Origin of the sequence: Sporosarcina sp., assembly GCF_029257255.1 — a bacterium.
In the GTDB taxonomy this organism is placed as follows: Bacteria; Bacillota; Bacilli; order Bacillales_A; family Planococcaceae; genus Sporosarcina.
The window spans coordinates 57,672-115,342 of record NZ_JARICI010000087.1 but is presented as its reverse complement, the minus strand read 5'-3'; the positions used below and the strand labels follow the sequence as shown (position 1 = coordinate 115,342).

Here is a 57,671-nt window from a genome sequence, read left to right as displayed (position 1 = left end):
ACGCGATAAACCTTGTCACTATCGTATTTCCAAGAGGGAGTCGCCGGCTTCCGCTCCGATCAACTAAGTGACTGTAATTAAACCATCTTCCACAATCTGAACCCGTTAGTTGTATAAGTACCTTATCTTTTATTACACATTATATTCGTACTGCTACATTATTCTGTCGCTAGTACTAATTTATCATGAACTACTTTCAATACAGGACTTTCAAATGCTTTACGCATATACCCGTAATCATCTTTTAATTCATCTAATGATTCGGCAGGCATTATTTCACCCCACATATGAGGCTTATCGTTTTCATCATAATGAACTTCGCAAATCTCAAAGTAAGGTTTGTTCTGTTTATTGGTAAATTCCACAACTCTATAATTCCAGTACATAATAATCTCCTTCCGTGCTACGCCTTATGTGCCAAATGCGACATAAAAACTCCCATTTTCATCTTCAACTAAAATGGCCCGATTACTGAATATACATATTTCTCAAGCCATTGTAACATTCCTTCATTAATTGGTAAATTATTTGTAAAGGTAAAGCTGTATTATATCCATTCAACTATTTCTTCCAATGAACGGCGCGTTTTTGGACGCCGGGGTTCTTCTTTTCTGTAACCGAATGCGGCCAGCACGGCAGGTCTGAATTCTCCGTCTCCGAGCAAACCTTCTTCGGCAAGCAGCTTTTCAAGTTCTGCAGCATTAAAGCCTTCCATAGGAGTCGAATCAATTCCGATCAGTGCCGCGGCAGTCAGCATATTACCAAGCGCGATATAGGTCTGCTTCGATGACCAGTCCGACAGTGTGCGTTCATTATCCAATAAGTGATTCATCTCCTGGAAGCTCTGATAGTGACCGGTAACGGTTTCGATTACTGCTTCAGGCATCTGCTGGACATCTTTCATCTGGCTGATCATGTATTCGGAATCATAGCGCACATTTTTTCTGGCCAGCAGGATGACGAAATGGCTGGCAGTTCTAAGCTTTTCAACTGCACCTGAGCATACGGGCATCAGTTTATCGCGCATCGCCGGATCTTGTATGACGAGAAACTTCCATGGTTCGGAACCTAGTGAGCTCGGGGACAGTCTGCCGGCTTCCAAAATATATTCAAAGTCTTCCTCTGAAATCAGTTTCGTTGCATCGTAAAGTTTTGTCGCATGTCTAAAACGGAATGCATCCAATACCTGCTGCTTAATTTGTTCTTTTTGATTTTCCACTGCAATCGCTCCTTTTAGATACTCTAGTCATTTTAAGAATAGGGGAGTGCAAACTCAAATGAATCGTTTGCAATAAAAAAGCCAGCCGGAGAAATAATTTCCCCGACCGGCCTGGTCTGATTAAAATACTTTATCGCCGTTGAAAATAGAGTTCTTCACGATGACATAGTCTACGTTGCGGATAGAGCTCAACGTTTTACCGCCTGAATACGAAATAGCGGACTGCAGATCCTGCTCCATTTCGATCAATGTATCTTTCAGCGGTCCTTTATATTCAACGAACATCTTCTTGCCCTCAACGTTTTTCTTCTCACCTTTTTGGAATTCAGATGCAGAACCGAAGTACTCTTTATATTTCTGACCATCTTTTTCCACCGTTTGACCCGGCGATTCTTCATGTCCGGCAAACAATGAGCCGACCATTACCATGCTTGCGCCAAAGCGCACAGATTTTGCGATATCACCGTGCGTACGGATTCCGCCGTCTGCAATGATTGGCTTGGAAGCTGCTTTCGCACATAAACGAACTGCAGCCAATTGCCAGCCCCCAGTACCAAAACCGGTCTTCAGTTTCGTGATACATACTTTTCCGGGTCCGATCCCTACTTTAGTAGCGTCAGCTCCGGCATTTTCCAGCTCACGCACTGCTTCAGGCGTACCCACATTTCCTGCAATGACAAAGCTCATCGGCAAATGATTTTTGATGTGCTGGATCATGCGGATGACTTGATTGGAATGACCATGTGCAATATCGATTGTGATAAATTCAGGAACAAGCGCATCGACAGCAAGCTGTTCAACAAAGCCGTATTCCTCATCTTTCACGCCTACACTAATTGAAGCAATCAACCCGCGTGCGTGCATATCTTGAATGAAATCTACACGTTTTTCAGGATTGAAGCGATGCATTATATAGAAATAGCCTTCCTCTGCTAGTTGAATCGCGATCTTTTCATCAATAATCGTTTGCATATTAGCAGGTACAACAGGTAAACGGAAAGTATGTCCGCCAAGCGTAACCGATGTATCACATTCCGAACGGCTTTCCACTATACATTTTGCAGGGACTAGCTGTATATCTTCGTAATCAAATACTGTGTCCATTACTTTCACCTCTATAAACGAATGTTTTCTATATATTAATTTTGATTGTTCGACATTTAGTAATTTACACGAATTTATAATGATTGTCAACGTTTACATTTTGAAATTTAACGAACGTTTATAAAAGCTTTTTCTTGAAGTGCAACACAGTCAGCCAGACAAAACATCCTGCCAAACCGAGGGAAAGCACGTACGGAATCCATATGTCTGATGGAGCAGCTTCGCCAGTCAGCAATTTGGCGGGCACAGTAAATAATTCAAGCGGATTCCATGCAACGTCTGTTGGGAAAATAGAGGCCGCGAATAAAACAATGATCGCAATGAATGTAACTAAAATTCCTCCATAAGAAGAAGCAAAATACGTGTTGCCCCACAGCGTAACAGCCAGCAGCAGAATACCGAATATATATAGGCAGCTAGCTGCAAAAAGAAGATGCTGCAAACCACTTTGATCCCAATAAAATGCCGTATACATATACGTAATGAGGAAAGCGGCGGTCAGTGCGAGCGTCCAATAGCTAAGTGCCAGGCAAAACTTCGCAGTGATGACGGTGCTGCGGCGCAAGCCTTTTGTGAGCAGAATGATCAGCGTCCCTTTCTCCAGCTCTTTTGACATCATCGTACTGAACAGCAAGATGAATACAACGAGACCTAGCTGCGGCACGTTTTTATAAAACTGCATCCAGGAATCAAGCGCGGAAGGATCAGGCAGATTGAGGATAGTGCCTTCGGGCATTAAATTTTCCATTAAAGCAGGAGTAATTTTGGCAGTGAAAGGATTCAGCACGCCAAGAAACCCAAAGATGCAAAGCACCAATAGCAGTTTATAGGTTTTCACACTTTCAAACCATTCTTTCTTGAAAAATCCGATCCACTGATTCATCTGAGCACCTCCAGTACTAGCTGTTCGAGCTGACTGGCCTGCGGATGCATCGATTCCATAATGAGAGCGTTCTTTGTCAGTTCAGTCATGAATGCAAGCCGTTGTGTGTCATTAGGAAGATAGACAATCAGTTCATCATCGCTGCATTCCATTTGAAAAGCAGTATGCTGTAGCCGGTTTTTCGCCTGCTGTACAGGAATTGTAAAGCGATAAATAAATTGATCCTGAAATTGCTGTTGCAGTGTTCGCAGGTCATCTTGAAAAATAATCTTTCCTTCATGCAGCATCGCGACATGATCACAGATCTGCTCGGCGTCAGACAGAATATGAGTTGAGAAGAAAACCGTTGTTTCTTCTTTCGCTTTTTGCAGAATCGACAGTATTTGTGCACGTCCTGCCGGGTCTAAAGCAGATGTCGGTTCATCGCAAATCAGCAGTTTAGGCCGGTTGAGAAGTGCCTGGGCAATGCCAAGACGCTGTTTCATGCCTCTGGAATACGTGCTGATAGAAGAAGAGGTATCCGCTAATCCGACCAAAGTTAGTAATTCATCGATTCGCGGCTTCTGCTCTTTCCTCGGCATGCCGGTAATAACCGCGCACAGTTCAAGGTACTGCTGCGCTGTGTAAAACGGATAGAACTCAGGGACGTCAGGTAAGTATCCGATGTATTGATTGGATGGGGTTTCACCGAATGTCACTCGTTCTCCGGCGACGGTGATAGTTCCCTGATTCAACGGCAGCAAACCGAGCATACATTTCATCAGTGTAGTCTTACCGGCCCCGTTTGCCCCTACAAATCCGTATATGGAATGGGAGGGAATATGCAGATCAATATCCCGTAACACCGTGCGGTTCCCAAATCGTTTCGTTACATTTTCAATTCGTACGACCATTGCCGTCACCCCTTCCAAATACGAAATAAATCAAGGGTCCAATAAATTGGAGAAACAGCACAATCAACAGCCACATCACCTGATTTCCAAACCGGTAGTGGGGGTGCCGGATTACATGGATCGCTGAAAAAATGGCGAGTCCGATTTGCAGTAAAATAAGTGGAATTAAAAAAGGGAGATATTCCATCAACATATCCAGATTTGTATTCATCTTTTTTCCTCCAATCCCCAGCGCAGCTGGTCGCGCAGTTCCTGCATTTCTTTATCTTCATTAAACGGTTGGAAAAACGGTGCATTCATTGAATCAATGGCCGACTGCTTGATGATTTCAATATTTCGGGGTGCGTTCGTTCCTAAATCCAGCTGCTCAAGCCATTCTTCCAACAGATCAAAGTATTCATCGCCTCGTAGCGAAAAAGGAAACAGATTGTTCGTGCAGACGTCTACATACTTTGTCAGATAGGCATACATCAATTCACTGTCGTGGTTGATGGCTGCGGACTGGGCTACACCGAAATAAAACTGCAGACATATATTTGGATGAAGCCTTTTTAAAGAATATAAATCGATTAACCCATTCATACGCTCAATTGTTTCATTGAAGACCTGTGAATTATGAGCAGTCAGACGCAAGTAAAGTGGGCTGCTGCCGACAAGATAAATGACATTTTGGTACATCATAACCTGGATTACACGTCTGGCCTGTTCTTTGTCATCCAGCTGTTCATACGCAGTAGCCAGTATAATTTCATCTCCGAGGGAGGGTTTGATGACGCCCCCAAGTAGCTCCAGGGTCGTCTCGGGATCTGCCTGCATAAGCGCTGTCGTCGCCCGTAAAGAATTCGCCTGACGCAGCACCCAGATATCTTCACTCAATTGGGTGATCCGCACTAGCCATTGTTTTGTCTTTTCTAGAACAGCGGGTGCGTCAGTGCTGAGCATATGATGGTTAAGCAATAAAACACTCATTTGCAACAAGAATGCAGGATCATGATAATACTCTTTCACCTGTTCCTCAATTTCCTCAAACAACTCTTCAAACGGCTCTTTGCCGAACCGTTGAGCAAATCTCAAATAACGTTTCTGTATCTCTTCTTTCGAGAGCTGCCGCTCATAACCGAGCAGTTCATCCACCGTCAAATCAAAATACGAAGCAATTTTCGGCAGTAGCGTAATATCAGGGTAACTCTGACCCTTTTCCCATTTGGAAACAGATGCCTTTGATACCTGGCAATAGGCAGCCAGCGTATCTTGTGTAACTTGCATCCGTTTACGCTCTCGCTGGATAATTGAACCAATCCTCAGCATTCCCTCACGACCTTTCTGTTAGATTAAGTGTAAGGTGTAATGCAGGTTGATTCAATCAACTAAAAAGAAACTATCTGGCGATTAAATCAACTTGCAGTCAACAAGGTTAATAGGTAATAGGATAAAACGGCATACAAAAAAGCCGGTCTATACAAGACCGGCTTCCCGTCATACGCTTACTGTTTCAAATGGCTCTAAAATATTTTCTTTTTGCTGTTTGTCATAGCTGAGAACCTGTTCAGTCGGTTCGTATGATTTTCCATAGAAATCTTGGTCTTTGTAGGTGTGGATTTCTTCGTAGGTGGTCTTCATTGCGTCAAACACTTCTTTTTCGTCTGCCTTAGCAGTTGAAGAAGCAGGGGGTGCCCAATAAAGAATTTCGAGGCTGTTTTTCTCGCCGGTCGCAAGTGAACGTCGGTTATAAGCGATTTTCTGTGCGTGAGAAAATTCTTCTCTTGCATAGAATTTCAGACGTTTAGCCGTATCAGGTTCATCTTCGATAGCAGGCTCCACTTCCAATAAAATTGGTTTGTTTTTGGTTTTCAACGAATCCAGCAGTTTTTTTCCGAGACCTTCACCGCGTGCGGCTGAAGATACGAAAAGATAGTCGACAAACACGAAGTCCTCCGTTTCTACGTACATTAAAACGTGTTTAAGTCCTTCTTCTTTATGATAGACATTCCCTTTGTCGACTAGTAATGTCTCCATATGTTCTTTTGACTTCATTTCTTCAATCGGAAAATACTCGTTTAATTTGTTGTACCAATGCATGTGTTAAATTCTCCTCCATAGGTAATGTGGTGTACCTGGAGCTTTTTGTTTGGGGATCAAACATTGAGAGGAAAAAAGAGGTCAGAAAAAAATCCTCACTACTAGTATACTCCTTTTCATAAGAAAATAAACCAATTTAATTAAAAAACTTTATTTTTTTATTCAAAAACGAATGAAAAAACTGACAGCATTCAAGCTGTCAGCATGCCGTGAACCTCTTTATCTAGCCGCTCTTCCGCGTGAGTATACTTCTTTTTTCTTCTTTTCATTCATAATCTTTCTAACAACAGGGTATAGCAAAGGACCCCATTTTATAACGGTTTTTATTAATCTTTTCATATGCAGTTCTTCCTCTCATCGTGGAGTTGTTACTGTTAATTTCCCCCGTTCGCCTTCTGTCTAAACTTTTTATTCTAGATATTGAGGCACTTCCTTTGGTCGTTCAATTTCCGTGAAGAGATTAGATTGTTCAGGAATAGGAAGAGGTTTTGGTTCTGAATTTAGGGGAATCTGCAGTTGCCGGCTCATTTCTTCCAGAGAGAGTTGAATCCGGTCAATGTCTTCTTTCGTTGCATATTTTTTGCGGTCTATCAAAGAATAGCCGAGCTGACCGCTCGTTTCAATTGTAGCCCATTTGATATCATCTATCTTTTCAATGCCGGATTGCCGTAAATGCATTTCCAATTCATCCACTGTCAGCCGCAACTTCCGCATATTTCGGATGTTCAGCACGCCATCTTGCACCACGACTTTTGAACTTCCGCGGACAAGTCCTTCAAAAAAGTTCCACTTCAAAGCAATCAATTCAAATGAAAGAAGAGTTAACACGAGAACGAGCGAGAGCAACAGAGTCTGCCATAGACTTTTACTGGCAACCGGCTGAATGAGCAGCGTACCGACGGCTATCATTAAAACCGTCTGCCCCACCGTCATTTGAGATATCGATTTTCTTCCTGAAATATGCAAAAGTACAATGCCCGCTATAATAATTAGCACGGCTTCCCAAATTGAATTAAAATCCATAAATCGGCCACCGCCTTATAAAGATTATATAAGGAGTATGAGCCGATTCAGGTAATATATGTGTTTTGCCGCTTAGATACGTGTAAGTGTCTTTCCTAAATAGCCAAAAAGTACCGTCAGAATAGGACTCAGCAGACAGAAGAACGCAAAAGGCAGATACGCGAGCGTCGGCACATCCAGCGCCTGCGTAATGAATATTCCTGCGACACTCCAAGGTACGAGCGGATTGATGACTGTACCGGCATCTTCCATTACGCGGCTTAAGTTTTTATTGGCAAGACCTACTCTCTCGTAGGATGACTGGAATGCCTGGCCGGTTAATAAAATCGATAGATACTGTTCGCCAATCAGCACGTTAATGCCGATTGCGGTCAAGGCTGATGTCAAAATGACGGAAGAAACTTTGCGCAACAAGCTCTCGATTTTTGCGAGCAGGCATTGGACGATGCCGAGCGTGAAAAGCATACCGCCCATACTGAGTGCGAGCAGTACGAGTGAAATCGTGAACATCATGCCTTCCATACCTTTTCCCTTAGAAAGCAATTCATCCACAGCCTGAACACCTGTAGCTCCTTCATAGCCGCTGAATAAAATCGTCATTACTTCAGAAATGGAGTAGAACGTATGGAAGTAAGCTACTAGAATTGCCGCCAGCGAACTGATAGCGAGCGTCAAAATAGCTGGGACTTTCACGAACGTCAAGATAATCAACACTGCTACCGGAATCAGTGTGTACCAGTGAATCAGATTGGTGCCGGACAATGCGTTGCTGAACGTCTCGACTGTTTTGAAATCTCCCGCCGTTACGTCTGGAGAAAGCACACCAAACAGGATCAGCGAAATAAAGAAGGCAGGAATTGTTGTCCAGCCCATATTGCGAATATGTTCGAATAAATCAACGCCGACAATGGATGATGCCAGGTTCGTCGTGTCGGACAACGGAGACATTTTATCGCCGAAAAATGCACCCGATACAATAGCGCCTGCTGCAAGAGGCAGCGACAGTTCGAGAACATGCGCCATGCTAATGAATGCCACACCGATTGTGGCGACAGTTGTCAGTGAGCTGCCGACTGCGAGGCCGATAATGGCTGTGACGACAAAAACAATTGCATAGAAAAAGGCAGGCGTAATTAATTGAAGCCCTGCATAAATGATGGTCGGGATCGTTCCGCTCATCATCCAGCTGCTGACAAGAATACCGATGAAGAAAAACAGGAATACTGCACTCATTCCGGCACTCGCGCCATCGACTAATCCTTTTTCGAGCTGTTTGTATGTGAGCTTCTTCCATAATCCATACCCAAACAGCAGTAAAATGGCGAATAAAATCGGTACATGCGGTACAGAACCGAACTCGACGATACTGACACTGATCATAGCTACAATAAGAACCGTCAAAAACACTGAAGCTTTAACGGTAGGTGTATGAATTGCTTTAATGGGAAACATGCTGACTACCTCCAGTTGAGTTAAATAAAAAAACTCCCCCATCCCTGTTGTAACAGGGACGAAGAAGTTCTCCGCGATACCACCCTAATTGACAGCCATACTGACTGTCCTCTTCATTGCATGTGAAGGAAAATTGCTGGTGTAATTCATTTCATCCGTTGCCTGAACTTGCACTTACCGTTCAGTCTCTTTTTGCTGCCGCGAATGAAATTACTGAGTACAGCACTTCACTATATATAAGTTCTAATTAAGTTTACAGAAAGATATATCTTTTTGAATGTTACCATGTTCAGCAGATAAGTCAATAGCTGAATGAGCCGATTACTTCCAAGTTGAAAAGGGTAGAGCAGGAGAAAGCAAAAGAAAAGGAGTGGCAGCAAGTGAGAGAAATGAAACCAATGCCCAAGCTTGAAGGAAAAGATTATACCGCCAGCTTGATGAGAGAAGGGTATCAATTTTTGCCTAACCGTAGAAAAGGGCTGCAATCAGACGTGTTTGAGACGCACTTACTTGGAGAGAGGGTTATTACGCTGTCTGGTGAAAAGGCCGCTGAGTTGTTTTACGATATGGACAAATTTGTATGGTCTTTTCGGGACATGCGTTGATTCAGTACCCTGAAGAAGCGAAAAAGCTTTCATCCGGAAAAGAAAAAGAGCTGCAGGATTTCGTACAGGAAGTGCGCCGTGTGTATCCGTTCTTTCCGTTTAACGCTGCGCGTGTAAAAGAGGATTTCGAGTGGAATGGTTATGCATTTAAAAAAGACACACTTACGATTCTGGACTTTTATGGAACGAACCATGACCCAAAACTATGGAATAATCCAGATGTTTTTAATTCGTCAAGATTCAAGGATGAGCCGATTACGCCGTATAATCTAATCCCGCAGGGCGGCGGGGAGTATATTGAAAATCATCGCTGTGCAGGAGAATGGGTAATGCTCGAAGTCATGAAAGTCAGTCTGGATTACTTGAAGAATCGAATGACATTTGATGTACCGGAACAGGATTTAAGTTTCAGTCTGGTAGATATACCGAGCATCCCGAAAAGTGAAGTGATCTTGCAGAATATAAAACGTAAAAATTAATGAATGCTGAGTATCCTGGATTCCTGGCTTTTTTGTCAATCAAGTAAAAAAATGTTACTATTTGGTTAGATAGAGTAGTAGTTTGAGTGAAACAGTAAAGAAAGGAATGAATGCGTGTGACAACAACTGAAGAAACTGCTCCGCAGCCAAAAGAGAAGCGGAATCTGAAAGGGTTATGGATTGTATTGGCTTTTGCCGTACTTATTGTAATTGTTCTGCTTCCAAATCCTGCAGATCTTCCTGTGACAGGGCAGCGGGCATTGGCAATCTTAGCATTCGCAGTCATCCTGTGGGTGACAGAAGCTGTACCTTATCCAGTCAGTGCGGCGATGATTCTAGGGCTGGCTGCCGTCTTACTGGGACTGGCACCTATTATGGAAAACCCCGATGAAATGCTTGGAACAAAAGGGGCGCTGAAGATGGCGCTGACCGGGTTTTCAAGTCCTGCTGTAGCGCTTGTAGCCGCTGCTCTGTTCCTGGCGACCGCGATGCAGACAACCAATTTACATAAGCGACTGGCACTTTATATTTTATCAAAAGTCGGTGTGAAAACAGGTGCCATCATATTTGGATCAATTTTAGTATCCCTCGTACTGGCATTTTTTGTACCGAGTGCAACAGCAAGAGCCGGAGCGGTCGTGCCAATCCTACTGGGGATGGTGGCGGCATTCGGCTTGCCGACAAATAGCCGTCTGGGTGCGCTACTAGTCATTACAGCTGTGCAGTCTGTTTCTATCTGGAACGTCGGAATTAAGACGGGTGCCGCGCAGAACATGGTGGCTCTCGGCTTCATTGAAAAGGAGTTCGGTGTATCAGTCGCCTGGAGTTCATGGTTCTTATACGCTGCGCCTTGGTCAATCCTGATGTCCATCGCTTTGTACTTTATTATGAAAATGATCATCAAACCTGAAACAAAAGTGGTTGAAGGCGGCAAGGAATTAATTCAGAGCCAGTTAGGTAAACTGGGCAAAATGAAGCCTACCGAGCTTAGACTGATCATCGTGGCTCTTGCATTACTGTTCTTATGGGCGACAGAGGAAAAATTGCACCCGTTTGATACGACGACGGTGACCATTGTCGCCATCGCGATTCTTCTGACACCTAAAATTGGAGTATATGATTGGAAAACGGTGCAAAACATGATTCCGTGGGGAACAATCCTCGTGTTCGCAGTCGGTATTTCACTTGGAACGATCCTGCTTGATACAACAGGTGCACAGTGGCTGTCCGATAAAGTATTCGGCGCAATGGGCTTAGATAATATGCCGTTGCTGGCGACGATTGCCTTATTGTCGCTGTTTAATATTCTGATCCACTTAGGATTCGCGAGTGCGACGAGTTTGTCGTCCGCACTGATCCCGATTTTTATTGCGCTGACGACGACTATTTCTTTGGATGTCAATGAAGTCGGTTTCGTCTTGATTCAGCAATTCGTCATCAGTTTCGGATTCTTGCTTCCGGTAAGTGCGCCGCAAAACATGCTCGCTTACGGAACAGGCGCTTTTACGGTGAAGGATTTCCTGAAATCAGGTGTACCGCTGACAATTGTCGGCTACTTGCTGATCCTGCTTTTCAGTGCGACGTATTGGAAATGGATTGGATTGTTGTAAAGTGGACTGATGGAAAGTATTGGCGCGATGTGAAACCCGAATGCTGCGTGCAGTGAATGGTTTGGTGCTTTACCGCGACAGTACTGTTCGGCCGAAGCTGTTTTTTGTTCGTTTCGCCGCATCTTTGGAGCGCTCTGGTCAATCACATGAAAAAGCTGTGTTGGAAAAGTCTTTTGACTTTCTCCAGCACAGCCTTTTTTGTTATGACAGCGGGGATAGGGCGGTGGAACGGGCGGAGCAATCATCTCTTCAGGCGTTTCACCCCAGCTACTGCCGGCAATTACGGTTCCTTCAAAGGTGCCGAATCCGACTGCAGGTTTTTCTTTCCCGTATTGTTCCCCTATCATAACGATTTGGGCGTCGCCTGCTTCCTGCAGCAGCCGATCGAAAGCGGATGGATCATCCAGCGGAATGGATTGTTCACGAATTGCTGCTACTACCTTTCTGAACATGAAAAAACTCCTTTCCCGTTTTGCCCTTAGTATACCTAAGGTGAGTGCCGAGATAACGGCGGGGAAAGGAGTACAGTTTATGGTCTTGCCGTGCCGTCAATCGGAATCTCATCGTCTTCATCAGAGTCGTCAGCTATTTCCATGACTTCAGATTCAATCGACTTGCCGAGAACATAATACTCGGTTTCTTCTTGAGATAAGCTGTTGTATCGTTTTTGAATGATCATATAGAACGCAATACCAACCACTCCCCAAAGTAACAACAAAATGTAAGACGGTGTAGAAAGTGAAGCAGGAGATGTCGGTACGAGCAATAAGGCAAGAAACGCACCGCTCGCAATCATTCCCAGCAACGCAAGAAACTTTTTCATTGGAGCAATTTCGCGTCCCATCTTCTCCCGGCCCCAGGCCAGCACTTTATAGGCAGCTAGACAAGTGAAGAAGTAGGCAACGGAAACGCCTGTTGAAGACATATCGACAATCCAAGTCAATGCCTGTCGCCCGAACCAAGGTGTCGGCAGCGTAATGAATGCGACAAACCAAATACCCCATACCGGCGTCTGTTTTTCTTTCGTGATCTTCCGGAAGAAGTTTGGTAATGCACGTGCGCGAGCCATGGAAAACAGCAGACGGCTTGATGACATGAAAAATCCGTTCAGTCCTGTGAATATACCCATGACGATGGCGACGGCCATAACGGCAAGTCCACCCATTCCAAGTGCAGACCGGACAACTTCACCGGTAATCCACAAGTCCCCGCTGCCTACCGACATAGAAGGGAACGTCCAGCCTGTCAGTCCAATCATAATCGCGTAGATTAAGAAAGAAGTGAATAGAGAAGCGACAATAAGCATCGTAGCTTTTCGCGGCGAGAAGTTGAATTCTTCAGCAGCCTGAGGGACATTGTCAAATCCGACGTAAGCCCAAGGCGCAATGGCCAGAATGACGAGAATCGATGTCAGAATTGATTGATTGCCTTTAAAGAATGGCTGCAGATTGGTAAACGGCTGATCAGCGACGCCGTATGTAAAGACGCCGAGCAGTACAACACCTGCTACCAGCAATACACTAAAATAAAATTGAATTTGTCCAGAGACACTAGTCCCTGTCGTGTTAATGAGTGCGAACAGTAAAATGATTACACTGGCAATAATGACTTCCGGCAGATAGACATCCCAGCCGGCCACTGTATATAAAAAGCCTTGTTTCATGAAGCCTGGTGCCAGAAACTTCAACAATAATGTCAGTGCAGATGCGTTTAAGGCAACAATTGAGATATACCCAAGTGATAAGAACCAGCCGCAAATGAAGGCCCATATTTTACCTGCCGCGACAAAAGCATATGTAAATCCGCCTCCGGATACCGGAAACTTCTTAATCATAACTCCGTAGCTGGAGGCAATGATCATCATAATGAGAGCGCCTATGCCCAGTCCGATTACTGCTCCAAGCGGTCCGGAATCACGAATCCAGTCTCCAGGCAGTATGAAAGCGCCCCAGCCCACTGACGAACCGAGTGCGATCGCAAACACCCAAGACGGTTTTAATGTTTTATTCAGTTTCCTTCGTACATTCTCAGATTCTTGTTCCATATGTATGCAGCCCCTAGTTAGTAGTATAGCGATTGTCTGCCCGTTTCTATTCAAGTTCAAACTTCCAAATATGATTCTGTTATTCCAAACATGTATATTCATAAACGGCGTGGTCCCGGTTTCTCGACTTTGCAGGAGATCTGAAATAGGTGTGAGTTTGAAGTTTGAACCCGTTTCGGCGCTGGTGGATTGCCTTTCGCTGTAAGCCAGCTGGCAAGGTGCGTGCATCACTGCCTTAATTCTGCAATGGCCGACCCCGCAGTTGCGCCTCGCTGGTGTGGGGGATGGGCATCGTGTTACTTTAGGTAGAGTATGATCCTTTCCCTTACCAGCGTAAAAGATAAAAAATCCTAGTATGGAACGGGGATGAAAAGCTCAACATGTTGACAGAGTCTCTTCAATCTTCTATGATTCTAATCAACAAATACTTATTCGAATAGTGGGGTTTGAAATATGAAAAAATTACTATTTCCATTTCTATTGATTTTACTAGCAGCTGCATTGGTTGCTTGCGGTACGAAAGATGGAGATAAGTCCAATAGTTCCAATGGTAAACCGACAGAAGAGTCGTCAGGCGATACGGCTGCAAAAAATGGTTTGCTGGATGAAGTGTTGGAAAAAGGTGTGCTGAATGTAGGAACTGAAGGAACGTATGCCCCATTCTCTTTCCATGATGAATCGGGAAAATTAACAGGTTATGATGTGGAAGTGACTGAAGAGGTTGCTACGCGTTTAGGGGTAGAAGCCAAATTTTTTGAAACACAGTGGGATGCGATCTTCGCCGGCTTGGATGCGAAACGCTTTGATGTGATTGCCAACCAGGTCGGAATCAATGACAAGCACAAGTCGAAATACGAGTTCTCACAGCCCTACACACGCTCTCATTCCGTATTGGTCGTTCGTTCAGAAGATGATATTGCTTTTGATGGAATGAAAGGGAAGAAAGCTGCCCAGACATTGACAAGTAATTATGGTGAGTTAGCAAAATCAAAAGGTGCGGAAATCATCAAAGTAGACAGTTTTAATCAGGCGGTCGATTTGGTTATCTCGAAACGGGCGGATGGCACGTACAATGATAAAATTTCAGCTCTTGACTTCTTGAAACAAAAACCGGATGCGCCGATTCAAATTGTGGAAGAGGAAAATATATCAGCTGAAAATGAATCAGAAAACGCATTTTTATTCAGACAAGGAAATGAAGATCTAATAAATGAAGTGAATCAAGCATTAGATGCGATGCGTGAAGATGGTACGTTAAAAGAGATCTCCGAAAAATGGTTCGGCGAAGATGTATCTTAATAGTGTTTTCTTGAGCCCCGACCGGATACAAAGACTTCAGGAAATCGCATCGACATCCATCGGGCCTTTAATTGAAGGGGCTATTAAGTTCACCATACCTTTGGCGCTCATCACATTCATCATCGGTCTCGTTATTGCGATATTTACGGCTCTGGCACGAATTTCTTCCAGTAAGGTGTTACGGGGAATTGCGAGGATATATGTCTCCATCATTCGTGGAACTCCACTGTTGGTACAATTATTTATTATCTTCTATGGACTGCCTACAATGGGGATTGTTATAGATCCTTTCCCTTCGGCCGTCATAGGATTTTCATTGAACGTAGGGGCTTATGCTTCTGAAATCATTCGGGCAGCTATTTTGTCCATCCCGAAAGGTCAATGGGAAGCGGCCTATTCAATCGGCATGAATTATTCCCAGGCTCTGCGTAGGATTGTGCTGCCTCAAGCTGCACGAGTCTCTGTTCCGCCACTGTCGAATTCCTTTATCGGTTTGGTGAAGGATACTTCATTGGCAGCAACGATCTTAGTGGCGGAGACGTTTAGACGAGCACAGGAAATTGCGTCAATGAATTATGAATTTTTATTCGTCTACAGTATGGCAGCACTCGTCTATTGGGTGATCAGTTTCATTCTTTCGATCATACAAGGCAGAATTGAAGTGCGGCTCGATCGGTTCGTTGGCAAGTCAGGAGGGCTCTCATGATTTCGATACAAGGATTGAAAAAGTCATTTGGACCATTGGAAGTTATTAAAAATGCAGATTTGAATATCGAGCAAGGAAAAGTGGTTGTGATCATCGGGCCTTCCGGATCAGGAAAATCTACTTTATTGCGGTGTCTCAATGTATTGGAAACTCCGGACAGCGGAATGATCTCCATTGACGGTCAGCAATTGGATTTCAACCAGCGGGTTTCTAAAAAAGCAGTTGGTGCATTTCGCCAGCTAACAGGCATGGTATTTCAAAGTTATAATCTGTTCCCGCACTTAACAGCAAAAGGAAACGTTACGGAAGGGTTGACGACAGTCAAAGGCGTATCCAAAAAAGATGCGGATGAAATTGCGGAACGGCTGTTGGCAAAAGTAGGATTGGCGGATCATATGGATAAATATCCACATCAGCTGTCGGGTGGTCAGGAGCAGCGTGTAGCGATTGCACGGGCTCTTGCGATGGACCCGAAAGTCATGCTTTTTGATGAACCGACATCGGCATTAGATCCTGAGTTAGTCATTGAAGTGTTACGTGTCATGAAGGACTTGGCGCAGGAAGGGATGACGATGGCAGTCGTGACACATGAAATGCGTTTTGCGCAAGAAGTGGCGGATGAAGTCATTTTCATTGATGGCGGAGTCATTGTGGAAAGAGGTGCGCCTGCACAAATTTTCACAAATCCGCAGCATGAGAGAACGAAGAAGTTTTTGAGTTTATTACAGTGACAGTAAAAAATGCTTGGCGGAGATTCATCCGACCGAGCATTTTTTTATTTCTAAAAGCTCAAGGTAGCATAGGTGGATGCCAGCGATAAGTCTCGAGTGCAATGCGCCCATGTGCGTCAAATTGAACACCTTCAGATTCTAAACGCTGCCGTTGTGTTTCCCCTTTGAGTTGTGCATTCTCAGGAGTGGAAATACCGCCCTTAGCATTGATAATCCGGTGCCACGGCAGCTCATATTTTGCACTCATCGAATGGAGCACGCGGGTCACTTGCCGGGCGCCGCGGGGGTTGCCTGCTTCAGCTGCCACCTGCCCATACGTCATGACGTAACCGGGAGGAATCTGTCGGATGACCTGTACTGCGCGTTCTGTAAATGTCTCCATTTTGTATCCTCTCCTTTTTTACAAAGCGTAGCACGGAACAGCAGGGAAGTCACATTGACTGTAAGCGCTTTTATAACTCTCTAATTATGCTATTATTTAACTACAGACAGAAAGGAGAATGTATATGAACTCCCATACACTTGCGTACGCAAAAACACTTGATGAAAAGGATCGGCTGGCTTCATACCGAGATGAATTTTATTTGCTGGAAAACAAAATTTACATGGATGGAAATTCACTTGGACTGTTGTCAAAGCGGGCAGAAAAGACCTTATTGCAACTGCTTGATTCATGGAAAACCCTTGGAATTGACGGCTGGACGGAAGGTGAACATCCGTGGTTTTATATGGCGGAGCAGCTGGGTGAACGCATGGCGCCACTGGTTGGCGGGAAGAAGGGGGAAATAATCGCGACAGGTTCGACGACATCGAATTTGCATCAGCTGGCAGCGACATTTTACCGGCCTTCAGGCAAGAGAACTAAAATACTCGCGGATGAATTGAACTTTCCTTCGGATATTTATGCGCTGAAAAGCCAGATACGGCTACACGGTCTTGATCCCGAAGAACAGCTGATTCGCGTAAAGAGTGATGATGGACTGACACTTCGTGAAGAACGAATTATTGACGCGATGACAGAAGAAGTGGCGCTGATCGTACTGCCTGCCGTTCTCTATCGCAGCGGACAGATACTGGATATGCAGATGCTCGCGAAAGTAGCGAATGAAAAAGGCATCGCGATCGGCTTTGATCTGTGTCACTCCATCGGATCGATTCCGCATGAACTACATGACTGGGGTGCTGATTTTGCGTTTTGGTGTACATATAAACATCTGAACGGCGGACCGGGTTCTGTTGGCGGACTGTTCATCAATGAACGCCATTTCGGCAAAGAAGCCGGCCTTGCCGGATGGTTTGGATCGGATAAGTCAAAGCAGTTTGATATGGATCATACGATGACAGCTGCAACTGACGCCGGTGCATACCAAATCGGTACGCCGCATGTGCTGAGTGCGGCACCTTTGATTGGTTCATTGGAAATGTTTGAAGAAATCGGTATAGAGAAGGTCCGTGAAAAATCACTAGGGCTTACACAGTTCATGCTGGACTGTATAGATGAAGAATTAAAAGACTTTTCATTTAGCATCGGCAATCCGACAGATACTTCGCGCGGCGGGCATTTGCTACTGCAGCATGAAGAGGCGGCGAGGATTTGCCAGGCACTGAAAGCGGCGGGTGTGATTCCGGACTTCAGAACACCGGACGGTATCCGGTTGGCGCCGGTTGCGCTGTACAATTCATTTGAAGATGTATGGCAGACGGTGCAGATTCTGAAACGCATCATGACCGATGAAACGTATAAACACTTTAAGAATGAACGGGGTGTGGTCGCATGACGAATGAATGGATTGATATTACACAGCCGCTGTCCAGTAAAATTGCAGAGTGGCCCGGAGATACGCCGTTTTCTTATGAAGTGGCAGTTTCAAAGGAGCAGTCGGGTTCTGTCAATATCGGAAAACTGACGATGAGCACGCATATCGGAACGCATACCGACGCGCCGTTTCATTATGACAATGAAGGAAAGCGTATTTTGGAATTGCCGATTGATCTCTATATCGGCCGTGCCTGCCTCGTCGATGTGACAGGTTTGAAATGTGTAACGAGAGCGGATCTGGAGGCAATAGATTTTGAGGGGGCGGAGCGTGTTTTATTAAAGACAGGCAGTCATCCGTCATCTGAAATGTTTCCTGAAAACTACACAGTGATCGGTGAAGATGTAGGACCGTTATTGAAAGAACGTGGCGTACGTCTGATTGGTACCGATGCACCTTCAGTTGACGCAGAAGACAGCAAAGAGCTGCTTGGACATCATTCGCTGTACCGCAATGATGTGATCATTATCGAAAATTTAGTACTGCAGACACTGGAGCCCGGTCAGTATGAGCTGATTGCGCTGCCGCTCGCGCTGAAAGAAGCAGACGGCAGTCCCGTGCGAGCAGTAATCAGGAGGTGGCAGGCATGACCGAAAAAGGAATTCATACGGACTTTCGCGAGTCGATGACGTATGGCGAGTATTTAGATCTGGACAAGATGCTGTCGAGCCAGAATCGGCTGTCAGGGCATCATGACGAGATGCTGTTTATTATCATTCATCAGGTCAGTGAGCTGTGGATGAAGCTGATTTTGCATGAATTGCAGACGGCGATTGATTCAATTGAAGAAGATGAACTGCCGGAAGCATTTAAAATGCTGGCACGTGTTTCGAAAGTACAGGCACAGATTATTCAGGCATGGGATGTACTGGCTACGATGACGCCTGCTGAATATATGGAATTCCGTGACAGCCTGGGTCGGGCATCAGGCTTCCAATCGTATCAGAACCGCCTGATTGAGTTTGCGCTCGGCTATAAGCAGCCGCAGATTATTAAGATTTACGAGAAAGATCCTGCGCTGTCGGAAATGCTTGAAAAGGCTTATCATGCACCGGGAATTTATGATGTGGCCATTCAGGCTCTGTCCCGTGCGGGCTTCCCAATTAATCCGGAATTGCTGAATCGTGATTTCTCCGTCACCTATGAAGGAGATGAAAGTGTGGCGGATGCCTGGCTGGAAGTGTACCGAGATGTTGACCGCTATTGGGATTTGTATCAGTTGGCAGAAAAATTGGTGGACATTGAAGACAGCCATCAGCAATGGAGATTCCGCCATATGAAAACGGTCGAACGAATTATTGGATTCAAGACAGGAACTGGCGGATCGTCAGGCGTAAACTACTTAAAATCCGTGCTCGATCACCGCTTCTTTCCGGAGTTATGGGATGTCCGTACTAAAATTTGACAGTCTGGCAATCTAGCTATTATGATTATATTTAGAATAATAAGATAAGGTAGGTGTGGTTTTGAAAAACAGGAGAATCAGTCATTTATTGCTGGCATTTGCTTTGTTGCTGCAGCTGGCTGTATTGCCTTTGCAGACTGCTGCCGCAGAGCCGGACAAGTCACCGACATGGATAGCGCCTATTAATTATTTAGCACTTGGGGATTCATTGGCATTCGGAATTAATTCGGATGGAAAACCGGGTAAAGGGTATGCGGACTTTTTAACGGAAGAACTGATGAAACAGGAAGTTCTTCAAACGAGTAATAAAGGATTTTCGTATCCCGGTTATACGTCAGGTAACGTGCTGAAAGACTTACAGACCAACGTGACAAAGCCAGTTCTCGGCACAGGGGCTCAAGACAGTACGGCAACTCTCCATCAGTCAATTCAGGAAGCCAACCTGATTACATTGAGCGCAGGAGCGAATGACATTCTCCCTTATTTCAAGATTGATGAAAAGACCGGGAAGCCGTCGTTCAATCTGGAAGAAATTCAAGCTGCTCTGATGCAGACAGGAAAAAACACGCAGCAGATTTTAGCAAAAATTTATGAATTGAATCCAAAAGCACAGGTGTATGTAATGGGATATTATAATTCCTTCCCGCAGCTGCCTGTAGAATTCCAGCCGCAGATAGCACAGCTGGTAGCAGGACTGAATGGTGTGATTCAAAGTGGAATGCAGGGTACGCCTGCTCATTTCGTGAAAACAGACGAACTGATTGCTAAAGACTTTCCCACGTATGTCCCAAATCCCGCTAATATTCATTTGAGTGAAGCGGGTTACCGGGTGGTTGCAGATGCTTTCCGTGAAGCGCTGACCGCTAACTATCCATGGTATGCCAAAGATACACTGACTGCAGAAAAGAGAGATGATTCCACAGTCGTTTTAAATTGGAAGCCTGTCTTGGATACAGGAATGATTATGACATATAAAGTATATAATGGCGATAAAATGGTCGGAGAAGTCATGAGTCCGGTACTGACTTATGAAATCACAGATCTCCTGCCGAACCAAGAATACAAATTTACTGTTGAAGCAATAGATCAGTACGGCAAGAAGAGCGTGCACAACTTGTCGACAGTGTATATGCTTGCGAAAGAGCATGCAGAGCCTTCTGTTATGTTTACGGATATTCAGGACAGCTGGGCCAAGGATTTCATTGAAGCAGCTGCGATGAAGGGCATCATGGGCGGTTATCAGGATCATACCTTCCGTCCGGGTAAATCATTGACGCGTGCACAGGCAACTTCTGTCGTCGTACGTGCTTTAGAGCTAAAGCCGAAAAGCAACAGTATGAAGTTTGATGATGTAGCATACTACGCAGACAGTACAAAGGCGGATATTCAGGCTGCACATGATTATGGTTTAATGAAAGGCGTGAACGGACACTTTATGCCGAATAAGCCGATCACCCGTGCACAGCTTGCTTTATTGCTCAGCCGTGCGTACGAGACTGCAAAAGGAACACCTTATAAACCCGCAGCAGCTGCACCTTTCAAAGATATCCAGAATTTCTCGAAGGATACTCAGTGGGCAATCGCAGGTTTATATGAAATGAACATTGCAGCAGGGGACAAAGGAAACTTCATGCCGAATGATCCGACTACCCGTGCACATGCAGCAAAAATGATTATTCAGTCGATGAAAGCAATAGGACAGTAAAAAGAATAAAGAAGGACTTGGGGAAAAATTTTCCACAGTCCTTCTTTTTTATGAAGCAAATTTCTTCGGCGGTGTTTTTTTGTCAACTACTGCTGCTCCGACAATATCACCCATTACGTTGGATGCAGTGCCTGCCATGCCGATTAATGCATCAACGCCAGCAATGAGCGCTACAATCTCAAGAGGAAGATTGAAAAGTGTCAGTACGGCAGCCAGTGTAACTAATCCGGCAGCGGGAACACCTGCGGTACCGATGGACAGCAGTGTACCGATCGCTACAATAACGAAGAAATCAGTCGGTGATAAGTTTAAATTCGTGATATTTGCTGCGAAAACGATGGAAATGCCCATTCGCAGCGCTCCGCCATCGGAATTAAACACAGCACCTAAAGGCAAAGCAAAGTTTGCTGTATTTTCCGATACACCCGCTTTTTTAGCGGATTCAATTGCAATCGGCAACGTAGCGATACTGCTTGAAGTAAAGAATGCCGTTGTATAAGCATCTTTCGTATTGCGGTAAAATGCCAGTACAGGATTACCGAACAGTTTCAGGAATCCGCTGTATACAAACAGCCAGAGAATGATGACACCGAGATAAAAGACTCCGACAAATGACAGCAGCCCAACAAACGTTTGCCAGCCTTGTTCTCCAAAAGCTGTGGCACTGATAGCAAAGATACCTATCGGTGCGTACAGCAACACTCCGGACAGAATTTTATAGAACATGGTATTGAGTGCATTAAAGAAACGATCGAGTAAATCGCCCATTTCGGTAAGCTTAGCATCTGTAGAGAATTTCATAGAAGAAGTCGCCATGCCGATAATGACTGCAACAAACAGAATCGCCATCAGATCTCCGGTTGTAAAAGCTTCGAAAATATTTTTAGGGACAATTTGCAGTAAGATTTCCGAAAATCCGGGTGCGTGCGGGGGCTCGACAACTGCATCGGTCGGCAATGACAGATGTTTGCCGGGTTTTAGCCAGAGTGCCAGTGATAGTCCAATTAATACCGCAGAGGCTGTCGTAGCCATGTAGTATAACAGTAGTTTTCCGCCCATTTTACCAAGCTGCACTAGATTCATTTGATTGACTGCCAGCACAACGGTTAAAAAGATGACAGGAATTGCGATTAAACTTAATAAGTTCAATAATAATGTTCCGAAAGGCTTTAAGAAGCCTGTATAATCACTGAAAAAGATTCCAAGTAAAGTTCCGGCAATAAAACCAATTGTGATTTTGACAATGAACGGCGTGTTCTTATACTTAGTCCAAATGGGATTCACTCTCCTAATAGTCTTGATCTTTGCAATGAGTCTGCTCAACGAAAGAACATTACATTATTTTATCATATCAAGTTGTTTGTACCAAAGTTTGTATACTATACGTCCGTCCTGGTTTGGACAGGCGAGTAAAGCGCATTGATTTGACGGAAATCGGGCATCATACAGTAGAAATGATAATGGCGCAGTTGAAAACGATGTATAGCGAAATATTGAACGGAGTATCTGGCGAGGATATGGACGAGGGCTTTTAGCATTGAGTATATGTTGTGCAGGTATGTTCTTCTTTGTTAAGAAAACTGCTGCAGTCATGCCTAAAAAGGAAATTCAATCTTCTATTGAAAAATCTGGCAAAGAAGACAGAACGAAGCCCCTGCAGCAGCTGAAGAAAAGTTACAAAAAGACACTGCAAATCTGCAGTGTCTTTTATAATGCCGTCAGCTGATTGCGGCCGTTCTTTTTAGAGGCGTATTGGGCCTCGTCTGCGCGTACATAAATGTGACTGGCTTTGTCGCCTTCTTGGAAGTGTGTTATACCTATGCTGACAGTGATAGCTGTGCTGCTCCACTCGGACTTCTCTAGATAGACTCGAAGGTTTTCCGCTTTTTTGCAATTGTTCTGGTGATCAGGGTCATCAAAGATCACAGCGAATTCTTCTCCGCCAATCCGTGCAACGAGGTCGGGTGCGTTAATGACTTGTTCCAGTTTGCGGGCAAGCTCCTTTAGCACATCGTCACCTGCCAGATGACCGTACGTATCGTTAACACATTTAAAATGGTCAATATCAAACAATAAAAGGGAAAATGAGCGTGTGCTGAAGTGTTCAGCGCGGTCAATCGCTGCATCCAAACTTCTGTGGAAGACCCGCCGGTTATAAAGACCGGTCAGTTCATCGCGTGTAGCCAATTCCTGCAGTTCTCCGTTCAGTTCCAGCAGCTGTTTTTGTTTACTTTCGACTTCTTGCAATAAGTTAAGCAGCTTGTTGTATGCAACATCCGTCTGTTTTTGGATTCGTTCCGCAACTTTTTTTGACTGCAGCAGCTGACTTTCATATTCGTCGCGCACCTTAATTTGAATGATGATTCCTTCAAACCGACCATTGCGTTCATTGACGTTCATCAGGACGGGAAGCGGACGTTTATTTACTTTGAAATTCAGATACATTTCCTGGATTTCTCCATGAACAGACATGGCAGGCACATAGTACGTCTGAAAATATATTTTGGAAGGGACGGTTAGAACATCATGCATATGCCGAGGCATTTCATCAATTTGCAATATATTTTTCATCGTTTGATTCATATCGATAAATTCCCAATCGCTCGATAAGACGAAATAACCGCAAGGCAAAACGTTCAGTTGTTCATCCAATTATTATGCGCCCCTGTCCTCAGTGATAAAACGCTTAATTTCTTCGGTTGTTTCTTCAGGATGACTGATATGCGGGTTATGTCCTTTTGCTTTCATGATGACGAGTTCGCTGTCAGGAATACGTTTTTGCATATATTCGCCCACTTCAACAGGAGCAATTGCATCCTCAATAGTTTGCAAAATTAGCGTTTCAGCAGGTACGCTTGACAGTTCTGCCCGGAAGTCAGATGTGAATGTGGCTTCAGCAAATTGACGTGCTATCGTAGGATCATTCGTATACAGCATATGCTCGAAATCTTCGGAAAGATGCGGACGGTCTTCGTTCATCATGGCAATAGGAGCCAAATACTTCGCCCACTCTTTATAATTCATTTCCATCATATCAAGCAGTTCGTCGATATCTTCACGATCGAATCCGCCGTGATAATCAGGTTCATTGATATAATGCGGGGATGGTCCGATCATGATGAGCTTTTTCATTAAGTCAGGACGCTGGATGGAAGCGAGTGCACCGATCATGCCGCTGACAGAGTGTCCAACATACAAGATGCTATGCAAATCCAGCGCATCACAAACCTCAATGACGTCCTGCGCATAGCCGTGCAGAGTGTTATACCGTTCGGTAGAATAAGCAAGTTTATCGCTGCTGCCGGAACCCACATAATCAAACAGCACAACCCGGTACTCTTTCTCAAATGAAGGCGTGATATTTTTCCAGACTGTTTGATCGCAGCCAAAGCCGTGCGCAAATACGATTGTTTTCTCGCCCGAACCGATGATGTGAACGTTGTTGCGCTTGATAACATCGTTTGTCATAGACACAAATCCTTTCTAAATTGAAAAAGTAAACTAGTCTCATTGTAGCATGTGAATAGAGGCTATTTACAGAATAAAGGGTTAAAGGAAAAATCGTGCATGAGTTTTCAGCTCATGCACGATCAGAATTAATTCGTATAGTTGTCGAAATAGCCTTGAATGAACACAATCGGTGTTCCTTTGTCGCCGCTACCTGAAGTTAAGTCAGATAAAGAGCCGATTAGATCTGTCAGCTTACGCGGAGTGGTACCTTGTGAAGCCATAGAACCCATTAAATCTGTATCTTTCTTCTCGATATATTCGGAAACAGCCTTTTTCAATTCATCTCCGCGTAAATCAGAGAAGTCATTATCCGCCAAATACTTCAATTTTACTTCATTCGGAATTCCGTCAAGACCGTCTGTGTAAGCCGGGGAGACAACCGGGTCTGCCAGTTCCCAAATCTTACCAACCGGATCCTTGAACGCACCGTCGCCGTAAATCATGACTTCGATATGTTTGCCGGTTTCTTTTTTCAGCATTTCCTGAATTTGATCCACGACTGGCTGACAGTTGTGAGGGAACAACTTGATGCTGTCCTCTTGTGCTTTGTTGGCACCCAGCAAACCAAATTGTTCATTGAAGCCGCTGCCGTCGATGGAATGTGTAAGGATATCATCCAAGCTGTAGATCTTTTCAGCGCCGTTTGCCTCAAGAATTCGCTTAGTTCTGAAGCATGTATGAATATCGCATGTCAAAACTGTTTTTGTATAGTCTAAAATGGTTCTTGCATTATTGGAGAAAATGACTTCGTGCTCAACACCGAATTCGTCCATTAATGATTTATAGTATTCAATATAATCTACACCGGTAAACGGATGTTTGTTATCGCCGAAATGCCCACGGAATTCAGTTTCCGTCAAGACATCGGTCCAAGGATTGACACCTTTTTCATCGAGACGGTCCAGCTCCACTAAATGATTGCCGACCTCATCGGAAGGATAGCTGAGCATCAAAACAATCTTCTTAGAACCCTTTGCAATTCCGCGCAGAATATTTCCAAAACGATTTCGGCTCAGTATAGGAAAAATGACACCAATCGTATCGTCACCAAATTTTTCTTCGATGTCTGTTGCAATATTACCGATCGTAGCGTAATTACCTTGCGCTCGCGCTACGATTGATTCTGTAATGGAGACAACATCTTTATCTTGAAATACTATATTTTCAACTCTGGAAGCTTCCAACACACTGTCTACTACGATTTGCTCAATATTATCGCCTTCATTGATGATCGGACAACGCAACCCTCTGACAACGGTACCTACTACTCTTTCCAAATGAATCGCTCCTTAGTGAAACTCAATTTGATCACTCTTCTTTGTATTATAACGTGTGTTCATGGTATAAGTAAAATTAATATATTGAATAGGGGATATAAGGGGTAGTTATATGTCGATCAATCTTGAATGGTATAAAGTCTTCCGTACAGTCGTTCGAAATGAAAGTTTTTCCAAAGCGGCGCGTCAGCTGTTCATGTCGCAGCCAGCAGTCAGCCAAATCATCTCCCAGCTGGAACGCGAATTGGACACGCGCTTGTTTAATAGGACGTCAAAAGGTGTGTATTTGACAGAAGAAGGATCATTGTTGTTTGAATATGTGAATTCGGCACTGAATTTAATCGACGCAGGCAATGAAAAATTGCAGGAAATGAAGAATCTGTCCGTGGGCGAACTGAAAATTGGAGTCGGCGATACGATCTCCCGTTATTATTTATTGCCCTTCTTAGAAGCATTCCATACCAATTATCCAAGTATTCGTTTTAAAATTATTAACGGAACGACTTTGGAGCTTATTGCGGCGCTTAAATCGGGCGAAGCAGATATCGCAGTCTGTAATTTTCCCGTAGAAGATGAAGCGCTTGAAAAACGGGTATGTTTTGAAGTACAGGACACGTTCGTTTATGGTGAACGCTTTAAGAAGCTGTTTTTGAAACCCGTACCTTGGCAGGAGCTGACGAAACTGCCGCTGATTCTGCTGGAATCAAAGTCGAATTCCCGCCAATATGTAGAGGATTTCCTGTTGGATAAAGGTGTGAAAATCCACGCGGAATTTGAATTGGGGTCACATGAACTGCTGCTGGAGTTTGCGCAGATTAACTTTGGCATCGCCTGTGTGGTGAAGGAGTTTTCGACAGACTACCTGGACCGCGGTTTGCTGCATGAAGTGGAGTTTCTTGAACAGATTCCGAAACGCAGCATCGGTGTGTGTCATTTAAAAGATGTGTCACTGTCGCCGGCGGCATCGAAGTTTATTGAGATATTGGGCAGATCGTAGGCTAGATGATCATGAAAGTCCTGCAGGCGCTCATAGATGTCCGTCCGCCGCTCAAATCCAATCCGTGTGCGCTCATAGCAACCGGTCAAACGCTCATACCGCGTCTGTCGATGCTCATAGCAGCTCGAAACGTGCTCCTACACTTACAAAAAGCCTTGCAGGAGCAAAATTCTCCCACAAGGCTCATTTTAATCAGCTATAAATATCTCGGTCCCAGAAGCGGTGCGCTGCAACAGCTTCTGTCCATTTCTGTCCGTCGTCTGAAATCGTCAAGTCAGTCAGGATACCCGGTCCCGGCTTCACTTTTGTTTGATCTAGTAACGCTTTGGTACCTGGCGCAGCGCCGATCGGTTTAAAGTGCATATACGCTTCATTGACGAAATCAGCCAGGTCAGCTTCGAACTTCTTCTGTTGCTGTGCCTGTCCGCCCGCGATATACAATGCATCATACAGAACCGAATGCATCGTCAGGAATGTCTCATCCACTTCAACGGTCGCTCCGTTTTTACCGGTAAGTTTGCCGAATGTCTCACTGACAATATCAATTGACATGCCAGCGTCCAATGAAGCTTTTAAAAATGGCTCTAGCGCTGAGTCGTCAAATTGATCTGCAATGAGTACCGCTACTTTGCGGGTATCCGGTAGTTTTGCTTTCTTTTCCTGGCTCAGTGCAGGGGAAGACTTCGTTACATCGGACTGCTTGGCATTTTTCGGGGCTTCTACACCGACTGCTTTTGCCACCTGCGTCATCATGTCAATATCAACATTTGCAAACATATCGACGACCTGCTGCCTCACATTCATATCTTTTACTTTACCCACTTCAAAACTGAAGGCATCGATAATATGCTGTTTTTCGGGATCCGTCATACTGTTCCAGAATAAACGCGCCTGTGAGAAGTGGTCTTTGAATGAATCGCTACGGGCCTGGACTTTTCGGCCCTCCACTTTCTCCTGATAGTGTACATAGCCGCCGTCTTCTTCAGAAGAGGTATCGGGCTTATTATTTGCAAGTGAATTGTTATGGTAGTGTACTTGTCCAACATTAATCGTCTGTCTACCATAGCCGTCTCGCTGGTTGTTATGGAACGGGCAGACAGGGCGGTTAATCGGCAGTTCATGGAAGTTTGGACCACCGAGACGGATCAACTGGGTATCTGTATAGGAGAACAATCTTCCCTGCAGCAGCGGGTCATTGGAGAAGTCGATTCCAGGAACTACGCTTCCCGGATGAAACGCAACTTGCTCCATTTCCGCAAAAACATTATCGACGTTACGGTTCAACGTCATTTTCCCGATAATCTTAACGGGAATATCTTCTTCTGGCCAAATTTTCGTTGGATCCAGGATGTCGAAGTCAAACTTGAACTCATCCTTTTCTTCGAGCAGCTGAACGCCCAGTTCGAATTCCACAAAGTCTCCATTTTCAATCGCTTCCCACAAATCACGGCGGTGGTAATCAGGATCTTTCCCGCTGATTTTCTGCGCTTCATCCCAAACTAGTGAATGAACACCAAGTTTCGGCTTCCAATGAAACTTCACAAAATGCGCTTCACCCTGTTCGTTAACGAATCGATAGGTGTGAACGCCGAATCCTTCCATCATCCGAAAGCTGCGGGGAATCGCCCGGTCAGACATATGCCACATGATCATGTGCGCAGACTCCTGGTTATTCGCAACGAAATCCCAGAACGTATCATGTGCTGAAGCAGCCTGTGGCATTTCATTATGCGGCTCGGGTTTGACGGCATGCACGAGGTCCGGGAATTTGATGGCGTCCTGAATGAAGAAAACAGGCATATTGTTGCCGACCAGATCATAGTTGCCTTCATCTGTATAGAATTTCACTGCAAAACCGCGCACGTCGCGTACCGTTTCGGCTGAGCCCTTGCTTCCTGCCACTGTAGAAAAACGTGTGAATACAGGCGTCTTGGAACCCGGCTCCTGCAGGAATCCCGCTTTCGTATACTTTTTCATTGATTCATATAACTCGAACTCACCATGAGCCGCATATCCGCGTGCGTGAACGACGCGCTCGGGTATCCGTTCATGGTCAAAATGCGTCATCTTCTCGCGGAAATGAAAGTCTTCCATCAGTGTTGGTCCGCGTGTGCCGGCTTTTAACGAATGCTCGTCCTCAGACACCTTCAGTCCTTGATTCGTTGTCATCGGGTTTTCATTGTCATGGGCCCGGAACGTTTCCAGTTGCTTATCTTTGCTATGTTCATTTACTTGGCGGTCATTTTTCATAGTAAATCCTCCCTCGTAAAATAGTTGTCTGTGCATCTATTCCCGAATATAAGAGGAGTAAACGACTGTCAGATCCTTCCTGAACGCACAATGGAAAACAGCAGATAGGCAAACATCAGTGCAGCAATAATCGAACCGACTTCGATCAGCGGAAGACGGAAAAACATAGCTGTTTGTCCGGCAATCGCAGACCCGACAACGAGGCCGACCATTAATATACTGAAAGCAAGCAGTACGATACTGAAAGACAGCCTGTTGGCAATTTTGTCAAAGCGCCGGAAAATAACAGTTGTATCTTTCAGACCAATATCCAAATCCACTTTGCCTTTTTCAATTGTCTTAATCGCTCTTTTGATATCTGTTGGAAGTTCAGCGGCAATTTCAGCGTTCTTTGCGATCGTATGCCAGCTGTTCTCCAGCAGACGGCGCGGATCGAACTGCTTCAGGAACACTTTTTTGCTGTAGGGTTCGATAGCTTTCATGATGCTTAATGAAGGATCAAGTCTACCGATTACTCCTTCCAGCGTGATGATGACTTTTGATAGGATTGCCATTTCGCTTGGAAGTCGGATGCGATGGCGGTATGCGATGGCGAAAATCTCCATAAAGACATCACTGAGTTGTAAGTCTGTTAAAGAGGTTTCATAGTATTTTCTTTCGATTAACTGTAAATCACGATAAAGAGCGTCGGTGTTGGTCTCTTCATCCAAGATGTCCATGGCTGAAAAGACATCAATCATCCGCTCGATGTTTCCTTTTTGCAATGCCAACATGAGAGAAATGAAGTGATAGGTCATGTCTTTGCTCAGTTGTCCGATCATTCCAAAGTCAATAAAATAAATAGTATTGCCAGGCGTAATGAAGATGTTGCCTGGATGAGGATCGCCATGGAAAAATCCGTGCTCCATCACTTGAGACAGCATGGAGTCAGCTATGCGCTGTGCCAGAATCTCCCGGTCGTAGCCTTCTTCATCGAGCTGTTTAGTATTACTCACTTTTATTCCGGTAATCAGTTCGGTTGTCAACAAAACACGTGTAGAATACTCATCGTACACACGGGGCACCTGAATTTCAGAAGTCTTTTCGAACTGACGGCCAATCCTTTCTGCATTGCGTGCTTCAAGTTGATAATCCAGCTCTTCCCGCAATGAATGAGAGAACTCATAAATTAGATCTCGCAGACGATAAGCTTTCGCCCAGCCCATATTCTTTTCCAAAAAGCCGGCTAAATCATGCAAAATGGCCAGGTCCGTTTCTACTTGCTGCTGGATATTCGGCCGCTGAATTTTTACCGCCACTAAATCCCCACTGATTAGGCGGGCTTTATGTACTTGACCGATAGAGGCAGAAGCGAGCGGCTCTTCATCAAATTCCTGAAATAACTCTTCTAAAGTGCCTTCCAGCTGATTTTCAACAATACTGCGCACTTCTTCAAAAGGAAAAGCGACTACATGATCCTGCAGTTTTTCCAGTTCTTCCGCGATCTCTTCCGGCACTAAATCCCGGCGACCGCTGGCAATTTGACCGAGCTTCACAAAAGTAGGTCCTAGCTGTTCCAAAGCCGTTCGTAATTTCTTGCCTACATGATATAAATTCAAATCTGCTGCTTCATCTGTGGTAGAAAATTTTCGGTCGGTCAGTCCCAGACGGAACAAGATATGACTGAAGCCATTTCTTAAAAATACATTTATGATTTCTTGAGAACGCTGTGCATTCCTCATCTTCCGTTTCAACATGCAGGTCACCTCCGTGAACTATCCTATTTTAAAAGATACCATTGAATGTCCATTCCTAAACAATAAAAGAAGCCTTACCTTCCAAATTGAAGGAAGTAAGGCTCCAGCCGGCACATCTATCAGAAAATCTTTTTGCGGTCGCGTTCTTCTTTTAATACTTCCACAGCTTCACGGAAACGCAGCGAGTGGACGTTTTCCCGTTCCCTTAAAAATTTCAGTGAGTCGTTAATTAAAGGATCATCCGATACATCGATAATCCATTGATACGTAGCACGGGCTTTTTCCTCTGCTGCAATATCTTCATATAAATCAGCAATTGGATCACCTTTGGCTTGGATATAAGTTGTAGTGAATGGAACGCCGCCCGCATTTTCGTAAAATAATGCGCTTCCGTGGTTAACAAAATGAGCACCGAGGCCCGCTTCCTCCAATTCCTGTGGTGTCGAATCTTTTGTTAATTTATAAATCATAGTGGCAAGCATTTCCAGATGTGAAAACTCTTCTGTGGAGATATCATTGAGCAGGCCGATAATCTTATCAGGAACCGTATACCGTTGATTCATATAACGTAGAGCTGCCGCGAGTTCGCCGTCAGCGCCTCCGTACTGTTCGGCAATATACTTAGCCAGCCTCGGATTACATTCACTTACCTCCACTGGATACAGTAATTTCTTTTCGTACACCCACATCTTCGTTCCTCCTTGTAAAATCATCCTGTTTGAATGTCATTACATCTGCCATGGCCACGGTGGCTGATTCCAGCGCCAGCCCATGTCAATGGCCTGTTCTGAAGGGACCGAATAGAGAGAAAGAGGTCCATAACGCTTTTCATATGCTTTTCGTGTTTTGGAGGCTTCCTTGATGGCCATCCGCCACTGCTCTAGTGCTTCCTTGTCATGCCGGTGCGTATCTGTGTAGAGTGTCAGTTCGACGACAACAAAATCTGCTTGCTGCACCAGCTTCAGCATCTCTCTTTGTTCCGCAGCATCCATTAGAAAATTCCCTCCTTTTTGGAGAAACCATCTACCAGGGCCGGCCAGAGTGAACCTTGGCGTAATGCTTCCGCCGGAGAATACTGTGGAAGTCCAGGAGGCTGTACATTCATAAAGAGCTGCGGCGGCAATACAAATGTCTTCACTTTTATAGGGGGACACGGGTCAAAAGGCGATACGTAAGGCTCGAAAGTACCCCTAAACATCTTGTGTTCCAGCTGTCATCACTCCTCTGTGTAAAGTATGCAAAGAAATTGCGAAGTATGAGAATGAAAAAGAGTAGTTATTTCTAATTATCACATTTCTATATTTCTACCCATCGAGTACAATAGAGGGGGAAAGATTGAGTTAATAAAATAAAATTAGTAAATACGCATAGTTTCTAGTTCTCTTGAAGGGAGCTAGTTGAAAAGTGGAGAGAATTATCTTTATTCACACATTGAAATGGAGTAATTTATGCAAAAACATATAGAGAGAATGATGAAGACTAAACTTCAAATTAAACATGGAGCTGAACCAAATGAATGATTACTCGATATTCATCGGCAGGCAGCCGATTCTCGAGCGGCAAGGAAACATTTATGCATATGAACTGTTGTATCGTAATAGTGAAGAAAATTTCTTTCCGGATATTAATCCAGAACAGGCTACGATTAGTCTTTTGGTGAATACCTTTCTTTCAGTAGGAATAGATCAAGTGACAAACGGAGTGCCTTCATTTATCAACTTCTCAGGGGAGTTGCTTGCACAGGATTTGTTTATGAGTTTAAACCCGAATCAAGTAGTTATTGAAATTTTAGAGGATGTTGAAATTACCCCCGCTCTATTGAGACGCTTGGAGAACTTTAAAGAAGCAGGGTTTACAATCGCGCTGGATGATTTCGTTTTACAGAATCAATATATACAACATCCTCAGCTGTTTGAACTAATCGACATCATTAAAGTGGATTTTATGAATACCAGTAAAGCAGAGCGGGATGCGATAAAGATCTTTCTAAAGAAGTATCCGGCTATTATTTTATTGGCTGAAAAGGTAGAGACAGAAGCTGATTATCAACTGGCGTTAAATAGCGGATATGATTTATTTCAAGGGTATTTCTTTGCGAAGCCAGAAATTATTAAGAGTGCCGAAGTACCGTCCAACACGTTAATTCACATGCAGATTCTAGAGTATTTTCAGAAGGATGCACCATCGATCAGTGATCTTTCGGAAGTCATTATGCGTGACGTGTCTATTTCGTATAAGCTGTTGCGATTCATTAATTCGTATGGATTTGAAATCCCACGGCAGATTAGTTCGATCAAGCAGGCGATTGTTCTGATTGGTCTCGATGAAACGAAAAAATGGCTGCAAGTGCTCATGCTGCATGACTTGGCGAGAGATGCTAACAGCGGGCGAGTGAGCGCACTAGTGGAACTTTCTCTCCGACGTGCCAGAGCGTTTGAATTGCTCGCAAAATATAAACGTAAGCCGAATAAAGATGAATACTTCCTAACCGGCATGTTTTCTCTGATTGATGCAGTGATGAGTATGAAATGGGAAGATATCCTGCCTTTGCTATCGCTGTCCGATGTGATTATTGACACGCTCAATGGGAGAACGACAGAGATGACCCCTTACTTAGAACTGATTGTGGCAGTGGAACGTTTTGATTGGGAAAAGGTTGGCCGGTTATCAGAAGAACTAAGGATTCCCAAAAGAAAATTAGGAGAGATCTTTCTACAGGCTATGCGTTGGTCACAAGGAATCGAAGAAGAATATAACTGAGTCAACGGAATGGCATCTTCACTTGAAGATGCCTTTTTTGACGTGTAGTATATACAGTTATAATCTATTTGGTGATGACTTGGTACAGATTAGAAACTTTCAAGTTATATCTCTTAAGAAAAGGGTATGAAAGGTAGTAAGGAAGTTACCAAATGAACACTAGGAGTCGATATAGTTTTGAATAGAAAGTTTTGGAAAAACCCCGTGTTCTCTATTTCTGCAATATTTATTTTTATACTTGTATTGTTGGGAGCACTTAAGAAAGATCAGTTTGGAGCAGTTTCAGAAAGACTTTATCACTTCACGACAGATAACTTTGGCTGGTTTTATTTGCTCGCTGTATTTATCGTTATTGTATTTTTAGTGGGACTGGCCATCAGTAAGTTTGGTGCGATCCGGTTGGGCGGGGATACAGAGCGTCCCGAATATTCATTCTTCACATGGATCGGCATGCTGTTTTCTGCAGGTTTTGGTGTAGGTCTAGTATTTTGGGGTGTAGCGGAACCGATGAGCCATTATTTTAAGTCTCCGCTGGCCGGTATTGAAGCGCAAACGGAAGATGCGGCAAGGATAGCCATGGGCTATTCATTCTTCCACTGGGGAATTTCGCAGTGGGCGATTTTCGGAATGGTCGGCCTCGTTATTGGCTTTATGCAGTTCCGAAAGAAAAAAGACGGCCTGATTTCAACAGCTCTCGAGCCTTTGATTGGTAGCAATCGTCATGTAAAAACAGGTATTGATTCATTTGCAGTTGTCGCGACAGTCATGGGGATTGCTACTTCGCTCGGTATGGGTGTGCTGCAGATGAGCGGAGGGCTGGAATACGTCTTTAATATTAAGAGTACATTTACTATTCAACTGCTCATTATTGCGGTCGTGTTTGTTGCTTATATGACATCTGCCGCCTCAGGATTAGGCAAAGGTATTGCGTATTTGGGGAACTTTAACTTAGGAATGGCGATCGCTTTGCTGCTTTTCTTTTTTATTGTTGGACCGAAAGTTTTTATATTGGAAACGTTTACGCTGGCGATCGGAGATTATATTAATAATTTCATCACTTACAGCTTGCGTTTGCAGCCTTATCAAGGTGGCACATGGGTAAAAGACTGGACGATTTTCTATTGGGCTTGGACAATCGCATGGTCACCGTTTGTGGGTGCATTTGTAGCTCGAGTATCAAAAGGCCGGACAATCCGGGAATTCATCATGGGTGTAATGGTCATTCCATCTGCCTTTTCTTGTATGTGGATCGCGACACTCGGCGGAACTGCTTTGTACAGTGACTTGCGTAATGGTACGCAAATCGCGGAAGAAGTAAATCAAGATGTTACCTCTGCCATATTCGCCACACTTCAGCAGCTACCGATGACTGGACTGGTTTCTTTCTTGGCGATCGTCTTAATCTTTACATTCCTTATAACATCTGCTGACTCAGCAACGTATATTTTAGCAAGTATGACTACAGGTGGTAGTTTGTTCCCGTCGTTGCTTGTGAAATTCGTCTGGGGCTTCTTGATGACAGCGATTGCCGCTGTTCTTCTTTCTGCTGGTGGTTTGGAGGCATTGCAATCCGCTTCTCTCGTGTCCGCATTACCTTTCACGCTGTTGATGCTCCTGTTAATGTTTTCATTAGGAAAACTGCTCGCACGCGAACCAATTACGGTCAGACCGACAGATATTCGCCAATTTGAGCATGTAGAAGGTGAAGTCAAGAAGAGACGTAAGCGCAGAGAGAGTGAAAAAGAGAAAAAAGTGCGTAAAGAGAAAGAGAAGCAAGAAAAAGCCAAGTTGAAAAGAGATCGACAATATCAAGAGCTTGAGAAGAAAAAGTATCGGGAATACGAAAAAGAAAAAGAACAAGAGGACGATTAACAGAGAGAAAACCGGGTCGCTGCTAAGTGCACGAGCCGGTTTTCTTCATATAAGAAAGGAACATGCATATGTCTATTATCAAAATAGAAGATGTTTATTTTAGAAGAGGCGATAATCAGATTCTGCAAGGAGTGGATTGGGAAATTACTGAAGGACAGCAGTGGGGGATGCTCGGTTTAAATGGTTCAGGAAAAACATCGTTGCTGTCGATTATCTCTACATATGAAATTCCGTCTTCGGGCGAAGTGGAAGTGCTCGGAAAGCGGTTTGGCAGTACCTATTTGCCGGAGCTGCGAAAGAAAATCGGATTTGTCAGCAGTTCATTGGAAAAGTTTTCGGATTTTTTCTGGGGAGAAACGATTGAGCGCGTCATCATCAGCGGGAAGTTTGCAAGTTTCGGTATTTATGAGAAAGTGCTGGACGAAGATTGGGTGAGGGCAGATTATTTAGTGAAGGAATTTAGGCTTGATCACTTGGAGGGCAAGCGATTCAGAGTGCTGTCGGAAGGAGAAAAGCGTAGGGTTTTGATAGCGAGAGCGTTGATGGGTAATCCCGATTTGTTAATACTCGATGAACCATGTTCCGGGCTCGACATCCTTGCCAGAGAACAGTTTTTGGAGGCGCTCGAAATAGCGACGAAAAACCACGTACATCTTGTCTATGTAACGCATCATATAGAGGAACTCGTCGCCGAGATGACGCATGTATTATTACTGAAGGAAGGCAAAGTAGTAGCGGCTGGACCGAAATATGAAGTTCTGACTGATGATCTGCTGTCTGAAACCTACCAAGTGCCTGTTTCGATAGAATGGCGTGCGGATCGTCCCTATTTATCTATAAAATAAAGTTAGCAAGCGCGGTTTATAAAGCTCCAGAGAGGGAATTTCTTATATAGCATCATATTCCTGAAGGGAGCAGCGCCATGGCGAACAGAAAAAGAAAGTGGACAAAAAAACGAATTGCCTCATACGCGCTGTTACTTTTTGTGCTGTTATATGTAGGGGTCATGCTCTGGCAAACCTATAAACCTCTTCCCCCAGGCATATCCTATGCAGGAGATCTACATCAAGTGGAGGATATCGACTTCATTTATGACCTGACCTATTCTAAAACAAAATCGAAGGATGAGTACAAATCAGAACTGCGTATTTTTAATGAAGTGTTTCAGATGATTCAGGAAGCTGAGCAGTTTGTCGTTCTCGATTTCTTTTTAATGGATGACTATTATGATGAAAAAGAAGACTTTCCGCAGCTGGCTGATCAGTTGACGAAAGCGCTGACGGAAAAAAAGAGAAGTAATCCTGATATACCGATCATTTACATAACCGATCCTATAAATACCGGTTATGATTCCTATGAATCGAGATGGTTTAAGGAACTGGAGAAAGCGGGGGTCGAAGTGGTGTATACGGATCTCGACCCGCTGCGTGATTCTATGCCGATTTATTCAGGTCTGTACCGTATCTTGTTCCAGTGGATTCAAATAGACAGCAAAGCGCATTTCCCTAACTTTCTGGCGAGCGATGCGCCCAAAGTTAAATTCACGTCGTATGTAAAACTGCTTAATGTTAAAGCGAACCACCGGAAAACACTGGTGACTGACAAAGCAGCACTTGTTACTTCATCCAATCCTCATGCTGCAAGCGGCCGTCATGGGAATGTGGCTTTTAAAGTAACAGGTCCTGTGCAAAACGACATATTGGAAGCTGAAGAAGCGGTACTGCAATATTCGGAAGGAGGAAAGCTGCCGCGTGTAGAAGGATTAGAAGAACAAAAAGGTCCTTATCAAGTGCAGTATCTGACGGAAAGTAGAGTACTGGATGCGCTCGTGAAAGATATAGAGAAGGCTGAAAAAGGCGACAGAATCCGGATGGGGATGTTCTATCTTTCTGAACAACAAGTCATTCAGCCATTAGAAGAAGCAGCCAACCGCGGTGTAGAAATCGAGATGATTCTCGATCCGAATGAAAACTCATTTGGAAGTAAGAAATCCGGCTTACCGAATCGTCCTGTTGTTCAGGAAATCCAGGAAAACACAGACGATAAGATCAAAGTCCGCTGGTACAATACTGTCATCGGCCAATATCATACGAAGCTCGTCACCGTGCAGACTGCGGATCAAACTTTCATTACGAACGGTTCGTCCAATCTGACTGAACGGACACTGCGTGATTATAACCTGGAAGCCAATTTACGAATCGTTGCTCCGGCTGACAGTGAGCTGACTGATGAAATCAATACGTATTTTGACAGACTGTGGGACAACGAAGACGCACTTTACACATTGGATGTAGAAGAGTATCAAAACAAACTAACCTTTTTCCAGCGAGGAATTTACGCTCTCCAGCGCTGGATCAAGCTGACGACATATTAAACAAAAAACACCGTTCGCGATGTGTAACGGGTTCGGTACACGGGGAGAAAACGTTAAAAAACATAGCTTATGGGGACGCAATTCACACTTGAAATTTATGTGTCCCTTCTAATTGCGGTGCTAATCAACTTATTAATTGGAGGTTGAAATAGTCTCTTTGTGAATTATTCTGAAATAACGAAAGGTTAGAGGAGGATAAGAGACCTTGTAATCTAGTACATGAAGTTAGATGGAGCGCGGAATGCGGGGAAACTTGCACGTTCCGTGTTGAACAGGTAAAATCTGGAGATAATATCAAACGCTTACCTATTGCTGACGTTGCGGTATAAAGGATAGGACTAGAAAAAGATGCACAGGCATAATAACCTGGGCATTTTTTCTTGCTCTTTCTACTGTTAATTCGAATGCGAATCATACGCTAATTTAGTTGCTAATTGAGGTCCGTTTTTGCATTTTCTCCCCATCAACTGAATCATGAACGGCGTTTTTAGTTAGCCTATAATTGACAGTTCAAGTGGTTCGTGTAGAGTTGAATTTAGGAGGGATGTCAGATGAAAATTGTGATATTCGGAGCGACAGGAAGAACGGGAAGCGATATTGTGCGTCTTGCATTGGCGGACGGTCATGAAGTGAAGGCATTTGCACGTACGCCGGATAAAGTCACTCCACATCTTAATTTGGCTGTAGTGCAAGGGGATGTGCGAGATGCACAAGCAGTAAAAGAAGCGATTGAAGGCGCTGATGCGGTAGTAAGTGCTTTAGGGACAGACGGCACGACCACATTAACTGAAGCGATGTCCTCCATTATAGAAGGAATGATAGCTTACAGCGTTTCGCGTATCGTTACAATTGGGACTGCAGGTATCTTGGAAAGTCGCACCGAACCGTCGAAATTACGATACCAGTCAAATGAATCTCATCGCAAACTGACTTTTGCAGCGGAAGAGCACCATAAAGTGTTCGATATGCTGAGCAGTTCTTCATTGGAATGGACGATTGTCTGTCCAACCTATTTGCCTGGCGGAGAGGCGACTGGCAATTATCGAATAGAACGAGATCGGCTGCCGATTGAAGGTAAGCAGATTTCTACAGGTGATACCGCCGCATTTGCTTATGGCGAATTGCTTAGAAAGCAGCATGTAGGCTATCGTGTAGGGATTTCTGATTAAAACCTTATAAAATTGTGTCAATCTTTATGGCGAATGAAACGTTTGTACTAAATATAAGTGAAAAGAAAGATAACATTCCATTTGACCTATGATATACTAGGTTGATAGCATCATAGGGGTAAGGGGAATGAAAGATAAATGAGATGGTCCTTGAGAAATTTAATTCAGATCGTGGCAATTTTAGCGATCATTTTGACCTTCATCACGAGCACTACAGTTGCTTATCGTGTAAATAAGGAAAACTTAATGAAATCTACGTTGGAAACAAATAGAGCGTATGCGGAGAAGTTGTCTTCCACTACAGATACATATTTACGGGATATTCTTCAGACGCTGACAGTGAACGCGGAAGAAGTCATGCCGTTACTTGATCAGCCTGGTGACCGGTCAAAACTGAACATCATAGCGGAGCGAATCCGGACACAGACCAGCACATTCAACTCTGTAGTAATCGCTGACCCGAAAGGTACAGTGATAGGAGTATCACCGCCAAGTCTTGATTTGCTTGGTGAAAATTTGACGTCAGTCGGCGCTCGACAGGCTCAGAAGGAAAAGAAACCGTTAATTTCAACACCGTATGTTGGAATTACGGGAGAATTATTGATATTTATAAGTGTTCCATTAATTTCAGATGACGGTGTTTATGAAGGATATATAGGCGGTGCCATCTATCTCAATAAATCGAATGTTTTAGAGAAGATTTTGGGTAAGCATTTTTATGAAAATGGCTCATATGTTTATGTGGTCGATGGCAAAGGAATGCTGATCTATCACCAATTACAAGATCGTTTACAAGACGATGTATCCAGTAATACAGTCGTAAAAAAAGTCATTACAGGAGCAAACGGCGCGGAGCAAATAGTCAATACTAAAGGTATTCCTATGCTAGTCGGCTATTCCTACGTTCCGGTAGCAGACTGGGGAATTATTTCTCAGCGAGCGGTTGATATTTCTGTCGCATCTGCAAAAAGCATGGTATGGGAAATGGCGTGGAAATCTCTGCCGCTATTATTCCTTGCCTTTTTCTTAGTATGGTATCTGTCAAGAAAAATTGCTTTACCGCTACAAAAGTTGGCTTACTATGCGGAAACCAGTACAGAAACCGACCATAAAGAAAAGATGGAAAATGTTTCGGACTGGTATTATGAAGCTAGACAATTAAAGGGGTCTATGCTGCATAGCCTGGATTATTTCAGAAATGAAATGAATTATTTTATTCATCAATCGACTACCGATCCGTTGACGAAATTAACAAATCGCCGGACGATGGATGATTATATGAAAAAGTGGGTAGAGCAGAAGGTGCCTTTTGCGATGATTATTTTGGATATTGATAAATTTAAGCGAGTGAATGATCGATATGGCCATGCGGTCGGCGATGAAGTGCTGATTTATTTAGCGGACTTAATGCAACAAAGCGTTCGAAAAGATGACATCTGCTGCCGGTATGGAGGAGAAGAGTTTGTGATTTTACTTCCTAAAGCAGATAAAGTAACAGCTTTTCTCAAGGCAGAGCGGCTTCGTGAAATGTTAGAGAGTAAAGTAAGCCCGTGTGGAGAGGTCGTAACGATTTCTTCAGGTGTAGCCGCATATCCAATACATGCAGAACATCCTGCCCGACTCATTGAATTGGCGGATCAAAGTTTATATGAAGCAAAGCGTACGGGGCGGAATAAGACCGTCGTTGCGACTGACGAACCTCAGCATGAGTAATAGATGTTGAGGTTTTCTTGATTAGCTTTATGAAAGTAGAAGAGTAGCAGAAAAGGAGATGAGAGGGTGGAGGAACGAGAGCTTGATCGTCGGCTCCATATTCAAACGGCCGGCATGCGCGAGTGGAGTTTTCAGTCTGCTCACTATAACAGGTATGAAGCGACTCCGTATGACGCAATGGACTTCTTATTTGCACAGCACGAAATTATAACAAGCGGTAGTTGGATCGATTTTGGATGCGGCAAGGGGAGAGTGCCGTTCTACGTTCATAATCTTTATTCACTGGATGTCGTAGGAATTGAGATGAACAGCGTGCTGTATCAGGATGCGATGAACAATTTGATGGATTATCGTCAGGCATTCCCGAAGAAAAAAGGTGCGCTATCTTTCGAGTGCTGTTTGGCTGAGCGCTATAGGATACCTACAGACGCTTCTACATTTTATTTTTTCAATCCGTTTTCTCTGGATATTTTCCGGTCAGTTATCCGAAATATTGTGCTGACTCTCGAAGATGCCGAGCGGAATGCTGAAATAATTTTATATTACCCAACGACGTATTACGAACAGTTTCTGAATGAACACCCTTCATTCGAGAAGAACGCTGAAATCCCTATTACTCATTTACAGCTGCATGATCCTCACGAACGTTTTCTTGTCTATACGTATATAAAGCCCTGATCACTGATCAGGGCTTACAATCATGGTGCTGTCCGTGTGCTGATACGCAGGCCGATCCAAAATATGAGCTCCATTAACAGAGCTGCCAGAATTCCGACCAGCAATCCGCTGGAAAGGAGCGGCTGTAGCAGTTCAGGCAACGAAGAAAACACTTCGGCAGGCAGTGTCATGATGGACAGACCGAGCAAAGCGGGAAGTGCGACCCGGTAAATAGTCTTCGGCTCGAACGTCAGACCTTCTACATTGCGCAGGGCAGAACGGAATAACTGTAAATACGCTACGAAAAGCACCGTATTTCCTACGCTTTGTGGGATGGTAGAGAAAAACGCGCTTAACGGCGGTACCAGTCCCAAGAGGATAAACAGAATCGATCCAATGAAGAAAGGCGTCCGTTCTTTGATTCCGCTGGATTGTAAAAAGCCGATCGACGAAGCGTAAGGCGCGTAAGGAACTAGACCGAGTGCCCCGGCTCCAACATTTAAACCGCCGGTTATGAGGAAGGATATTTTGTATTGATTTTTTGTCGTTTCCTTCTCGAAAATATCTTCCGCACCTTTTAAAGTGGCAACGGTGTTGGTTGTGTTCAATAAGCCTGTAATAATCACCGTAATGACGATCCCCATTTCAATCGTTGGTTCACCCCAAGGGAACCACTGGATAAACGGTGTAGTTTTGATCGTTTCCGCAGCTTCTTGCGGGAAAATCAGCGCAGCACTAATCCAGCCGACTGTCATTCCGACCAGCAGATTTAGGCTGCTGAGGATGCCCTTGCCTTTTATATGCACGAGTATCGTCAGTGCGGCCAGAGCAAATGAAAACAGTGTAGTAGATAAATTTATGTATTTCCCGTCATTTAGACCAATCATTCCTTTTAAGAAGATGGTGATCAGCTGGTTTGCCAGCAGTAACAGAAAGACAAACATGACGGCAGGCGTAAACCATTTCTTCAAAATCTCACCCATGCCGAGCATTCCTAAAATCGCGACTAACACCCCTGAAATCATCGCGCCGACTGCAATACTTCCCCCAACAGTCGTTAAACTTACATTCATTGCACTTGCTGTGCCAGCCAAGCTGAGTACAACCCCCCACCAGAGCCCCGATTGACCTTCCATCAGTGCTAACCGATGGCCGAGCGTTCCTTGCAGCAGACATGCAATCCCTGTATAGATAAACGAACGCTGGATTGCGGATACGATTTCAATCTGTTCTAATTCAAATGCTGCTCCCACGGAAATTGGAATAACGACCGTGTTGGCAAACATGAAAAAGAGCCACTGAAACCCTGCCAATGCGGTAACTGAATGCCGCATTTGATTTGCTCCCATCAACATCTCCCCTTGTGCAAACTCTTTCTCCGGTAATTTAACTTAATTAAAGAGTTTAAATATAAAGAAAACTATAGCATATTGGCAAATGAATTAGTAATGTTTCCTGCCGATTTGAAGTCATTTAATTAGGGGTTGAGTTTTAGTTTGTACAAGTTTCGACATTCGAGTTTGCCGGTAGTTTGAATGAAGTGTGAGTTCGCGGTTTACATCCGCTTCGGCGCTGGGTTTCAAGAAAATATGTCATTCCAGGTTTTTGCACAGTGCAGAATTACTTGGTATGGTTTAGGTTTCTAGCCTTTGCAAACGCACTGATCACAAGAACCTAAGCCTTTGCAGAATAAAGAGTATTGCATGAAACACTGCACCATTCGTAATCATCCAAATAATATGCTCATGCTGCAACTCATATAAAAAATATTGAAAAACCAGCCAGTGTAGCGAAATGGAAGGCGGCCGCCTGGAGCGCAGGGAAACGGCCTCCTTCTACTTAACATCCAATACTAAGTTAAAAAACCACCACTAAACAAGCCAGCAGTAAATTACTATGCTTTTTCGCTAAGCAGAGGTATGATTTCCTCGCAAGGCACAGGCTGTGAATACAGGAATCCCTGTGCTTCATCGCAATCGAGCATCTTCAAAAGTTCTGCCTGTTCTACGGTCTCTACTCCTTCAGCAATTACGCGGAGGTGCAAGTTCTTAGCCAAATCAATAATGGCCTTAACAATGACAGAGTTATCGGTCAGTTCTCTAATGAATGATTGGTCTATTTTCAAATGAGTGATCGGGAACTTGCTCAGATAACTTAATGAAGAATAGCCAGTTCCAAAATCATCAATACTTGCTTTGATACCAATATCCCGGAGCTCTTGAAGGATTTGCTGACAATAATCCACGTCGGAGGTCATACTCTCGGTAATTTCGATATTCAAATAATGCGGCTGTAAGCCAGTTAGTTTCAGCGTCTTTTTCACATCTGAAACAAAGGTATGGCTCTTAAATTGGCGCAGGGAAACATTTACACTCATCCGGATAGGAGTATAGCCAAGGTTTTGCCATTCTTTCGCCTGCTTACAAGCCGTTTCTAAAATCCACAATCCAATAGGCAAGATTAACCCGGTCTCTTCAGCAATGGGAATGAATTTTCCCGGCGGAATCATGCCCCGGGAAGAATGGTTCCAACGCAGCAATGCTTCTACACCTTTCATTTCACCTGTCACAAAGTCAAGCTGGGGCTGATAGTGAAGCGACAGCTCATTTTTCTTAAGGGCCTGTCTCAGCTCCATTTCGAGCAAGGTCCGTTCTATCAGTTCGTTATACAGTTCTTCAGTGAAGAATTGGTAGGTCCCTTTGCCTGATTGCTTGGCTAAATACATCGCAGAATCTGCATTTCGCAGGAGCGAATCGTATTCCATGCCGTCTTCAGGGAATATACTGATTCCGATACTCGGTGCAACGAATACTTCCAGATAATCGATCTGAAATGACTTCGATATTTCTTCTACAATACGGCGAGCCACTAACCGCACGCCAGTTTTAGTGGCAGATGTACAAAGGACGATGAATTCATCTCCGCTGAGCCGCGAGACCATGTCATTATGACGGACAATCAGTTTCAGCCGTTCGCCGACTGCTTTCAAAAGCTGGTCGCCTACGTAATGTCCCATCGAGTCATTAATATTCTTGAAACGGTCCAAGTCGATATAAAGCAGAGCGAAAGCTTCCTGACTTTTTTTGCGGTCTTCAATGAGCTGTGTCACGGTACGTTTCAGTAGCCGACGATTTGGCAGATCTGTCAAATGATCATGAAATGCCATATGCTCGACCATCCGTTCCGCTTCTTTTCGGTCTGAAATATCGATAGCAGTGCCAACGACTTCGGATACTTCCCCTTCGTCGAAAATAGGTGATAAGTAAACAAGGAAAGTAAACGTTTTATAGACTATTTCAAATTGTGGGCTGCGCCCCAGCATTCCGTCCAGAAGCTGTCTGCGAATGTGGGTAAGGTCATAACTCCTCTTAGAAGCTATTTCATTTAGTGTTTCTTTCGTTACGCCGAGCAGTTCCGTTATTTTTCCTTCAAGTAATGTGAAAACAATTTCATTATCTTCTAAAGTATATTTAAAGATGGCATTTTGAAGGTTTTTAACAGTCTTTGCGAAATCGTTCTTTAGTGCTGTCGCCAAGGATTGCTCTGCTGCTTTATGTGAAGTGATATCTTGCCGTATCGAAATGTATTGATAGGGCTTGCCGTTCCCGCCAATAAAAGGAATAATCGTGGTGTTGACCCAGTAATATTCACCTGTTTTCGACATGTTGCGAATATCACCATGCCAGACTTTCCCCGATTGAATGGTCTGCCACATATTTTCAAAGAAACTTTTTGGATGTGTTCCTGAATTGACAGCGCGATGTGTTTTTCCAATCAGCTCATCCCTTGAATACTTCGAGAGTTCGCAAAATTTATCATTTACATATGTAATTACACCTTGAGCATTGGTAATAGCTACGACAGCTGACTGATCCAGTGCATATTTAAAATTTTGTAAGTCTGTCCGTGTTTTTGCGAACTCACGTGAAACCAGTGTGGACCCGGTTACATCGATATCTAATGACAAGTAATGGGTCAATACATTATTGGCATCGTAAATGGGCACAACCGTGACATCAAGCCAATATTTTGTTCTATCTTTTGAATAAACCTTGATCGATTCCTGGTAAACTTTATTTGTTAGAAAATGTTCTTCTAAAAGTTTCAGCATCACGCCGACGGTAAGGCCTTCATTGAACATTTCCCATGTATTACCAATCAATTCTTCCTCACTGTAGCCGGTTAACTCACAAAAGTTTTGATTTACATAAGTGAGTCTGCCTTTTAAATCAATTAGTGATACACAGAATGTTTCTTCAAATAAAGTCGACAGGGATGGATTAAACATAGGCGTGTGCAATGGCATCATGGTAACTCCCTCTCTCCTGGCAAATCTTCTACCTCATAGTAGTATATGACTTATCTTTAATCGTTCAAAAGACCCCAAACCATATTAATATATTTCATTAGTAAGATTAAATAGTGAATTTGTATAATTATAACACATGAAAAGAGAGGAATGAACTAGTTTTAAAGGGAATTATAAGGCAAACTAGAGGATATAGGGGGATTTCTAGGCAGATGGATGAGTGTGAAAAGACGGAAGCACTGGCTGCTTCCGTCTGCTTTATCTCTTTGGCTGATAATTGAGTGTATGAAATAATTCTTTTTGCTCTGAATCAGTCAGTTCACGCCATTGGCCAATCGGTAAATCTCCTAACTCGACTGTCAGGATCCTAACACGCTGAAGACGGCTTATATGATAGCCGAGCGCTGCACACATCCGGCGGATTTGTCGGTTCAGCCCTTGTGTTAGAACAATAGAGAAGGTTCGGGGGCCAAGTTTTGTGACGGTGCATGGCTTGGTCACTGTATCGAGGATTTTCACTCCTTTTTCCATCTGAGAAATAAAGGATTCAGTGATTGGACTTTCTACAGTGACAATGTATTCTTTCTCGTGACCGTGTTCTTCACGTAAAATTTCATTGACGATATCGCCGTCGTTTGTCAGTAACAATAACCCGTCCGAATCTTTATCCAGCCTGCCGATATGAAAAATTCGCAGCGGATGGTTAATGAAATCGACGACATTGCCTTCGATATGTCGCTCCGTTGTACTGGTTATACCGACGGGCTTGTTGAGCGCGATATAGACTAATTGTTCTTCTTTCTGAACCAATTTACCGTCCACTACCACCTGATCGCCGGCTTCGACCTTGCTGCCGAGTTCTGCAAGCTGCCCGTTGATTTTGACCCGGCCGTCTGTGATCCATTTATCAGCACCACGTCTTGAGACAATACCGGCTTCGCTTAAATATTTATTAATTCGCATACATACTCTCCTTCCGAACTTGTTACAATAACGTGATTATAACATTTTTCCCTTATCAATAATGGAAGAGACGGTTGACAATAAAGATTCTGCATATTAAGATAAGTATAATTATTAGATGGGCAGAAGGTTTCGATAGCGGAATCGTCCACGTTAGCTTAGTTGAGCCAGTTTGAGAAGAGAATAGCAAAAGATATGAATAAGAAGAGTAGCGACAGTGCGTGCTTGCTAGAGAGTCAGTGGATGGTGGGAACTGATACACGGCAGTCGTGAATGGACTTATGGATGCTGTTTTGATGAGAAACAGACGTGCGCCCGCGTTAAGGGCAGTGTGAAAACACATAAAGTGGAAGTGCTGCGGCGCTTCAATTTGAGGTGGCAACGCGGTGATCCATCGTCCTCTGCAACAGGCTGAATCTGTCTGTTTGCAGGGGACTTTTTTATATTCATTTTAGTGTTTACCAAGGACAGTCCATAGAGAAGAGGAGAATGAGCATGATGGCAGAGAAGAACTTGCGGGTCACAGCACGGAAGATTGAAGGGGATTCATTAACACCTATATTGATTTTTAGAAGATTGAAAGGCAATCATAAATTTTTACTGGAAAGTTCTTCGCAGGCAGGCGGCTCTGGCCGTTATTCATTCATTGGACTGAATCCTCAAAAAGCTTATCGGGGTCGCGATGGTGTTGTGGAGGAAATCGTTTATTCAACGAACAGGACCTACACGCATGAAGGGGATCTCTATACGCTGCTGAAACGGCTGATGCCGAGAATTACGCAAGACGCCGGCTTTCCATTTACAGGCGGAGCGGTCGGCTATGTAGGTTACGGAGCTGCGCGCAATGGCGAACAGCGCTCTGCAGATGACTTACGTGTACCAGATGTCTATTTCAATATTTACGATACGGTGGTCATCTACGATCATCAACTACATGAAGTTACACTGCTGCATACGGAAATTAATCCTGTTTATGAAGCGCCGGACCTTGATGCAATTGAAGATATGATCGTCAACGGCAGTGTAGAGAAAGAGGAAGACGTTTCGATTTCCGATTACCACTGTGCGATATCGCAGGAAGAATTCGAACGTCGTGTTCAGCTCGTCATCGACGCAATCAAAGAAGGGCAGGCAGAACAGGTCGTTCTCTCGAGAAGACTCGAAGCGGATATTAAAGGCGACCCATTCGCACTGTACCGCAGGCTGCGCCGAAGAAACCCGTCACCTTATATGTACTATATGGAGTTCGATGATCACACAGTGATCGGAACATCTCCTGAAAGTCTGGTAAAAGTATCAGATGGCAAAGTGCTGACGAATCCGATTGCCGGTACTCGCAGAAGAGGCCGTGATGAAGCGGAAGATATAGCGCTCGAAAAAGAGCTTCGCAGCGATCCGAAAGAACTGTCCGAGCACGATATGCTGGTGGAAGTCAGCAAAAAAGAAATGCAGCAGGTGTGCCGCCCTGAAACAATTGAAGTATCAAACTACTTAGAAACAGTTCGTTACGAACATGTCATGCATCTCGTTTCGGAAGTGGAAGGCGAACTGGCACCCGGTCTACATGCGCTTGACGCATTAAAAGCGACTATGCCTGCTGGAACTGTAACAGGTTCACCAAAACCAGCGGCGATGGCGATCATTGATGAACTTGAGGACCAGCATCGCGGCATTTATGGAGGCTCGATTGGTTATATCGGTCTCAATGGCAATATTGATTTTGCCTTGACGATCCGCACGATGCTTGTCAAAAACGGCAAAGCGTATGTTCAGGCTGGAGCAGGAATAGTAGAAGCCTCTGTGCCTGCATTAGAGTTTAAAGAAACAGCCAATAAAGCACGTTCCCTGCTCGAAGCAGCCGAAACAGTGAAGTAAGTGAAGTGCAGATGAGTTGAGAAGAGATGAGGAGAGATGAGTATGGAAAAGTTTTTGAGCATAGTAGAGAAACAGCGTCACTTAATGTATGAAGAAATGAAAGAAGCAGCAGAACTGCTCTTTAATGAACAAACGGATGAAAATCAAATCATGCAATTTTTGACGGCCCTATCACGAAAAGGTGAAACGTCTCATGAAGTCGCAGCCCTGGCGGCCGTTATGAAATCCTATGCAAATGATCTGACACCGGCTGACGCACGTTATATCGATAACTGTGGTACAGGCGGAGACGGTGTGAATACATTTAATATTAGTACGACTGCTGCTTTTGTACTTGCAGGAGCGGGTGTACAGGTAGCGAAACACGGCAATCGTAAAATATCGAGCGCAGCGGGAAGTCAGGACGTGCTGGATGCACTTGGCATTCATTCGAACTTCCAGGTCGATGATATGAAGAGACTGCTGGAACAGCAAGGCATTGCATTTTTATTTGCACCTGCCATCCATCCGAAAATGAAGCGGATTGGCGGTATTCGCAATAAAATCGGCAAACCGACGATTTTCAACCTAGTCGGGCCTTTGACGAATCCGGTAGCGCTCGAAACACAGTTCACCGGTATCAACCGTCCGGACTTCATTATGGAGTATGCATCTGTACTGCGGATGCTGGGACGCGAGCGTGCGATTGTCGTCAGCGGGGCAGGCGGCATGGATGAAGCGTCTCTTGCCGGTCAGAATGAATTTGTTCTCTTGGATCATGGTGATTTAATTCCGTTTTCATTGACCGCTGACGATGTTGGGCTGGATTATGCGCCGCTGTCTGCGATTAAAGGTGGAAGTGCAGAGGAAAATGCTGCAACCACACGCGCAATTCTGAATGGAAAGCGCGGGCCGAAGTTCGACACCGTCGTATTGAACGCGGGAATCGGACTGTTTGCGAATGGTCAGGTGACGACGATACAAGAAGGTGTCAAACGGGCAACTGACAGTATTTTATCTGGGAAGGCGCTAGAAAAATTAGAGGCTGTCGTCGTGTTCAGCGAGACGATTCAGCAGAAGGCGGTTGTCCAATGACGATTTTAGATAAAATAATTGCTCAAAAGAAGATAGAAGTGGAACAGCTGCTGGCAAGTGATGTGAAGTTTCCAGGGCGTGAAATTACCAGGCCATCTCTATATAAATCATTGCGGACAGCAAAGCAGCTACAAGTGATTTCCGAAATGAAGCGGGCGTCACCTTCAAAAGGCTTGATAGCTGAAGGAGCGAATCCGGTCAGACAGGCGGCAGCTTATTACGAAGCAGGGGCCGCATGTATTTCTGTACTGACTGACAAAGAATTTTTCCAGGGTTCATTCGATGATCTGGCAGCTGTAGCAGACACTGTTCCGATTCCGTTATTGTGCAAAGACTTTATGATACATGAAATTCAGATTGATCAGGCGAAGAGTGCGGGGGCTTCAGTTATTTTACTGATTGTGGCGGCACTTGATGATCAGACACTTGGAAGATTATATACGTATGCAAACAGTCTCGGACTGGATGTACTGGTCGAAGTGCACAACGTGGAAGAACTGCAGCGTGCGTTAGCAATTGACGCAGCTATTATTGGAGTCAATAACCGGGATCTGCATACGTTTGAAGTGGATTTGGCACAGACAGAGCTGATTGCGAAAGAATTTCCTTTTGACGAGGAACGTGTGCTGATTAGTGAAAGCGGAATTTGGAATGCTGAAGATGCAGAGCGTGCCGCAAAGGCCGGTGCGAGTGCAGTCTTGGTCGGAGAGTCATTGATGCGCAGTGATTCGGTGAAGGAAGCATTGCGGGCGCTGCAGGTGGAAAAGCCGGTAAACCGTTTATGACAAAAGTGAAGATTTGCGGACTGATGAAAGTAGAGCATGTGCAAGCGGCGGTGGAGGCAGGAGCGAACGCCATTGGTTTTGTATTTGCTCCGAGCCGCAGGGAAGTGTCGATTCAGCAGGCGCAGAAACTTGCTGAGAATATACCGGATTCCGTTTTGAAAATCGGTGTATTCGTGGATGCTTCTAAGGAAGAACTGCAGAGAACTTTCAAAGAGGTGCCGCTCGATTATATCCAGTATCATGGAGACGAGTCGCCGGATTTCATTCGGGAAGTTGGTTTGCCTTCTATAAAGGCGCTGGCGATCCGCGATGAAGAAGATGCGAAACAGGCTGCTGCTTACGACGTGGATTACTTTTTATTCGATACACCGGGAGTAGAGTACAAAGGCGGCAGCGGCAAGACGTTCGATTGGTCGCTGCTTGAAAGTGCAGGAGTGTCGCTCGGTCAGACGATTCTGGCGGGTGGATTGCATGCAGAAAATATTGAAGAAGCCATCAGACAGGTGCAGCCGTATATGGTCGATGTATCAAGCGGTGTGGAAATAGACAGACAAAAAGATACAGAACGTATTCATACGTTTATTCATAGAGCGAAGGGCAGGAATGATCGGGATGCAGACAACAGAAACTAAAGGACGTTACGGCAGGTTCGGAGGGCAGTTCGTTCCGGAGACACTAATGACAGCGTTGCAGGAATTGGAAGCAGCATACGAAGAAGCACAGCAAGATCCGGCATTTAAAGAGGAACTGGATTACTATCTGAAAGATTTCGTAGGTCGGGAAACTCCGCTTTTTTTAGCGGAACGACTAACGAAGCATGCAGGCGGTGCGAAGATTTATTTGAAGCGTGAAGACCTAAACCATACGGGGGCGCATAAGATCAACAATTCTTTGGGTCAGGCATTGCTTGCGATCCGTATGGGCAAGAAGAAGATTGTTGCGGAAACTGGGGCTGGCCAGCATGGTGTGGCTACGGCTACGGCTTGTGCATTACTTGGATTGGAATGCGTCGTATTCATGGGGAAAGAAGACGTTCGCCGCCAGGAATTGAATGTGTTCCGCATGGAGTTGCTTGGTGCAACTGTCGTTTCTGTTGACAAAGGTGCAGGTACATTGAAAGATGCAGTCAATGAAGCGCTACGTTACTGGGTTTCTAACGTAGATGATACGCATTATATTTTAGGATCTGCACTCGGGCCTCACCCGTTCCCTCAGATTGTCCGTGATTTCCAGCGTGTCATTGGAGATGAAACGCGTAAGCAAATTGTGGAACACGAAGGACGTCTGCCTGATGCAGTCGTTGCGTGTATTGGCGGCGGTAGTAACGCGATCGGTATGTTCCATCCGTTTGTAGAGGATCAGGATGTAAAGTTATACGGTGTGGAAGCAGCAGGGAGCGGAATTTCAACAGGTAAACACGCTGCTGCCATTGAAGGCAAGCAAGAAGGCGTTTTGCACGGAGCATATATGTACGTGCTGCAAGATGACGATGGCTTCATTCAGGAAGCACATTCCATCTCGGCAGGACTGGATTATCCGGCAGTCGGTCCTGAGCATTGCTACTTGCATGATATTAAGCGTGTGCAGTATGACTCTGTAACGGACGACCAGGCATTGGAAGGATTGCAGTTATTGTCTCGTGTAGAAGGGATTATTCCGGCGTTAGAAAGTGCGCATGCCGTTTATTACGCTGTGCAGTTGGCGAAGCAGATGAAGGAAGAAGAAGTGTTGGTCATCTGTTTATCAGGCCGTGGTGATAAGGACGTTCAAACGGTTCGTGACGCGTTAGGAGGCCAGACGAAATGACAAAACAGCGAGTGAAACAAGCAATTTTAGGATGTAATGAACAAGGTGATAAGGCATTCGTACCCTACATCATGGCAGGCGACGGCGGTTTGCAGACGCTAAAAAAGACGATTCTGTTTTTGCAGGAAGCAGGCGCTACGGCTATTGAAGTTGGCATTCCGTTCTCTGATCCGGTGGCGGACGGGGAAGTGATTCAGCAGGCAGGCGAACGTGCTTTGGCAGAAGGTGTCACGCTGCGTAAAGTGATGAACGAACTGGCTTCATTTAAAGAAGAAGTGACTGTTCCGCTTGTGATCATGACGTATTTGAATCCGGTGCTGAGCTATGGATTGAATAAAATTGCTGCGGACTGTGAGAACAGCGGCGTGTACGGACTGATTATTCCGGATCTGCCGTTAGAAGAAAGTGGATTGCTGAAGGATGCGTTGAGGGATTCAGACGTAGCACTCGTTCAGCTGATCTCGTTGACTAGTACAGCCGCAAGGATTAAAGCTATCGCAGAAGCTGCAGAAGGATTTGTTTACGCAGTGACGGTGAACGGCATTACTGGGGTGCGAGATTCATTCAATGAAGGATTGGAAGCGCATTTGCAGAAACTGAAAAAGGTAAGCTCCGTTCCAGTGTTAGCTGGATTCGGTATTTCCACTCCGGACCATGTGCAGACACTTGGTGCTTTAGCTGACGGTGTTATTGTCGGCAGTGCGATCGTCACGGCTCTGCATGAAAATGAGTTAGAGAAAATTACTGCATTGATCGATGCTTCGAAACATCAAGTATCCACATTATAATTTCAAACGGAACCGAATGACTGGAGGAATTCAGTTATTCGGTTTTTTGTTGTCCACAAAACTGGAAATGTGCATAACTATTTAATCCTCATGCATAATTTCCCCAGAACTATTCACACTATCCGCAAAGGAGTTGATCATGTGGAGGATAACTTGCTGACTATCCACAATCTCCGGACATCTTTTCGAATTAACGGCAGATTTCATAGAGCAGTTGACGGAATATCGTTGACTATCCACAGAAATGAAGTACTCGCCATCGTCGGTGAATCGGGCTGCGGGAAAAGTGCACTCGCGCTGTCGATCATGGGCTTGCATCCGCCAGATCAAACAGCGGTGGAAGGTTCGATCGGCTTTCTTGGACGCGATCTTTTGCAGCTGTCCACTTCAGAACTCAATCAAATACGCGGTAAACAACTCGCGATGATCTTTCAGGATCCAATGACCGCCCTGCATCCATTGTGGAAAGTAGGACGGCAAATCGAAGAACCTATGAAATACCATACGACGTTATCCACAAAACAGAGAAAACAGCGAACACTAGAACTGCTGAAACGTGTAGGAATCCAAAAGTATGAACATGTCTATCAACAATATCCCCATGAACTATCGGGCGGCATGCGACAGAGAATTTTAATTGCAATGGCATTGGCTTGTGATCCAGTCCTGCTTGTTGCAGATGAACCGACGACGGCGCTCGATGTGACAGTGCAAGCGCAAATCCTGGAGCTGATGAAAGAGCTGCAGCAGCAATCGCAAACGGGCATTTTATTGATTACACATGATTTAGGTGTGGTAGCAGAAATGGCGGATCGAGTGGCGGTCATGTATGCAGGAGAAATTGTTGAACTAGCTCCTGTGAATGAATTGTTTCATCAGCCGCGTCATCCTTATACACAATCCTTGTTTCATTCACTTCCGTCTTCTATTGAAAAAAGGCAAAAACTGCATGTGATAGAAGGAGTCGTGCCGGCCATTGAAAATCTGGAGCGTACGGGTTGCCGTTTTGCAGCCCGTATCCCATGGATTACCGAGGAAAATCATGATGCAGAACCGGTGCTTCAGGAAATTGCGCCTGGCCATTTCGTACGCTGCAGCTGCTATCGGCATTTCTATTTATCAGACGGAAAGGAAGAAAAAGATGCCTCTGCTGCAGCTACGTGATGTATCCGTTCATTATTCCAAAACCGGTAGTTTTTTAAAACGTAGGGGTGCTGTTATTCCTGTCATTGATCAATTAAGCCTTGAACTCCGGCAAGGTGAAATATACGGGCTGGTTGGAGAATCAGGCTGCGGGAAGTCGACGGCGGCAAGAGCGATCATTGGTTTAAATCAGCTGAATGCAGGTCAAATTCTTTTCCAGGGATGTGATTTGTCACAGCTCTCCAGAAAAGCACGCAAGCAGCAAATGAAAGAAATTCAAATGATCTTCCAGGATCCTTATTCTTCGTTAAATCCGAGAAAAAATGTCTGGAATATTATTGCGGAGCCATTGCGTAATTTCGAAAGGCTATCTAAAGCGGATGAACTGGCGAAGGTCCTGGAACTTGTACAGCGGGTTGGCTTGAATGAAGAGTCGGTTTATCAGTATCCGCACCAGTTTTCAGGCGGCCAGCGTCAGCGCATCGGGATTGCACGTGCCATGGCTCTACAGCCGCAGTTAGTAATTGCCGATGAACCTGTATCTGCGCTGGACGTCTCCGTGCAGGCGCAGGTGCTGAATTTCATGAAAGAGATCCAAGAAGAATTTGGGCTGACGATGCTTTTTATTTCGCATGACTTGGGAGTGGTCCAACATATATGCGACCGGATCGGCATCATGTATAAAGGTCGTTTAGTAGAGGAAGGAACCGTTGAAGATATTTTCGAACGGCCGAAGCATCTTTATACGAAACGATTACTCGTTGCAATGCCTGAAATGGATCCAGAGAAAAGACAAGAGAAAATGAAACAACGACTGCAAATAAATAAAGAATTTGATGAGCTGGCGGATACGTTTTTTGATTCGGAAGGCAGATCAGCGGATTTACAGCAAATTTCGGATACGCACTGGGCGCGGCTGTAAAGTAAGGAGGCGAAGGCGTGCTGACATTTATTTTGAAAAGGACCTTACTGATGATTCCGCAACTACTGCTCTTGAGTATTCTGATATTCTTTTTGGCGAAACAGATGCCCGGGGATGCTGTGTCGGGAGCGTTTATGGGGAAACCGAATGTGTCAGCGGAACAGATGGAAAAAATAAGGGAACAGCATGGCTTGAATGATCCGTGGATTGTACAATACGGCCGCTGGATTCGCGATGCACTTCACGGTGATTTTGGTCAGTCATTTGTGCATAAACAGCCGGTTACACAGCTGTTGGCAGGGCGGATTGAAAACACCATCTGGCTCTCTGTCTCAACATTAGTTGTGACGTACAGCATTGCGATTCCGCTCGGGATGATTGCGGGCAGGTGGACTAGAAGCTGGGCGGATCAGTTCATCGTGACGTATAACTATATTTCATTCGCCACACCGGTTTTCGTATTTGCATTGTTGATGCTGTATGTCTTTGGCTTTGTGCTGAATTGGTTTCCGAGCGGCGGCAGTGTCGATATTCGGATTGCTGAAGAAACGCCCGAGTATGTTTTGGATAAGCTGAAACACTTAGTGTTGCCTGTGCTGTCAGGTTCCTTGCTGCTGACGTATTCCACTGTGCAGTATTTGCGCAATGAAATGATTGATACGAAAATGAAGGACTTCGTGAAGACGGCTCGTGCAAAAGGGGTGCCTGAGAACGCAGTGTACCGGAATCATATTTTGCGTCATTCGATTTTGCCAATCGCTGCGTTTTTAGGCTATGAAATCACCGGACTGATTGCGGGATCGGTGTTTATTGAGACGATCTTCAGCTATCCGGGTCTTGGAAGACTTTTCATTGATTCTATTATGACGCGTGATTTCACGGTAGTGACTGCGCTTGTGCTCATCTCAGGAGCGGCGGTAATTGTCGGAACCATGCTGTCTGACATCATTTTGCGCATCGCGGACCCGCGGATTCGTTTCGGATAAAGGAGGGGGAGCGTATGGAGCGGTTGAATGAAGTGGAACAGCATAAAAATTCAGGTCATTCTTCCTTTCTGTCGAAAATAGTAGCTGAAGTTCGTCAAGATCGAATGGCATGTATGTCAGCTATCATACTAATCACGATTATTGCCATTGCCTATCTTTCCCCTCTCTTTCTTTCGATAGAACGTGTGAACCGAATTGAACTCTCCAGAATCTACTGGCCGCCATCATTTACTCATTGGCTCGGCACAGACGATGGAGGCAGAGATGTCTTTGGTCAGCTGCTGCTCGGTGCGCGAAATTCCTTGACTATCGGTATTTGCGTTACACTGTTGTCCAGTTTGTACGGTTTGACAATCGGTCTGATTGCCGGGTATTACGGCGGGTGGGCCGATCAAATCATTAGCCGCATCCTTGATTTTCTGATGATTTTACCATCACTGATGATTATTATTGTCTTCGTCGTGCTGGTGCCGAATTACACCGTCTATCACTTCATTTTCATTATGAGTATATTCGCTTGGTTCGGCAAAGCGCGTCTTATTCGGTCGAGAGGGCTTGCGGAACGGGAACTGGATTATATCAGTGCTTCCAAAACACTTGGTACGCCAAATTGGAAAATCATCTTGTTTGAGATGCTGCCGAATTTGAGCTCACTTATTATTGTCAATATGACACTGACACTGGCCGGTAATATTGGCTTGGAAACCGGGCTGACATTTCTGGGGTTTGGTCTGCCGTCAGGTACGCCTTCACTAGGAACATTGATTGCCCTGGCTAAAAATCCTGATATTGTCCAAAACAAATGGTGGGTCTGGCTGCCGGCTGCTCTGCTGATTTTAGTGATCATGCTGTGCATTAATTATATTGGCCAGGCTGTCAAACGGGCAGCAGATGCGAGACAGCGAGCTTGATAAGGAGGAGAACGATGTGCGTGGAAAATTGCTGATACTGATCAGTTTATGTATAGTGCTCGCAGGTTGCAGTACGATGCAACCGCAAGCGCAGGAAGCAGGACCAATCACCTTTCCGTTAGAAGTATCCAATCAAAGTAAGCCAATAGTAGACGGTGAGATGGTCGTCGCGTTAGTCAGTTCCGATCCGTTTGAAGGAACACTGAGCCGTGCATTTTACAGCGGTTCATTTGATGCAGAAATCATGAACTGGTTTGATGAATCACTACTTTCAACAAACAGTGATTTCGAAATTTCCAATGATGGAGCCGCATCATTCGTTTTATCTGAAGACCGCAGGACGATTACATTGCGGATAAAAGACGGTGTGTATTGGCATGACGGAGAACCTGTGAAGGCAAGTGATCTGCTGTACGCTTATGAGCTGATTGGACATCCCGATTATGCAGGTGAACGCTATACATTCATGATAGAAAACGTGGAAGGCATGGATGACTACCATAATGGACGTACCAAAGAAATTTTGGGTATACGCGTGCAGGATGACCGGACGATCAGCGTAACGTTTACTACAGCTTCTCCTTCCATGCTGTCAGGTTTCTGGTCGTCACCAGTGCCGCGGCATCATACAGGTGACGTCACAAGCGGTGAGCTGACAATGAAGGAATTGGAGTCCTCGGAAAAAATACGCGTCACGCCAATTGGTTTCGGTCCGTATAAAATCGTCAAGATTGTGCCCG

Annotated in this window: 56 protein-coding genes and 1 other annotated feature (1 of these 57 only partly in view); of the genes, 30 read left to right on the top strand and 26 right to left on the bottom strand. The window is 44.6% G+C overall.

What is annotated here, in order from left to right:
• Nucleotides 1–158: 158 nt before the first annotated feature.
• The 11 genes from Q1J64_RS16215 to nhaC all read right to left on the bottom strand — a co-directional run bounded on the left by Q1J64_RS16215 (nt 159) and on the right by nhaC (nt 8,653).
• A complete protein-coding gene (locus Q1J64_RS16215) occupies nt 159–386 on the bottom strand; it encodes a hypothetical protein (RefSeq protein WP_301110163.1) in 228 nt (75 codons plus the stop codon).
• A 161-nt stretch (nt 387–547) separates the two neighbouring features.
• On the bottom strand, nt 548–1,219 hold the full coding sequence (locus Q1J64_RS16210; protein ID WP_301110162.1) for an NAD(P)H-dependent oxidoreductase: 672 nt from the start codon (nt 1,217–1,219) through the stop codon (nt 548–550).
• A gap of 120 nt (nt 1,220–1,339) precedes the next feature.
• Entirely contained in the window at nt 1,340–2,323 is a 984-nt protein-coding gene (gene guaC / locus Q1J64_RS16205) for a GMP reductase (protein ID WP_301110161.1), read from the bottom strand.
• A gap of 118 nt (nt 2,324–2,441) precedes the next feature.
• Nucleotides 2,442–3,206, bottom strand: a complete 765-nt coding sequence (locus Q1J64_RS16200; RefSeq protein WP_301110160.1) for an ABC transporter permease — start codon at nt 3,204–3,206, stop codon at nt 2,442–2,444.
• Entirely contained in the window at nt 3,203–4,099 is an 897-nt protein-coding gene (locus tag Q1J64_RS16195; protein ID WP_301110159.1) for an ABC transporter ATP-binding protein, read from the bottom strand. The genes Q1J64_RS16200 and Q1J64_RS16195 overlap by 4 nt, the downstream gene beginning before the upstream one ends.
• The gene (locus Q1J64_RS16190; protein ID WP_301110158.1) at nt 4,083–4,310 is read right to left on the bottom strand and encodes a PLDc N-terminal domain-containing protein; all 228 of its coding nucleotides are present in this window, start codon (nt 4,308–4,310) and stop codon (nt 4,083–4,085) included. The genes Q1J64_RS16195 and Q1J64_RS16190 overlap by 17 nt, the downstream gene beginning before the upstream one ends.
• Nucleotides 4,307–5,407 carry a helix-turn-helix domain-containing protein gene (locus Q1J64_RS16185; RefSeq protein ID WP_301110157.1) on the bottom strand — a complete coding sequence of 367 codons (1,101 nt, stop codon included), beginning with the start codon at nt 5,405–5,407 and terminating at the stop codon, nt 4,307–4,309. Before Q1J64_RS16185 ends, Q1J64_RS16190 begins: the two co-directional genes overlap by 4 nt.
• Before the next feature lie 168 nt (nt 5,408–5,575).
• Nucleotides 5,576–6,178, bottom strand: coding sequence for an N-acetyltransferase (locus tag Q1J64_RS16180; protein ID WP_301110156.1), 603 nt, complete (start codon nt 6,176–6,178; stop codon nt 5,576–5,578).
• A gap of 219 nt (nt 6,179–6,397) precedes the next feature.
• A complete protein-coding gene (gene yxzF, locus Q1J64_RS16815; RefSeq protein WP_301110155.1) occupies nt 6,398–6,517 on the bottom strand; it encodes a small protein YxzF in 120 nt (39 codons plus the stop codon).
• Between the two features lie 69 nt (nt 6,518–6,586).
• The gene (locus Q1J64_RS16170; protein ID WP_301110154.1) at nt 6,587–7,201 is read right to left on the bottom strand and encodes a DUF421 domain-containing protein; all 615 of its coding nucleotides are present in this window, start codon (nt 7,199–7,201) and stop codon (nt 6,587–6,589) included.
• A 72-nt stretch (nt 7,202–7,273) separates the two neighbouring features.
• Entirely contained in the window at nt 7,274–8,653 is a 1,380-nt protein-coding gene (gene nhaC, locus Q1J64_RS16165; protein ID WP_301110153.1) for a Na+/H+ antiporter NhaC, read from the bottom strand.
• Between the two features lie 380 nt (nt 8,654–9,033).
• Between nhaC and Q1J64_RS16755 the strand changes: the two genes are divergently transcribed.
• From Q1J64_RS16755 to Q1J64_RS16155, 3 genes are all read left to right on the top strand, one after another.
• Nucleotides 9,034–9,258 carry a hypothetical protein gene (locus Q1J64_RS16755; protein ID WP_367183366.1) on the top strand — a complete coding sequence of 75 codons (225 nt, stop codon included), beginning with the start codon at nt 9,034–9,036 and terminating at the stop codon, nt 9,256–9,258.
• The gene (locus Q1J64_RS16160; protein ID WP_367183365.1) at nt 9,234–9,737 is read left to right on the top strand and encodes a cytochrome P450; all 504 of its coding nucleotides are present in this window, start codon (nt 9,234–9,236) and stop codon (nt 9,735–9,737) included. The genes Q1J64_RS16755 and Q1J64_RS16160 overlap by 25 nt, the downstream gene beginning before the upstream one ends.
• Nucleotides 9,738–9,853: 116 nt before the next feature.
• Nucleotides 9,854–11,347: a DASS family sodium-coupled anion symporter gene (locus tag Q1J64_RS16155; RefSeq protein ID WP_301110152.1), complete on the top strand. Its 1,494-nt coding sequence runs from the start codon at nt 9,854–9,856 to the stop codon at nt 11,345–11,347.
• On the opposite strand, the gene Q1J64_RS16150 is transcribed toward Q1J64_RS16155, so the two are convergent.
• A complete protein-coding gene (locus tag Q1J64_RS16150) occupies nt 11,290–11,799 on the bottom strand; it encodes a hypothetical protein (protein ID WP_301110151.1) in 510 nt (169 codons plus the stop codon). The two genes, Q1J64_RS16155 and Q1J64_RS16150, sit on opposite strands and share 58 nt — an antisense overlap.
• A gap of 77 nt (nt 11,800–11,876) precedes the next feature.
• On the bottom strand, nt 11,877–13,391 hold the full coding sequence (locus Q1J64_RS16145; RefSeq protein ID WP_301110149.1) for an APC family permease: 1,515 nt from the start codon (nt 13,389–13,391) through the stop codon (nt 11,877–11,879).
• Between the two features lie 453 nt (nt 13,392–13,844).
• On the opposite strand from Q1J64_RS16145, the gene Q1J64_RS16140 reads away from it, so the two are divergent.
• From Q1J64_RS16140 to Q1J64_RS16130, 3 genes are read left to right on the top strand one after another with little or no spacing between them, the layout of a single operon-like run.
• On the top strand, nt 13,845–14,690 hold the full coding sequence (locus tag Q1J64_RS16140; protein WP_301110148.1) for an amino acid ABC transporter substrate-binding protein: 846 nt from the start codon (nt 13,845–13,847) through the stop codon (nt 14,688–14,690).
• Complete coding sequence (locus Q1J64_RS16135) at nt 14,680–15,396, top strand: amino acid ABC transporter permease (protein WP_301110147.1); 717 nt, start codon at nt 14,680–14,682, stop codon at nt 15,394–15,396. The genes Q1J64_RS16140 and Q1J64_RS16135 overlap by 11 nt, the downstream gene beginning before the upstream one ends.
• Nucleotides 15,393–16,127: an amino acid ABC transporter ATP-binding protein gene (locus Q1J64_RS16130; protein ID WP_301110146.1), complete on the top strand. Its 735-nt coding sequence runs from the start codon at nt 15,393–15,395 to the stop codon at nt 16,125–16,127. Before Q1J64_RS16135 ends, Q1J64_RS16130 begins: the two co-directional genes overlap by 4 nt.
• 58 nt (nt 16,128–16,185) lie before the next feature.
• Here the strand turns inward: Q1J64_RS16130 and Q1J64_RS16125 are convergent, their stop codons facing one another.
• A complete protein-coding gene (locus Q1J64_RS16125) occupies nt 16,186–16,509 on the bottom strand; it encodes an MGMT family protein (protein ID WP_301110145.1) in 324 nt (107 codons plus the stop codon).
• 124 nt (nt 16,510–16,633) lie between these two features.
• On the opposite strand from Q1J64_RS16125, the gene kynU reads away from it, so the two are divergent.
• The 4 genes from kynU to Q1J64_RS16105 all read left to right on the top strand — a co-directional run bounded on the left by kynU (nt 16,634) and on the right by Q1J64_RS16105 (nt 21,054).
• The gene (gene kynU / locus Q1J64_RS16120) at nt 16,634–17,905 is read left to right on the top strand and encodes a kynureninase (protein ID WP_301110144.1); all 1,272 of its coding nucleotides are present in this window, start codon (nt 16,634–16,636) and stop codon (nt 17,903–17,905) included.
• Nucleotides 17,902–18,534 carry an arylformamidase gene (gene kynB, locus Q1J64_RS16115; RefSeq protein ID WP_301110143.1) on the top strand — a complete coding sequence of 211 codons (633 nt, stop codon included), beginning with the start codon at nt 17,902–17,904 and terminating at the stop codon, nt 18,532–18,534. The genes kynU and kynB overlap by 4 nt, the downstream gene beginning before the upstream one ends.
• Entirely contained in the window at nt 18,531–19,349 is an 819-nt protein-coding gene (kynA, locus tag Q1J64_RS16110; protein WP_301110141.1) for a tryptophan 2,3-dioxygenase, read from the top strand. The genes kynB and kynA overlap by 4 nt, the downstream gene beginning before the upstream one ends.
• Nucleotides 19,350–19,410: 61 nt before the next feature.
• Entirely contained in the window at nt 19,411–21,054 is a 1,644-nt protein-coding gene (locus tag Q1J64_RS16105) for an S-layer homology domain-containing protein (RefSeq protein ID WP_301110140.1), read from the top strand.
• A gap of 48 nt (nt 21,055–21,102) precedes the next feature.
• On the opposite strand, the gene Q1J64_RS16100 is transcribed toward Q1J64_RS16105, so the two are convergent.
• The gene (locus Q1J64_RS16100; protein WP_301110139.1) at nt 21,103–22,338 is read right to left on the bottom strand and encodes a dicarboxylate/amino acid:cation symporter; all 1,236 of its coding nucleotides are present in this window, start codon (nt 22,336–22,338) and stop codon (nt 21,103–21,105) included.
• Nucleotides 22,339–22,591: 253 nt separating this feature from the next.
• Between Q1J64_RS16100 and Q1J64_RS16095 the strand changes: the two genes are divergently transcribed.
• Nucleotides 22,592–22,780, top strand: a complete 189-nt coding sequence (locus Q1J64_RS16095) for a hypothetical protein (protein ID WP_301110138.1) — start codon at nt 22,592–22,594, stop codon at nt 22,778–22,780.
• Here the strand turns inward: Q1J64_RS16095 and Q1J64_RS16090 are convergent.
• From Q1J64_RS16090 to Q1J64_RS16080, 3 genes are all read right to left on the bottom strand, one after another.
• Nucleotides 22,762–23,706 carry a GGDEF domain-containing protein gene (locus Q1J64_RS16090; RefSeq protein ID WP_301110137.1) on the bottom strand — a complete coding sequence of 315 codons (945 nt, stop codon included), beginning with the start codon at nt 23,704–23,706 and terminating at the stop codon, nt 22,762–22,764. The genes Q1J64_RS16095 and Q1J64_RS16090 overlap by 19 nt on opposite strands.
• Before the next feature lie 3 nt (nt 23,707–23,709).
• On the bottom strand, nt 23,710–24,522 hold the full coding sequence (locus Q1J64_RS16085) for an alpha/beta fold hydrolase (RefSeq protein ID WP_301110136.1): 813 nt from the start codon (nt 24,520–24,522) through the stop codon (nt 23,710–23,712).
• A gap of 128 nt (nt 24,523–24,650) precedes the next feature.
• The gene (locus Q1J64_RS16080) at nt 24,651–25,841 is read right to left on the bottom strand and encodes a coenzyme F420-0:L-glutamate ligase (RefSeq protein ID WP_301110135.1); all 1,191 of its coding nucleotides are present in this window, start codon (nt 25,839–25,841) and stop codon (nt 24,651–24,653) included.
• A 112-nt stretch (nt 25,842–25,953) separates the two neighbouring features.
• On the opposite strand from Q1J64_RS16080, the gene Q1J64_RS16075 reads away from it, so the two are divergent.
• Nucleotides 25,954–26,838, top strand: a complete 885-nt coding sequence (locus Q1J64_RS16075; protein WP_301110134.1) for a LysR family transcriptional regulator — start codon at nt 25,954–25,956, stop codon at nt 26,836–26,838.
• 192 nt (nt 26,839–27,030) lie between these two features.
• Here Q1J64_RS16075 and Q1J64_RS16070 read toward each other — a convergent pair whose 3' ends face one another.
• From Q1J64_RS16070 to Q1J64_RS16050, 5 genes are all read right to left on the bottom strand, one after another.
• Nucleotides 27,031–29,088, bottom strand: a complete 2,058-nt coding sequence (locus tag Q1J64_RS16070) for a catalase (protein ID WP_301110132.1) — start codon at nt 29,086–29,088, stop codon at nt 27,031–27,033.
• Between the two features lie 68 nt (nt 29,089–29,156).
• Nucleotides 29,157–30,824: an ABC1 kinase family protein gene (locus Q1J64_RS16065; protein WP_301110131.1), complete on the bottom strand. Its 1,668-nt coding sequence runs from the start codon at nt 30,822–30,824 to the stop codon at nt 29,157–29,159.
• Nucleotides 30,825–30,943: 119 nt separating this feature from the next.
• The gene (locus Q1J64_RS16060; protein ID WP_301110130.1) at nt 30,944–31,513 is read right to left on the bottom strand and encodes a manganese catalase family protein; all 570 of its coding nucleotides are present in this window, start codon (nt 31,511–31,513) and stop codon (nt 30,944–30,946) included.
• Between the two features lie 39 nt (nt 31,514–31,552).
• Nucleotides 31,553–31,816, bottom strand: a complete 264-nt coding sequence (locus tag Q1J64_RS16055) for a spore coat protein CotJB (RefSeq protein WP_301110129.1) — start codon at nt 31,814–31,816, stop codon at nt 31,553–31,555.
• The gene (locus Q1J64_RS16050; protein ID WP_301110128.1) at nt 31,816–32,022 is read right to left on the bottom strand and encodes a spore coat associated protein CotJA; all 207 of its coding nucleotides are present in this window, start codon (nt 32,020–32,022) and stop codon (nt 31,816–31,818) included. The genes Q1J64_RS16055 and Q1J64_RS16050 overlap by 1 nt, the downstream gene beginning before the upstream one ends.
• A 314-nt stretch (nt 32,023–32,336) precedes the next feature.
• Here Q1J64_RS16050 and Q1J64_RS16045 point away from each other — a divergent pair, with 314 nt between their 5' ends.
• From Q1J64_RS16045 to Q1J64_RS16015, 7 genes are all read left to right on the top strand, one after another.
• The gene (locus Q1J64_RS16045) at nt 32,337–33,584 is read left to right on the top strand and encodes an EAL and HDOD domain-containing protein (RefSeq protein ID WP_301110127.1); all 1,248 of its coding nucleotides are present in this window, start codon (nt 32,337–32,339) and stop codon (nt 33,582–33,584) included.
• Nucleotides 33,585–33,761: 177 nt separating this feature from the next.
• Nucleotides 33,762–35,456, top strand: a complete 1,695-nt coding sequence (locus Q1J64_RS16040) for a BCCT family transporter (protein WP_301110126.1) — start codon at nt 33,762–33,764, stop codon at nt 35,454–35,456.
• 68 nt (nt 35,457–35,524) lie between these two features.
• Entirely contained in the window at nt 35,525–36,301 is a 777-nt protein-coding gene (locus Q1J64_RS16035; RefSeq protein WP_301110125.1) for an ABC transporter ATP-binding protein, read from the top strand.
• A gap of 77 nt (nt 36,302–36,378) precedes the next feature.
• On the top strand, nt 36,379–37,830 hold the full coding sequence (locus Q1J64_RS16030) for a phospholipase D family protein (RefSeq protein ID WP_301110124.1): 1,452 nt from the start codon (nt 36,379–36,381) through the stop codon (nt 37,828–37,830).
• A 551-nt stretch (nt 37,831–38,381) separates the two neighbouring features.
• Nucleotides 38,382–38,999: an NAD(P)-dependent oxidoreductase gene (locus Q1J64_RS16025; RefSeq protein WP_301110123.1), complete on the top strand. Its 618-nt coding sequence runs from the start codon at nt 38,382–38,384 to the stop codon at nt 38,997–38,999.
• Nucleotides 39,000–39,137: 138 nt separating this feature from the next.
• A complete protein-coding gene (locus tag Q1J64_RS16020; RefSeq protein ID WP_301110121.1) occupies nt 39,138–40,712 on the top strand; it encodes a sensor domain-containing diguanylate cyclase in 1,575 nt (524 codons plus the stop codon).
• Nucleotides 40,713–40,778: 66 nt separating this feature from the next.
• Complete coding sequence (locus tag Q1J64_RS16015) at nt 40,779–41,390, top strand: SAM-dependent methyltransferase (RefSeq protein WP_301110120.1); 612 nt, start codon at nt 40,779–40,781, stop codon at nt 41,388–41,390.
• Nucleotides 41,391–41,410: 20 nt separating this feature from the next.
• Here the strand turns inward: Q1J64_RS16015 and Q1J64_RS16010 are convergent, their stop codons facing one another.
• From Q1J64_RS16010 to Q1J64_RS16000, 3 genes are all read right to left on the bottom strand, one after another.
• Entirely contained in the window at nt 41,411–42,718 is a 1,308-nt protein-coding gene (locus Q1J64_RS16010) for a uracil/xanthine transporter (protein WP_301110119.1), read from the bottom strand.
• A 545-nt stretch (nt 42,719–43,263) separates the two neighbouring features.
• Nucleotides 43,264–45,678, bottom strand: coding sequence for an EAL domain-containing protein (locus Q1J64_RS16005; protein WP_301110118.1), 2,415 nt, complete (start codon nt 45,676–45,678; stop codon nt 43,264–43,266).
• A gap of 258 nt (nt 45,679–45,936) precedes the next feature.
• A complete protein-coding gene (locus tag Q1J64_RS16000; RefSeq protein WP_301110117.1) occupies nt 45,937–46,641 on the bottom strand; it encodes a pseudouridine synthase in 705 nt (234 codons plus the stop codon).
• Nucleotides 46,642–46,828: 187 nt separating this feature from the next.
• Nucleotides 46,829–47,046: a binding site (T-box leader), on the top strand.
• 90 nt (nt 47,047–47,136) lie between these two features.
• On the opposite strand from Q1J64_RS16000, the gene Q1J64_RS15995 reads away from it, so the two are divergent.
• The 11 genes from Q1J64_RS15995 to opp4A form a co-directional block, all read left to right on the top strand.
• Nucleotides 47,137–48,516 carry an anthranilate synthase component I family protein gene (locus tag Q1J64_RS15995; protein WP_301110116.1) on the top strand — a complete coding sequence of 460 codons (1,380 nt, stop codon included), beginning with the start codon at nt 47,137–47,139 and terminating at the stop codon, nt 48,514–48,516.
• 36 nt (nt 48,517–48,552) lie between these two features.
• A complete protein-coding gene (trpD, locus tag Q1J64_RS15990; protein ID WP_301110115.1) occupies nt 48,553–49,590 on the top strand; it encodes an anthranilate phosphoribosyltransferase in 1,038 nt (345 codons plus the stop codon).
• Nucleotides 49,587–50,375 carry an indole-3-glycerol phosphate synthase TrpC gene (gene trpC / locus Q1J64_RS15985; protein ID WP_301110114.1) on the top strand — a complete coding sequence of 263 codons (789 nt, stop codon included), beginning with the start codon at nt 49,587–49,589 and terminating at the stop codon, nt 50,373–50,375. The genes trpD and trpC overlap by 4 nt, the downstream gene beginning before the upstream one ends.
• Nucleotides 50,372–51,007, top strand: coding sequence for a phosphoribosylanthranilate isomerase (locus tag Q1J64_RS15980; protein WP_301110113.1), 636 nt, complete (start codon nt 50,372–50,374; stop codon nt 51,005–51,007). The genes trpC and Q1J64_RS15980 overlap by 4 nt, the downstream gene beginning before the upstream one ends.
• Entirely contained in the window at nt 50,988–52,181 is a 1,194-nt protein-coding gene (gene trpB / locus Q1J64_RS15975) for a tryptophan synthase subunit beta (protein ID WP_301110112.1), read from the top strand. The genes Q1J64_RS15980 and trpB overlap by 20 nt, the downstream gene beginning before the upstream one ends.
• Entirely contained in the window at nt 52,178–52,969 is a 792-nt protein-coding gene (gene trpA / locus Q1J64_RS15970) for a tryptophan synthase subunit alpha (RefSeq protein WP_301110111.1), read from the top strand. Before trpB ends, trpA begins: the two co-directional genes overlap by 4 nt.
• Nucleotides 52,970–53,110: 141 nt before the next feature.
• Nucleotides 53,111–54,133 carry an ABC transporter ATP-binding protein gene (locus Q1J64_RS15965; RefSeq protein ID WP_301110110.1) on the top strand — a complete coding sequence of 341 codons (1,023 nt, stop codon included), beginning with the start codon at nt 53,111–53,113 and terminating at the stop codon, nt 54,131–54,133.
• Nucleotides 54,111–55,034 carry an ATP-binding cassette domain-containing protein gene (locus Q1J64_RS15960; protein WP_301110109.1) on the top strand — a complete coding sequence of 308 codons (924 nt, stop codon included), beginning with the start codon at nt 54,111–54,113 and terminating at the stop codon, nt 55,032–55,034. The genes Q1J64_RS15965 and Q1J64_RS15960 overlap by 23 nt, the downstream gene beginning before the upstream one ends.
• A gap of 17 nt (nt 55,035–55,051) precedes the next feature.
• Nucleotides 55,052–56,020, top strand: coding sequence for an oligopeptide ABC transporter permease (gene opp4B / locus Q1J64_RS15955; RefSeq protein WP_301110108.1), 969 nt, complete (start codon nt 55,052–55,054; stop codon nt 56,018–56,020).
• 14 nt (nt 56,021–56,034) lie between these two features.
• Nucleotides 56,035–56,931 carry an ABC transporter permease gene (locus tag Q1J64_RS15950; protein ID WP_301110107.1) on the top strand — a complete coding sequence of 299 codons (897 nt, stop codon included), beginning with the start codon at nt 56,035–56,037 and terminating at the stop codon, nt 56,929–56,931.
• Nucleotides 56,912–57,671, top strand: partial view of an oligopeptide ABC transporter substrate-binding protein gene (gene opp4A, locus Q1J64_RS15945; protein WP_483315936.1) — the start only. Its footprint extends 1,019 nt past the window's final position; the window shows 760 of its 1,779 coding nt (coding positions 1–760); the start codon lies at nt 56,912–56,914; its stop codon lies off the right edge, out of view. Before Q1J64_RS15950 ends, opp4A begins: the two co-directional genes overlap by 20 nt.

Coding starts and splice junctions, on each gene's coding strand:
- Q1J64_RS16215 (WP_301110163.1), bottom strand. CDS start 386: ATGTACTGGAATTATAGAGTTGTGGAATTTACCAATAAACAGAACAAA.
- guaC (WP_301110161.1), bottom strand. CDS start 2,323: ATGGACACAGTATTTGATTACGAAGATATACAGCTAGTCCCTGCAAAA.
- Q1J64_RS16200 (WP_301110160.1), bottom strand. CDS start 3,206: ATGAATCAGTGGATCGGATTTTTCAAGAAAGAATGGTTTGAAAGTGTG.
- Q1J64_RS16195 (WP_301110159.1), bottom strand. CDS start 4,099: ATGGTCGTACGAATTGAAAATGTAACGAAACGATTTGGGAACCGCACG.
- Q1J64_RS16190 (WP_301110158.1), bottom strand. CDS start 4,310: ATGAATACAAATCTGGATATGTTGATGGAATATCTCCCTTTTTTAATT.
- Q1J64_RS16185 (WP_301110157.1), bottom strand. CDS start 5,407: ATGCTGAGGATTGGTTCAATTATCCAGCGAGAGCGTAAACGGATGCAA.
- Q1J64_RS16180 (WP_301110156.1), bottom strand. CDS start 6,178: ATGCATTGGTACAACAAATTAAACGAGTATTTTCCGATTGAAGAAATG.
- yxzF (WP_301110155.1), bottom strand. CDS start 6,517: ATGAAAAGATTAATAAAAACCGTTATAAAATGGGGTCCTTTGCTATAC.
- Q1J64_RS16170 (WP_301110154.1), bottom strand. CDS start 7,201: ATGGATTTTAATTCAATTTGGGAAGCCGTGCTAATTATTATAGCGGGC.
- nhaC (WP_301110153.1), bottom strand. CDS start 8,653: ATGTTTCCCATTAAAGCAATTCATACACCTACCGTTAAAGCTTCAGTG.
- Q1J64_RS16160 (WP_367183365.1), top strand. CDS start 9,234: ATGGTCTTTTCGGGACATGCGTTGATTCAGTACCCTGAAGAAGCGAAA.
- Q1J64_RS16150 (WP_301110151.1), bottom strand. CDS start 11,799: ATGTTCAGAAAGGTAGTAGCAGCAATTCGTGAACAATCCATTCCGCTG.
- Q1J64_RS16145 (WP_301110149.1), bottom strand. CDS start 13,391: ATGGAACAAGAATCTGAGAATGTACGAAGGAAACTGAATAAAACATTA.
- Q1J64_RS16140 (WP_301110148.1), top strand. CDS start 13,845: ATGAAAAAATTACTATTTCCATTTCTATTGATTTTACTAGCAGCTGCA.
- Q1J64_RS16135 (WP_301110147.1), top strand. CDS start 14,680: ATGTATCTTAATAGTGTTTTCTTGAGCCCCGACCGGATACAAAGACTT.
- Q1J64_RS16130 (WP_301110146.1), top strand. CDS start 15,393: ATGATTTCGATACAAGGATTGAAAAAGTCATTTGGACCATTGGAAGTT.
- Q1J64_RS16125 (WP_301110145.1), bottom strand. CDS start 16,509: ATGGAGACATTTACAGAACGCGCAGTACAGGTCATCCGACAGATTCCT.
- kynU (WP_301110144.1), top strand. CDS start 16,634: ATGAACTCCCATACACTTGCGTACGCAAAAACACTTGATGAAAAGGAT.
- kynB (WP_301110143.1), top strand. CDS start 17,902: ATGACGAATGAATGGATTGATATTACACAGCCGCTGTCCAGTAAAATT.
- kynA (WP_301110141.1), top strand. CDS start 18,531: ATGACCGAAAAAGGAATTCATACGGACTTTCGCGAGTCGATGACGTAT.
- Q1J64_RS16085 (WP_301110136.1), bottom strand. CDS start 24,522: ATGACAAACGATGTTATCAAGCGCAACAACGTTCACATCATCGGTTCG.
- Q1J64_RS16075 (WP_301110134.1), top strand. CDS start 25,954: ATGTCGATCAATCTTGAATGGTATAAAGTCTTCCGTACAGTCGTTCGA.
- Q1J64_RS16070 (WP_301110132.1), bottom strand. CDS start 29,088: ATGAAAAATGACCGCCAAGTAAATGAACATAGCAAAGATAAGCAACTG.
- Q1J64_RS16065 (WP_301110131.1), bottom strand. CDS start 30,824: ATGTTGAAACGGAAGATGAGGAATGCACAGCGTTCTCAAGAAATCATA.
- Q1J64_RS16060 (WP_301110130.1), bottom strand. CDS start 31,513: ATGTGGGTGTACGAAAAGAAATTACTGTATCCAGTGGAGGTAAGTGAA.
- Q1J64_RS16055 (WP_301110129.1), bottom strand. CDS start 31,816: ATGGATGCTGCGGAACAAAGAGAGATGCTGAAGCTGGTGCAGCAAGCA.
- Q1J64_RS16050 (WP_301110128.1), bottom strand. CDS start 32,022: ATGTTTAGGGGTACTTTCGAGCCTTACGTATCGCCTTTTGACCCGTGT.
- Q1J64_RS16045 (WP_301110127.1), top strand. CDS start 32,337: ATGAATGATTACTCGATATTCATCGGCAGGCAGCCGATTCTCGAGCGG.
- Q1J64_RS16035 (WP_301110125.1), top strand. CDS start 35,525: ATGTCTATTATCAAAATAGAAGATGTTTATTTTAGAAGAGGCGATAAT.
- Q1J64_RS16030 (WP_301110124.1), top strand. CDS start 36,379: ATGGCGAACAGAAAAAGAAAGTGGACAAAAAAACGAATTGCCTCATAC.
- Q1J64_RS16025 (WP_301110123.1), top strand. CDS start 38,382: ATGAAAATTGTGATATTCGGAGCGACAGGAAGAACGGGAAGCGATATT.
- Q1J64_RS16020 (WP_301110121.1), top strand. CDS start 39,138: ATGAGATGGTCCTTGAGAAATTTAATTCAGATCGTGGCAATTTTAGCG.
- Q1J64_RS16010 (WP_301110119.1), bottom strand. CDS start 42,718: ATGGGAGCAAATCAAATGCGGCATTCAGTTACCGCATTGGCAGGGTTT.
- Q1J64_RS16005 (WP_301110118.1), bottom strand. CDS start 45,678: ATGATGCCATTGCACACGCCTATGTTTAATCCATCCCTGTCGACTTTA.
- Q1J64_RS16000 (WP_301110117.1), bottom strand. CDS start 46,641: ATGCGAATTAATAAATATTTAAGCGAAGCCGGTATTGTCTCAAGACGT.
- Q1J64_RS15995 (WP_301110116.1), top strand. CDS start 47,137: ATGATGGCAGAGAAGAACTTGCGGGTCACAGCACGGAAGATTGAAGGG.
- trpD (WP_301110115.1), top strand. CDS start 48,553: ATGAGTATGGAAAAGTTTTTGAGCATAGTAGAGAAACAGCGTCACTTA.
- trpC (WP_301110114.1), top strand. CDS start 49,587: ATGACGATTTTAGATAAAATAATTGCTCAAAAGAAGATAGAAGTGGAA.
- Q1J64_RS15980 (WP_301110113.1), top strand. CDS start 50,372: ATGACAAAAGTGAAGATTTGCGGACTGATGAAAGTAGAGCATGTGCAA.
- trpB (WP_301110112.1), top strand. CDS start 50,988: ATGCAGACAACAGAAACTAAAGGACGTTACGGCAGGTTCGGAGGGCAG.
- trpA (WP_301110111.1), top strand. CDS start 52,178: ATGACAAAACAGCGAGTGAAACAAGCAATTTTAGGATGTAATGAACAA.
- Q1J64_RS15960 (WP_301110109.1), top strand. CDS start 54,111: ATGCCTCTGCTGCAGCTACGTGATGTATCCGTTCATTATTCCAAAACC.
- Q1J64_RS15950 (WP_301110107.1), top strand. CDS start 56,035: ATGGAGCGGTTGAATGAAGTGGAACAGCATAAAAATTCAGGTCATTCT.